The organism is Mycobacterium sp. 852002-30065_SCH5024008, from assembly GCF_001665645.1.
In the GTDB taxonomy this organism is placed as follows: domain Bacteria; phylum Actinomycetota; class Actinomycetes; order Mycobacteriales; family Mycobacteriaceae; genus Mycobacterium; species Mycobacterium paraffinicum.
Window position 1 is genome coordinate 115,343 of sequence record NZ_LZSZ01000087.1, and the last position, 55,802, is coordinate 171,144.

The window sequence follows — 55,802 nt, forward strand, 5'->3', positions numbered from 1 at the left end:
GATCGCCGCGTACGTCGACAACGCGGATGCCGAGCCGGCCGTGGCGAAGGCGATCGAGGCCATCGACGCCGCCGACCTGGGTGACGAGGATGCCGAACTGATCGTCGGCGACGCGCAAGACCACGACTTGGCGTGGTACGCCAACCAGGAGCTGCCGTTCCTGCTCGAGCTGCTCTGACGGGGCAAAGGTGGCGCGTTCCCGGCCGCAACGCTAGCTACGCAACCGTAGGTTACGGTACCGTAGGTTTCGTGAAGCCCACCCAATCGACCACAATGGTTAGCGCAAGCAAGACGCCGCGTAGTGAGCAGGAGCTTCCCCTGGGCAGACGTAACCCATCGATCACGGGCAACGTCGTCGAGACCAAGCGGCCAGTCGTCGCCGGCGCCGACCGGCACCCCGGTTGGCACGCGCTGCGCAAGCTCGCCGCGCGCATCACGACGCCACTGTTGCCCGACGACTACCTGCATCTGGCCAATCCACTGTGGTCGGCGCGGGAAGTGCGGGGCCGCATCCTCGAGGTGCGCCGCGAGACCGAGGATTCGGCGACCCTGGTGATCAAGCCGGGCTGGGGCTTCAACTTCGACTACCAGCCGGGTCAGTACATCGGGATTGGGCTGCTGATGGACGGGCGCTGGCGCTGGCGGTCGTATTCGCTCACGTCCAGCCCCGCCGCGACGTCCGGATCCGGCTCGAAACGCACGGTGACCATCACGGTGAAGGCGATGCCCGAAGGGTTTCTGTCGTCGCACCTGGTGGCGGGCGTCGAGCGGGGGACCATCGTCCGGCTGGCCGCACCGCAGGGCAACTTCGTGCTGCCCGACCCGGCGCCGCCATCGATTTTGTTTCTCACCGCCGGATCCGGGATCACGCCGGTGATGTCGATGCTGCGAACCCTGGTGCGCCGCAACCAGATTGGCGACATCGCGCATGTGCATTCGGCGCCCACCGAGTCCGACGTGATGTTTCGGGCCGAGTTGGCCGCGCTGGCCGTCGACCATCCCGGCTATCGCCTACTGCTGCGGGAAACCCGCACCCAGGGTCGTCTCGACCTCGCCCGGCTCGACCACGAGGTACCGGACTGGCGCGAACGGCAGACCTGGGCCTGCGGGCCGGAGGGCATGCTGACCCAGGCCGAGCAGATCTGGTCGGCGGCAGGCATCGGCGACCGGCTGCACCTCGAACGATTCGCCGTGTCCAAGGCCGCGCCGGCCGGCGCCGGCGGAACGGTCACCTTCGCCCGGAGCGATCGCGCCGTCGTCGCCGACGCGGCGACGTCGTTGATGGACGCGGGGGAGAGCGCCGGCGTGCAGATGCCCTTCGGCTGCCGAATGGGTATATGCCAGTCGTGCGTCGTCAGCCTGGTGGAGGGGCACGTCCGTGACCTGCGCACCGGCGCGGAACACGACCCGGGCACCCGGATTCAGACCTGCGTGTCGGCCGCTTCCGGCGATTGTGTGCTCGACATCTAAAGGCTACTCACAGGTAACCTACGGAATCGTAGGTTACGATAGCGTAGGTCTGGACCTGGTTTAGGACGGACAAATCGACCGCAGGGAGGACGACGATGGCGATCACCGACGTCGACGTATTTGCTCATCTGACGGACGCCGACATTGAGAACCTGGCCGTGGAGCTGGACGCCATCCGCCAGGACATTGAAGACTCTCGTGGCGCGCGGGATGCCCGCTACATCCGTCGCACCATCGCGGCGCAGCGCGCGCTGGAGGTATCGGGGCGGCTGATGCTGGCCGCGAGTTCCCGCCGCTCGGCATGGTGGGCGGGGACCGTCACCTTGGGCGTGGCCAAGATCATCGAGAACATGGAGATCGGCCACAACGTCATGCACGGCCAGTGGGACTGGATGAACGACCCAGAGATCCACTCCTCGACGTGGGAGTGGGACATGAGCGGGTCGTCGAAGCACTGGCGCTACACCCACAACTTCGTGCATCACAAGTACACGAACATCCTCGGGATGGACGACGACGTCGGCTACGGCTTGCTGCGCGTCACCCGGGACCAGCGCTGGAAGCGCTTCAACATCTTGAACCTGTTCTACAACACCATGCTTGCGCTGCTCTTCGAGTGGGGCGTCGGACTGCAGCACGTGGAGCTCGGCAAGATCGCCAAGAAGCGGATGGACCAGGACGACGCCCGCCAGCGGGTGGACGAGTTCCTGGCCAAGGCGGGCCGCCAGGTGTTCAAGGACTATGTCGCGTTCCCGGCTCTGACCGCGCTGTCGCCCGGAGCCACCTACACGTCCACGTTGAAGGCCAACGCGGTCGCCAACGTGATCCGCAACGTCTGGGCCAACGCCGTCATCTTCTGCGGCCATTTCCCCGATGGCGCAGAGAAATTCGCCAAGACCGACATGATCGGCGAGACCAAGGGGCAGTGGTACCTGCGCCAGATGCTGGGCAGCGCCAACTTCGAGGGGGGGCCGGCGCTGCGGTTCATGAGCGGCAACCTGTGCCACCAGATCGAGCACCATCTGTACCCGGACCTGCCCAGCAACCGGCTACACGAGATCTCGGTGCGGGTCCGCGAGGTCTGCGACAAGTACGACCTGCCGTACACGACCGGCTCGTTCCTCGTGCAATACGGCAAGACCTGGCGCACGCTGGCCAAGCTGTCGCTGCCGAACAAGTACCTGCGCGATGACGCCGACAACGCTCCGGAAACCCGCAGCGAGCGCATGTTCGCCGACCTGGAGCCCGGTTTCGCGGGCACCGACCCGGAGACCGGCCGGCGGCGCGGGCTGAAGACCGCCATCGCGACCGTGCGCGGCTGGCGGCGCGCCAAGCGTGCCGAGAAGGCAGCCGCGGCGGCCCGCGATGCCAAGGACGGCCTGGCGGCGTAGCGCTTCATCGAACGTGTACTGAGCGCGAGATTCGGGCTGATTCTCGCAGTGAGTGCACGTTCGGCGGCGGCGGCGTTGCCATACTGGATAAGTGCAGGTGTTCGTCGGCTCGCAGGTGTCCCACTGGGATTTCCCGCGGAGCCCGATCAGCGTCGCGCTGATGGCCGAGTTCGCTTGCGAGAACGGCTGTGCCGTAGCGGACGTCCTCGAGGGGACCGGTCTGTCGGAGGCCCACCTGCGCGACCCCAACCGCACGATCGTTGGGCGCCAGGAGCTGGCGGTCGCGACGAATCTGGTGAAGCTGCTGGGCGGCGAAGACGGCGCGGCCGACCTGGGGGTGCGGGTGGGCGGCAGCTATCACGTCGGGGCGCTGGGCATCTTCGGTTTCGCCTGCCTGACTAGTTCGACGCTGGGCGACGCCGTCCGGTTCGCGGCCCGGTTCTACGAGCTGAGCTACGGCTTCTGCCTGCCGACCGTCACGGTGGACGGACCGGTGGCGGCGATGCGGCTCGACCTGCCCGACCTGACCGGTCCGGTGGCGGAATTTCTGGTGCGGCGCGACCTGGTGGCGATCGCCCGGGTCATGGCCGAAATGCTGGGCCGTCCGGTCCCGTTCACCTCGATCGAGTTCGCCGGGCCGGCGCCATCATCCGGTGATACCTTGGCCTGCAAGGCCTTTGGCGTAACACCGCGTTACGATTCGCCGGCCAACGTGGCACGGTGGCCGGCCGCGTTGCTGGACAACCCGCTGCCTCGGGCCAGCGAGATGACGGTGGCCATGTGCGAGCAGCAGTGTCGAGTCCTGTTGGAACGCCGCCGGGAGCGCACCGGTGTCGCGCGGCGGGTGCGCGAGCGCCTGGCGTCGATCGACGGCGGACCCCGCACGATCGCGGCCGTCGCCCGGCAACTGGCGATGAGCGAGCGGACGCTGCGGCGGCGGCTGGCAGAGGAGAACACGACCTTCCGCGATCTGGTCGAGGAGGTGCACCGGGTCCTCGCCGAGGAGCTGTTGGCAACCGGCGCGCTGTCGGTTGAGGACGTCGCGTTGCGGCTGGGCTACGCCGAGGCGACGAGCTTCATCGCCGCGTTCAAGCGGTGGACGGGCACCACCCCCGCGCGCTATCAGCGGTCGGTCGCGCCGCGCGCCCGGCTCCAGGCCGTCTGACCGTGGCCGGAATCATGGATTTGCCGACCGTAATCGGCTGCCCGCAACCCGCAGCCCGCCGCTAGCGTTGGAGTCATGACTTCGACTCGTCCTCGCGTAGTGGTGATCGGGGCCGGATTCGGTGGCCTTGCCGCCGCCTACGAGCTGTCCAGGGATGGTCTCGCCGACGTGACGGTGCTGGAGAAGGCCGACGACATCGGCGGCGTCTGGCGTGAGAACACGTACCCGGGCGCCGCCTGCGACGTCCCGTCGAACCTCTACTCCTACTCCTTCGCCCGGAAGACCGACTGGGGCCGGCGATACGCCGAGCAGCCCGACATCCTCGGCTACATCCACGACACCGCCGACCGGTTCGGCCTTCGCGATGTTGTGCGGACCGGTGTAGAGGTCACCTCGGCCTGCTACGACGACGACACCGCCACGTGGCGGGTGGAGACCTCGACGGGCGACGTGTTCGAGGCCGATGTGTTGGTGCCCGCGGTCGGGCAGCTGTCGCGGCCGGCGCTGCCGAACATCCCGGGACTAGACACGTTCGCGGGCCCCTCGTTCCATTCGGCGCAGTGGCGCCATGACGTCGACCTGGCCGGCACGCGCGTCGCCGTCCTGGGCACCGGCGCGTCGGCGATCCAGTTCGTGCCGCGCATTCGTGAGACCGCCAAGCATGTCACCGTTTTTCAGCGATCCGCCCCATATGTGCTGCCGAAGCCGGATCGTGCCTACACCCACGCCCATCACGCCGCCTTCCGGACCGTGCCCGGGTTCGCGGCCGCGATGCGGAACCTGATTTGGGAGATCTCGGAATTCTTCGGCCTCGCGCTGACCAGGGTGGCTCCGCTCGCCCGGCTGATCGGCGTTGCCGCGTCCGCAAACCTCAAGCGCCACATCAAAGATCCGGTCTTGCGGGCCAAGCTCACGCCCGACTACCCGATCGGCTGCAAGCGGGTGCTGTTCAGCAGCGACTGGTATCCGGCGCTGGCCAGTGCCAATGTCGACGTCGAGACCGAGGCGATCACCGAGGTGACGCCCGCGGGTGTGCGCACCGCCGACGGCCGGTTGCACGAGGTAGACGCCATCGTCTACGGCACCGGGTTCAAGGCGACCGAATTCCTCGCCCCGATGACGATCACCGGGCGCGACGGGCGGGACCTGCAGTCCGAATGGGCGGAGGGAGCGCGGGCACATCTCGGCATGGCCGTGCCGGGTTTCCCGAATATGTTCCTGATCTACGGCCCGAACACCAATCTCGGCAGCAGCTCGATCATTTTGATGATGGAGCAGCAGGCCGGTTACATCCGCCAGATCGTCGAGGAGCTGGCCCGCGGGGGCGTGGCCCGCGCGTTCGAGGTGCGGCGCGCCGTGGAGCAGGCCTACGACGCGGAGGTCCAGGCCCGCCTGGATGCCGGCGTATGGACCACCTGCGATTCCTGGTACCGCGTCGCCTCCGGCCGGGTCACCACCAACTGGCCGGGGCTGGTGCACGAATACCAGCACCGCACACGGGCAGTGGTCTTCGCGGACTACGACGTGGTGCTGCCCGACCGCGCGGCCAAGAAGGTCGGCGCTTAGCCCGGTTCGACGGCCGGGACTACGCTCGGAAACATGCTCGCAGCGTTTGGATTCGAAACCATGGGTGTGGTCGTCGGGGACATGTTCTTCGTCGACCCGCGCCCGCTCGAAGGTCAGGAAACCCCGGAGCGGGGAGTCAGGCTGGAACTGCGCCTGGTCGACCGGGACGAGCCCCAGGGCTCGATCTACGCCGGCGTCCCGATCTCGTTTAATCGCCCGGTGTGGCGGGTGGACCTGTTCGGATCCACCGAGAGCCCGCCCGGCACGCTGGACCGGGCCCATCATCACCCCCGGTTCGACGGGTGGGAACCTGGCCGCCGGAATTTCGTCCCCGAGCTGTCGGCCGACCCCGTCGCTTGGCTGGCCGAGCAGCTGGCCGACCCGGCCGCCGTGCTGGCCCGGGCGGGCGTCGACCCCGGCGAGGTCAGCGAGGCCGACAAGGCCGGCCTCGCGGCGGCGGCCCCGGAGATCGTGGCAGCGGTGAAGCGGATGCTCGACGGCGTGCGCGACGGTAACTTGGCCCCGGCGCCGCCCGAGCCGGTCGCGGCCGCCCGCACCGGCTGGCTCTAGGCGGTTACCTTTTCGGCCATGGAGGCCAGCTTGGCGTCGAGTTGTTCTGCGGCGCCGAGCAATCCGGGATTGGGTTCGACGACTATCAGCGACGACGGCCTGACATAGGTCAGGCTGCTGCCGGCCCCCTCGTCGGCCAGCAACAGCTCGACCGGTGCGAACAGGCCCGCCGTCACGTCGTGGCGCAGCATCGTGATGGCGATCAACGGATTGCCGAGGATGACGCGGATCGCTTTGCGGCGCACGCCGACCTTGGTGATCCAGGCGCCGTGGTCGACGACACCGAACAACATGAATCCGCTTGGCCCGACACGGGGTTCGATGCGCTCCCGGTAGGAACCCAGCTATCGGTGCTCGCCCGATGTCGTTGATCGGCACCGGCCTTTCCCCGATGTCGTTCAGCAACGCGGCGATCCGCACCGGTGTCGTGCGCCCAGGCGGGCACGACGGGCGCGAAGGCCTGGTTTCCCGCTGCCGTTACTTACCGGGTTCGGTGAAGGCGAAGCCAACGTGATGGAGCCTCAAGGCTTTACCTCGATCACCACTTTGCCCATCGGGCCGTCAGCCAGGCGTTCGAAGGCTTGCGGCAACTGCTCGAACGGAAACGCACGGTCGACCAGTGGCCGAGCGCCGGAGCGGGCCAAAATGCCCAAGAGGTCGTGCCAGCCGGCGCGATGCTGCTCCGGTGTGTAGTAGCTGAGAGCCATTGCGCCGATTCGCAGCCAGCGCGAAAAGAGCGTGCCCGTGTAGAAGTTGGGCACCGGGCCTCCGAGTTCTCCCACCAAGCTGAGTCTTCCCGAATCGCCCATCGCATCGATGACTTCAGGAAACAGCGTGCCCCCGATCGTGTCGACTGCCAGGTTCACCCCGCCTCCATTCAGGGCATCCTTCACACCAGCTCGCCACTGCGGGTCCTCAGGGTTGAATGTGAACGTCGCTCCGAGTTCCTTGAGGCGCCGTTGCTTTTCCTCGCTGCGCGAAAGCGCTATGACCGTGTGGCCCATCGCCGCCGCCAGTTGCACAGCCGCAACTCCGACCCCGCCGGACGCGCCGGTGACCAGGACCGCTGAGTTTGGCTTGAGCGGTTCCCACATGGTGAGCGCACGGTACGCCGATAGATAAACGACGGCGGCGCCCGACGACTGCTCTTCGGTCCAACCCGTGGGGATCTCCGCTAAGTTAGCTGCCGGTATCGACACTTGCTCGGCAAACATGCCCCAGCGGAGAAGTCCCACATCACTGCGCAGAAGAACGCGCTGGTCGCCCACCTGCACATCTTCGACGCCTTTACCAATTTTGATCACTTGCCCGACGCCGTCCCGACCCAGCACGTGCGGCGCAGGCGGGTATACGGGATATGGGTACCGCCTCTCTGCCATCATCCGGTCGGCAGGATTCAAGCCCGCGTAGTGGACTCGCATCACCACTTCACCGTCATTCGGGACCGGATCAGGCACGTCGGCCAGGGTCAAATGATCTATCCCTGCATGTCCATCCCACAGCCACGCTTTCATAACTGCTTCTCCTCGTGCCTATTCGCGTAGCCCAGCAACCGCGACCACTACGCGATCCAATGAGTCGGATGCGGTATCTGTGCTGCGGGCGCCTCAGGTGTGCGGATGCAACCTGCCATGGCCAATGCTTTCGCCACGGCAGCGTTTCTCGATCCCCTGCGCGCTCGTGCGGTGCATAGCGAAAGATTACTTACCGACGGGATCTCCCAACGTGTCAATCGTCTGCAGCGCGTCCACACTATTTCCCGCAACGACCGCCGCGCTGAGAAAGTTGCGTCACGAGCCGCTGGTCACCTTGGAAGCCAGCGCGGCCAGCTTGGCATCGAGTTCTTCAGCGGCGCTGAGCAATTCGGGGTTGGGCTCGACGACCATCAGCGACGACGGCTTGACGTAGGTCAGGCTGCTGCCGGCCGGCTCGTCCAGGATCAAGAGCTCGACGGGGGCGAACAGGCCGGCTATCACGTCGTGGCGCAGCATCGTGATCGCGATCAACGGGTTGCCGAGAATCACGCGGATCGCCTTGCGGTCGATGCCGGCCTTGGGGATCCACGCGCCGTGGTCGACGACACCGAACAGCATGAATCCGCTCGGCCCGACGTGGGGTTCGACGCGCTCCCGGTAGGACTCCCAGCTGTCGCTACTCGTCGCGATGTCGTTGATCGGGACGGGCCGCTCGCCGATGTCGGCCAGCAGCGCGGCGAGCAGCTCCTCGTAGCTCTTGGTGCTGTCGTAGCGCACCCGCACGCCGTCGAACCGGATCTCGGTCATCGGACCGCCCCCGAAAGACCAGTTGAATGCGAATATTCCATGTCTCAGTGCACCTTTCAGACGCCGGGCCTACAGTTTCCCTGCCCTTTGATCCTCACCAATCTTGAGAATCGGTGTCCGGTTCTCCGGTTGAACCCTCTCCCAGAGGCCTCCCTTGCCCAGTGCCCTTCCTAACCGGTCTTCTCTGCGGAACCACTCCTCGGCACTCCTGATCCGATTCGGGTGCACCTCATCGAGCAGACCGTAATCGCGTTTGACGACTCCGCACTTCCAGAGATTCCAGAATCCCGTGAAATTGTCCCGGATGTTCATGGTGCTCTTGTCGTTTGGGTCGGCGTTGTACCCAGCAGGGGCATCTGCGGCTCTACTGAGGGGACCGGTTTTCCAGTACGTGTCTAGATCGGTGTCGATGTACCGCGCCGGATGCCCGGTGACCTTCTCGAACGCCGCAGCAAGATCCGAATAGGCGATATGGTCGATAGCGACTTCGAGATCCATGCCGTTCGCGCGGTCGGGATGGTCGAAAAGCCAACGGACATAAAACCCGCAATCTTCGAGAGCCACATGGGGCACCGCACCCTCACCGAGCGGAACCCGCCACGTCACGACACCGTCCTCGACGGTAGGCGTCATGGGCGTCCCGGGTGAGATCACCATCTCGATGTACGGGCCCGACGTGAAGACCGCCGCTCCCATCCGATCGCGATTCACCTGATTCTGGAACAGGATCCACTCACCCACCCGGCCCTTGCCGTCGTAGTGGCCGGTCCGGAATCGAGAGTCATATCCCGACTTTTTGAGCCCATAGTCGAGGTTTCCGTAGACGAAGAACTTGATTCCTTCTTCGATGGCTATCTCGTAACTGCGTATTGCCCAATACATCTCGGTTTTTTCGCCGGTGTTGAACCCGTCGATGTTGACGAATGCTGCATCACAACCTCGGAATCCTTCCCGCAGGATCGCTTCGTCGGCGAATGAACCTTCCAGGACGGACACGTTGTCGAGGGCGAGAAGGTCCTTCGCTCGTCGGGAGGCGGGGTCGCGGGTGAGGAATCGAACGGAGTATTTGTTGTCGGCGACCAGGGCACGGATGATGGGCATTCCCTGGGCGCCCGTGCCGCCTACGACAAAGACTTTCGCGATGCTGTTCGAAGGCATCGTCGGTGTCACAGCCGCTCGATGATGGTGGCGTTGGCCATGCCGCCGCCCTCGCACATCGTCTGCAGCCCATACCGCCCGCCGCGCTGCTCGAGCGCGTTGACCAGTGTGGTCATGATGCGGGCACCGCTGGCGCCCAGCGGGTGGCCGATCGCGATGGCGCCGCCGTTGACGTTGGTCTTGGCCAGATCGGCGCCGGTGTCGTGCGCCCACGCGAGCACGACGGGCGCAAAGGCCTCGTTCACCTCGAACAGGTCGATGTCGGCCAGCGTCAGCCCGGCCCGGTGAAGCACCTTTTCAGTGGCGGGGATGACCCCGGTCAGCATGTAGAGCGGATCGGAGCCGACCACGGTGGTGGTGTGGATGCGGGCCAGCGGCCGCAGGCCGAGCTTCTTCGCAACGTCGCTGGTGGTGATCATGACCGCGGCGCTGCCGTCGGAGAGCGGCGAGGAGTTGCCGGCGGTGATCTCCCAATTGATCTGCGGGAAACGGGCTTTCATCGCCTCGCTGTAGAACGCCGGCCGCAGCCCGGCCAGCGTTTCGACCGTCGTACCGGGCCGGATGAATTCGTCGGTGGCCAGGCCGGCGATCGGGATCAGCTCGTTGTCGAACAGGCCGTCCTTGGTGGCGCGGGCGGCCTTGTCGTGGCTGCCGGCGGAGAACTCGTCGAGCTGGGTCCGCGAGAAGCCCCACCGCGCGGCGATCAGTTCGGCGCTGATGCCCTGCGGCACCAGGCCGTCGGGGTAGCGCCGGGTCATGTCGTCGCCGAAGGGATTGCTGCCCGGCAGCACCGAGGTGCCCATCGGGACGCGGCCCATGGATTCCACGCCGGCGGCGACGACGATGTCGTAGGCACCGGAAAGCACGCCCTGGGCGGCGAAGCTGATGGCCTGCTGGCTGCTGCCGCACTGCCGGTCGATCGTGACGCCGGGAACCGACTCGGGAAATCCGGCGCCCAGCAATGCGTTCCGGGCGATATTGACCGCCTGGTCGCCGACCTGGGCGACGGCACCGGCGATGACGTCGTCGATCTGCGCGGGGTCCACACCGGTGCGCGCCACCACTTCGCGCAGGCTGTGCGCGAGCAGGTCGGCGGGCAGCACCTCGTGCAGCGCCCCGCTGGGCTTGCCCTTGCCGATCGGGGTGCGGACGGCCCCGACGATCACGGCGTCGCGGTTCATGGCTCCTCCTTGAGTCCCAGGATCTAGGTATTGATCGCTGTACCCAGGTAAACATCTAGGTACACTAAAAGCAACCCAGCCCGGGAGGTGATTTATGACACTGCTGCAGGGACCGCTGGCCGACCGCGATGCCTGGTCGGCCGTGGGCGAGTGCGCGATCGAGAAGACGATGGGGCTGCTGGGCACCAAATCCGCGATGCTCATCATGCGCGAGGCGTACTACGGCACGACCCGCTTCGATGACTTCGCCCGCCGGGTGGGCATCACCAAGGCCGCCACTTCGGCGCGGCTGTCCGAGCTGGTCGAACTGGGGCTGCTGAAGCGTCAGCCGTACCACGAGCCCGGGCAGCGGCGTCGGGAAGAGTATGTGCTCACCGAGGCCGGCATCGACTTCATGCCCGTGGTCTGGGCGATGTTCGAGTGGGGCCGGCGCCATTTGCCGGGGCGCAATCGCCTCCGGCTCACCCATCTCGGCTGTGGCGCCGAGGCGAGCGTCGAAATCCGTTGCGCTGAAGGCCACAAGGTGGCGCCCGACGAACTCGGCATGCGGCTGGCTAAGTCTGGTTGAGCGCTTTCAGCAGCCGCCGGGCCGCGGCCACGCGGCGGGCGGCGGGGCCGGACAGGGTGTCGAGCGCGCATTCGGGGTCCGCCGGCGGCCCCATGTGTCCGCAGCCGCGCGGGCAGTCCTCGATCGCCTCGGCCAGATCCGAGAAGGCCATCAGGACGTCGTCGGGCTCGATGTGCGCCAGCCCGAATGAGCGGATGCCCGGGGTGTCGATCACCCAGCCCGAATGTCCCAGCGGGTCTCTGAAAGGAAAAGCGACCGATTGGGTGGAGGTGTGCCGTCCGCGACCGATGTCGGTGACCTCGCCGACGGCCCGTTCCGCCTCGGGCACAAGGCGATTCACCAACGTGGACTTGCCGACGCCGGAATGCCCCAGCAGCACGGTGATCTTGCCGGCCAGCAGGTCGGCCACCGCGAGCAGCGGATCGTCGCGGCCCGCCACCACCACCGTCAAGTCCAGGTCCACGAAATGCGAGGCGAAGGGCTCTGGCGGGGCGAGGTCGGTCTTGGTCAGGCACAGAATCGGCTTCAGCCCGCCGGCAAAGGCGGCGATGAGCGTCCGGTCGACCAGGCCGGTGCGCGGCGGCGGGTCGGCCAGCGCCACCACGATCAGCAGCTGGTCGGCGTTGGCGACCACCACGCGTTCGGTCGGGTCGGTGTCATCGGCCGTGCGCCGCAACACTGTTCGCCGTTCCCCGCGCCGCACGATGCGCGCCAGCGTGTCCAGTCGCCCGGACACGTCGCCGACCACGTCGACGTCGTCACCGACGACGATTGGGGTGCGGCCCAGTTCGCGGGCCCGCATCGCCGTGACCCGGCGATCGGGGTCCCCGCCGAGCACGCATCCCCAGCGGCCGCGGTCGACGCTGACCACCATCGCGGCCTCGGCGTCGGCGTGCTCGGGACGGGTCTTGGTGCGCGGTCGCGAGCCCCTGCCGGAGCGGACCTTGACGTCGGACTCGTCGTAATCGCCGGGCTTCAAATATCGGACCCCAGCATGTGCGCCCAGAGCTGCGGAAACTCCGGCAGCGTCTTGGAAGTCGACCCGATGTCGTCCACCTGAACCCCGGCCACCCGCAGGCCGACGATCGCGCCCGCCATCGCCATCCGGTGGTCGGCGTAGGCGCGCCAGACGCCGGCGCGCAGCGGTGTCGCGGTGATCACCAGGCCGTCGGGGGTTTCGGAGCAGTCGCCGCCCAGGCGATTGATCTCGGCGCTCAGTGCGGCGAGCCGATCGGTCTCGTGACCGCGCAGGTGGCCGATGCCGGAGAGGCGGGACACCGATCCCGGCTTGGCCAGCGCGGCCAGCGCCGCCACCGCCGGGGTCAGCTCGCCGACCGCGCGCAGGTCGACATCGAAACCGGGGTAGTCGGCGGATCCCTGTACCTCGAGGAACGAATCCCCCTGGGTGACAACGGCGTTCAGCTTGCCCAGCACTGTCAGAATGTGGTCGGCGGGTTGCACGCTGGCCGCCGGCCAGCCGGTGATGCGCACCGTTCCGCCGCTGACCACGGCCGCCGCCAGGAACGGAACGGCGTTCGTCAGGTCGGGCTCCACCTCCCAGTGCCGGGCCGCGACCGGACCGGGGCGCACCCGCCAGCGGTTGGGCACCGAGTCGTCGACGTCGACCCCGGCCTGCCGCAGCATCACCACGGTCATCGCGATGTGCGGCGCCGACGGCAGCGTCGCGCCGGTGTGCTGCACGGTCACGCCCTCGGTGAATGACGCCGCACACAACAGCAGGCCCGACACGAACTGCGACGACGCCGATGCGTCGATGGCCACGGTGCCCCCGGCGACCGATCCGCTGCCGCGCACCCGGAAGGGCAGACCCGCGCCCTCGATCGGCACGCCCAGGCCGCGCAGGGCGTCGAGCAGCGGCGCGATGGGCCGCACCCGGGCCTGCTCGTCCCCGTCGAACTCGACGACCGCTTCGGCCAGCGCCGCCAGCGGCGGGACGAACCGCAGGACCGTACCGGCCAGCCCGCAATCCACGCGCGCGGCGGGCCCGGGAGCGATCCGCCCGCCGACCGTCAGCTCGGAGCCGTCGCCCTCGACGCGCAGGCCCAGGGCGCGCAGCGCGCCGATCATCAGATCGGTGTCCCGGCTGCGCAGCGCCCCGCTGATGGTCGGCGTCCCGTGGCCTTGCGTGGCCGCCAGCGCCGCCAGCACCAGCGCGCGATTGGTCTGCGACTTCGAGCCCGGAACGGTCACGGTCGCGTGCACCGGTTTCGGCGCGCTGGGGGCCGTCCACATACTCACCGGTCCATCATGGCGTGTCACCGGCTTCTGCCACCATGGAAGGTATGTGCGGACGGTTCGCGGTCACCACCGATCCGGCGCTGCTGGCCCAGAAGATCAAGGCGATCGACGAGGCCACCGGCGCCTCCGAAAGTGCCGGGGCGCCCAACTACAACGTGGCCCCCACGTCGACCATCGCGACCGTCGTGAGCCGGCACACCGACCCCGACGACCAGCCCACCCGCCGGGTGCGGCTGATGCGCTGGGGCCTGGTGCCCCCGTGGGCCAAAGCCGGTTCCGACGGGGCGCCCGAGACCAAGGGCCCGATGCTGATCAACGCCCGCGCGGACAAGGTCACCACCTCGCCCGCCTTTCGGTCGAGCGCCAAGTCGAAGCGGTGCCTGATCCCGATGGACGGCTATTACGAATGGCGCGTCAACGACGCCGTCGCGGGCAAGAAGTCGCGCAAGACGCCGTTCTTCATGTACCGCGAGGATGGCGAGCCGCTGTTCATGGCCGGGCTGTGGTCGGTCTGGAAACCGGCCAAAGATGCTCAGCCGCTGCTGAGTTGCACGATCATCACCACCGACGCACCCGGCGAGCTGGCGGAGATCCACGATCGGATGCCGCTGGTGGTCCCGGAGCGGGAGTGGGACCGCTGGCTGGATCCGGACGCCCCGGTCGACGAAAAGCTGCTGGCCCACTCGCCCGACGTGCGCGGCATCCGCATGCGCGAGGTGTCGACGCTGGTCAACAACGTCCGCAACAACGGGCCCCAGCTACTCGAGCCGGCCGGCCCGGAGCCCGAGCAGGCGACCTTGCTTTAGTTGCTGAGAACCAGCTTCCAGTTGCCGTTGACGTTGCGATCCGGCACGCACCAGAAGTTATTCCAGTTGCCCGGAGTGCTGGCCTTCACGCCGGGCCCGGCGTCCTGACAAGCTGCCCGGGTAGAGTAGTTGCCCTCGGTTTGGATCGTGTCGGCGTTGCCGGTGCCCACACCGATCGTCATCAGCCCGGAGAAAGCCAGCACACCGGCGGCGACAATCGTCGCGCCGCGGGATCGCTTCGTCGTCATGGCGGGAGCGTAACGCGACGGCGAGAATTCGACCCGGTTTTCGCGATGGCGCTACTCTCGCGCGGCTACGCGCGGATGTGGGCGGTGATCGCATTGGTCAACCGGATCAGGTCCTGCGGTGAAACCACCACGTCCCAGCCACGCCGGCCGGCGCTGCAGTACACCCGATCCCAGGCCAGGGCGCCGGCGTCCACGACGGTCGGCAGGGCCTTGCGCTGCCCGAACGGCGACACGGCGCCGACGACGTAGCCGGTGGCGCGCTCGGCGGCGGCGGCCTCGGCCATGCCGGCGCTGGCCACGCCCAGCGCCGCGGCGGCCGCCTTCAGCGAGAGCCGGTCCGGCACCGGCAGTATCGCGACCGCGAGCCCGCCCGGCACCGCGACGACCAGGGTCTTGTAGATCTGCTCGGGTGCGACGCCGCGTTCCGTCAGCGCGTGCACCGCTTCGACGCCGAACGAGCGTTCCCGCCGATCGTGGTCGAAGGTGATGACCTCGTGCGGCACACCGGCTTTCGTCAACGCGGCCAGCGCGGGCGTGGCGGCGCGAGCCACGACAGAAACCCGACTACGGCCCCGAGTACCCCGGCGGGTTGACGCCGTCCACCCAGAAGTCGACGCCGAGCTGCCCGCCCGGCACGCAGTTGTAGACCGACAGGTCGGTGACGCCGGACTCCACCAGCACGTCCTCGCACAGCAGGGTGTTGCCGGTGTATTCGCGGGCGGGCTTGTTGAGGATGACGTAGGCCGCGTCGGAGTACACCTCGGGCTTGCGGGCGCGTCCCATCGCCTCGTCACCGCCGAGCAGGTTCTGCACCGCGGCGGTGGCCACCAGCGTGCGGGGCCACAACGTGTTGGACGCGATACCCGCCTCGCGCATCTCCTCGGCGATTCCCAAGGCGCACAGCGTCATGCCGAACTTGGCCATCATGTACGCGGTCGGCTTCAGCCACTCCTTGCCGAGCAGCACCGGCGGGGACAGCGTCAGGATGTGCGGGTTCTGGGCGGCCTTCAGGTGCGGGATGCAGGCCTGCGACACGGCGTAGGTGCCGCGCACCTGGATGCCGTTCATCAGGTCGAACCGCTTCATCGGCACCTCGGTGATGGACCCCAGGTTGATGGCCGACGCATTGTTGACGCAGATGTCGATGCCGCCGAATTGCTCGACGGTCTTGGCCACCGCCGACTCGACTGACTCCGGATCGCGGACGTCCCCGACGATCGGCAGGGCCGCACCGCCCGCCTCCTCGAGCTCCTTGGCGGCGGTGTACACCGTGCCCGGCAGCTTGGGGTGCGGCTCGGCCGTCTTGGCGATCAGGGCGATGTTGGCACCGTCTTGTGCGGCGCGTTTGGCGATCGCCAGGCCGATACCGCGGCTGGCGCCGGAGATGAACATGGTCTTGCCGTTGAGGGACATGGCGTCACATTAACGTCCTGCCGCCATGGGCCGGATGGGGCCCGGAAATAGCGCGTCCGTTAACGCTGTTAAAAGAGTCGGTCTCTGATGTTATGTGGGCGCACCCGGGCAGACACTGTCGGTGGCAGCCTCTAGATTGGGAGGAGCGGTTTGGTGTCAGCGGCGACGAGCCTGTTGGACAGTCCAACGGGTGCCGAGCAGTTGGCTTGCTTTCTCGCAAGCCCGGTGGCGCTTTCGGTGCTGCCCGGCGACACCGCAGCAGAAGGGACCGGGGTAATCGACATGGCCGACACAGACGGCGCAACAGCACAGGAGATTCCCGATCCCGCACCGCCGGAGACGGACGCCGAGCTGATGGCGCGCTTCGAGCGCGACGCGATTCCGCTGTTGGACCAGCTCTACGGCGGTGCGCTGCGCATGACGCGCAATCCCGCCGACGCCGAAGACCTGCTGCAAGAGACGATGGTGAAGGCCTTCGCGGGGTTCCGCTCGTTCCGGGCCGGCACCAACCTCAAGGCCTGGCTGTACCGGATCCTGACCAACACCTACATCAACAGCTACCGCAAGAGGCAGCGCCAGCCGGCCGAATACCCGACCGAAGAGATCACTGACTGGCAGCTGGCGTCCAACGCCGAGCACTCGTCCACCGGGCTGCGCTCGGCCGAGGTCGAGGCGCTCGAGGCGCTGCCCGACAACGAGATCAAAGAAGCGCTGCAGGCGCTGCCGGAAGAATTCCGGATGGCCGTCTACTACGCCGATGTCGAGGGTTTTCCGTACAAGGAAATCGCCGAGATCATGGACACGCCCATCGGGACGGTAATGTCACGGCTACACCGCGGCCGGCGTCAACTGCGTGGGCTGCTGGCTGACGTGGCCAAGGAGCGGGGCTTCAACCGCGGCCACCAGGCGCACGAGGAGGTGTCGTCATGAGTGAGTTCTCCAGCCCCGGCGACACGTGCCCTAATGACGACGACCACGGCGCGGTCGGCTGTGCCGAGGTGATCCGCCAGGTTTGGCTCCTACTCGACGGTGAATGCACCCCGGAGTCGCGGGACCAGCTGCGCCGCCACCTGGAGGCGTGCCCCGGTTGCTTCAAGCATTACGGCCTCGAGGAGCGGATCAAGGCGTTGATCGCCACCAAATGCAGAGGCGAGAAGGCCCCCGACGGCCTGCGCGAGCGGCTACGGCTGGAGATCCGGCGGACCACCATCATCCGCGAGACGCAGTAGCGGGTCCTCAGGCGTTGGGCCGCTTGCCGTGGTTGGCTTTGCTGTGCTTGCGGTCGCGCTTCTTACGGCCACGCTTGGCCATGGGTCGAACCTCCATTGATTTGGTCATTGATCCGGGCGCCCGGCGCCCGTCAGCCTGCCGCACAGTCTCTCACGAAAGACCCGCCCGGCCACAACGCCCCGTGCGCCGCGGTCCCGACCCCTCCTGTGGTTCGATGTACGTGAGCCTGACGAAAGCTTGATGGACCAGTAGCCAGCCTGCGCAATGGCCGAAACGAGTGGGGTGAAGATGGCCGAGGATGTGCGCGCCGAGATCGTGGCCAGCGTGCTCGAAGTCGTAGTGAACGAGGGTGACCAGATCGGCAAAGGCGACATCGTGGTGCTGCTGGAGTCGATGAAGATGGAGATTCCCGTCTTGGCTGAGGTCGACGGCACCATCAGCAAGGTGAGCGTCGCGGTGGGCGATGTCATCCAGGCGGGCGACCTGATTGCTGTGATCAGCTAGGCCGCGGAAAAGTTTGGACCGTCCTGTCTGCTGCCGGGGAATGGCCCGGGGAGTGAGTGATGTCGACTCTCGGTGATCTGCTTGCCGAACACACCGTGTTGCCGGGCAACGCGGTGGACCACCTGCACGCGGTCGTGGGGGAGTGGCAGCTGCTGGCGGACCTGTCGTTCGCCGACTATCTGATGTGGGTTCGCCGCGACGACGGCATGTTGGTGTGTGTGGCGCAGTGCCGGCCGAACACCGCGCCCACGGTGCTCGTCACCGACTCGGTGGGCAGTGTCGTCGCCGCCGACCGGCTGGCGCTGGTCGCCGAGACCTTCGAGTCCGGCACCGCCCAGCGGGATGGCGATGCGGGCCAACAGGATTCGTGGCTGCCCGGCCCGCACGTCGAGGCGACCCCGGTGCGATACGGCGGCCGGGTGGTGGCCGTGCTCACCCGGCATCAGACGGCCGTCGCGGCCGACCGCACGTCCGGCCACCTGGAGACGGCATACCGGGAATGCGCCGGCGATCTGGTCCACATGCTCGCCGACGGCACCTTCCCCGACGTGGGCGACGTGGTCATGTCCCGCTCCACCCCGCGGGCGGGCGATGGCTTCATCCGGTTGGACGTCAACGGCGTCGTCGCCTACGCCAGCCCCAACGCGGTGTCGGCCTACCACCGGATGGGCCTGACGTCCGAGCTGGAGGGCCGCAGCCTGGTCAAGGTGACCCGGCCGCTGATCTCGGACCCCTTCGAGGCGCAGGAGCTGGCCGAGCACGTCCTGAACCTGCTGGCCGGTGGTAAGAGCATGCGCATGGAGGTCGACGCCGGCGGCGCCACGGTGCTGCTGCGGACGCTCCCGTTGGTGGTCGACGGCGCGAGCGCCGGTGCCGCCGTGCTGATCCGGGACGTCACCGAGGTGAAGCGCCGCGACCGGGCCCTGATCTCCAAGGACGCCACCATCCGCGAGATCCACCACCGGGTGAAGAACAACCTGCAGACGGTGGCGGCACTGCTGCGCCTGCAGGCCCGCCGGACGGTCAACGCCGAAGGGCGCGAAGCCCTGATCGAGTCGGTGCGCCGGGTCTCGTCCATCGCGTTGGTGCACGACGCGCTCTCGATGTCCGTCGACGAACAGGTCAACCTCGACGAGGTCATCGACCGGATTCTGCCGATCATGAACGACGTGGCGTCAGTGGACCGGCCGATCCGGATCAACCGGGTCGGCGACCTCGGCGTGCTGGACTCCGACCGGGCGACGGCCCTGATCATGGTGATCACCGAACTGGTTCAGAACGCGATCGAGCACGCGTTCGATCCTGCGGTCGAAGCGGGATCGGTGACCATCCGCGCCGAGCGTTCGGCGCGCTGGCTCGACGTCGTTGTCCACGACGACGGCCGCGGGTTGCCGGAAGGCTTCAACCTGGAGACGTCCGACAGCCTCGGCCTGCAGATCGTGCGGACGCTGGTGTCTGCGGAACTCGACGGCACGCTGGGCATGCGCCAAGCCCCGGCTCGCGGCACCGACGTGGTGTTGCGGGTACCGATCGGCCGGCGGGCCCGACTGGCCATCTAGGCGTTCAAAGTGCGCCCCACACAACAGTGCGGCCCCGACTTTCGTCGAGGCCGCACTGTTTGCTCTGACTGAGTCAGACTCCGCTACGGGCCTTCGTCCGGGCATTGCGACGCTTGAGTGCGCGCCGCTCGTCTTCGCTCATGCCGCCCCAGACGCCCGAGTCCTGGCCGGTGTTCAGGGCCCACGACAGGCAATCCGTGGTCACCGAGCACCGATTGCAGACCAGTTTCGCGTCAGCGATCTGCGCGAGCGCCGGGCCGCTGTTCCCTACCGGGAAGAACAGCTCCGGGTCCTCGTCGCGACAGACCGCCTTGTGGCGCCAATCCATACGTCCTACTCCTCACTGAGTGCGCAGCAAGGCGCACGGCCAATTTTCTTCGGCTGTTAACGCGTGCACAAGAAAAGGGTCCGTACCCCTATCTAAATTCCTGCATGCAACCTTTTGATCGTTTCACAGGCCCAACAGATGTCAATAGCCTCGAGTTCGCTCGTGGGCTATCTCACTTCGATCGTTCCGTAGTCGGGCCATTACTCCGTTGTACTACACTCACCGGCCACTCACGAGGAAAAACTTCGCCGCGTGGCCGGCGGTCGCTGCGTTTGCGCAGCTCAGAAGGTGTTTTTCTGGGGAGGTGCTACCACCGCCAGCGCGTCGGGTACCGCTTTGAACGTCATGCTTTCGCGCACGCCGAGGTAATCCCCGTCGAACTGGCAGGCGACCGGGCCGCCGGTCGAGGTGACGCGCAAGCAGGGCACGTCGTCCTCGGTGATGAGGTGGTCGAAGTCGAACTTGGGCCGCTTAGCGAACATCTGCCGCACGATGCGAAGGGTGGGGATCGTTTTCATGCTCTTGGGTGCGAACACGCCCAGCCCGGACTCGAAGGTGCAGCCGGGATTGGTCCACACCGGCCGCTCGTTGGCGAACGTCCACGGGCTGGAGTTGGACACGAACGCGAAACTCACCCCCGTGATGGGTTCGCGGCCGGGCAGTTCAAGGGTGAGCATCGGTTCGCGGCGCGTATAGCCCCACACGGCGGGCACCGCCGCGCGAATGTAGCGCCAGGCCGTGACCTTGCCGCCCTTGTCGCGTTCGGCCTCGACCGCGGCCACCACCTCGGCGTCGACCCCCATGCCGGTGTTGAACACGGCCCACCGCTCACCGCAGTCGATCAGGCCGATGCGGCGCCAGGCGTGGTGGTGGCGATAGTCGTCGAGGAGCTGGATGAGCTGGTTGGTGGCGGCCACCGGGTCCCGCGAGATCCCCAGCGACCGCGCCAGCACATTCGCCGAACCGCCGGGAACCACCGCGACCGCCGGCACCGGGCCGGAGTGCCCCGAAACCGCGCCGGGACGCCCGAGCAGGCCGTTGACCACCCCGCTCACCGTACCGTCGCCGCCGTGCACCACGACCAGGTCGACGCCGTCCGCGACCGCTTTCTCGGCGAGTTCGGTGCCGTGACCGCGGTGACTGGTGTGTTCGACGGTGAGCTCTAGGCGGCTCTTGAGCGCGTTCGCCAGCAGGTCGCGACCGGCCGGGGTGGTGGTGGTGGCTGTGGGGTTCACGATCAGCACGGCGCGCATGAAGCACGAGCTTATGCGGGCCGGTTAAGGCCACGCTGTGGGGAACTCCTCGGCGGCCGGGGTGACTACGCTGACGCGGGTGACAGTTTTCCGCCGCAACCCAGGGGCCGCTCCAGCCGCCGTGCGCGGCGCTGGGCTCCTGGTGGTGGTGCAAGGGCTGGCCGCGCTGGTGGTGGCGGCGGTGCTGGTGGTGCGGGGCGTCGCTGGGGCCGACCAGCGCGTGGTCAACGGGTTGGGCACGGCGGTGTTTTTCGTTCTGGTCGGGGCGGTGGTGCTGGCCGCCGGACGGGCGCTGACGGTCGGCAAGCGCTGGGGACGCGGGCTGGCCGTGATCACCCAGCTGCTGTTACTGCCGGTGGCGTGGTACCTGACGGTGGACTCGCATCGGCCCGGCTTCGGGATTCCCGCTGGCATTGTGGCGCTGAGCGTGTTGGGCCTGCTCTTCAGCCCCGCGGGCGTGCGTTGGGCCGCGGGCGATCAGCGCGATTCCGCCAACTCGGCCAACCGGGGGCCGGACAGCCGATAGGTGGTCCACTCGCGCTGGGGTTCGCCGCCGACGCCGTCGTACAGCGTGAGGGCGTCGGCGTTCCAGTTCAGCACCGCCCAGGACAACCGCGTGTAGCCGTTGTCGAGGCATTCGGCCGCCAGCGTCGCCAGCAGCGCGCGGGCCAGGCCGCGGCGGCGAAATCCCGGCCGCACGAACAGGTCTTCGAGGTAGATGCCCGCCACGCCGTCCCAGGTGGAGAAGTTGAGAAACCACAGCGCCATCGCTGCGATCTCGCCCTCGACTTCCGCGACGTGCCCGTACACCGCCGGGATGGCTCCGAAAAGTGCTGCCGCGATTTGCTTTTCGGTGACCGTGCATTGATCGGCGGCGTGTTCGAATTCCGCCAGTTCGTGGATCATTCCGGTGATTGCGGCGGCGTCTTCCGGGGCGGCGCGGCGAATGGTCATTGCTCGACGTCCAATGCGTTGAGGATCGTCGCGAATTTCGTTGTGGTTTCCGCGACTTCTTCGTCGGGGTCGGATTCGGCGACGATGCCGCCACCGGATCGTGCGAGCGCGGTGCGGCGGTCCGCCGACAGCTGGGCGCAGCGGATGGACACCACCCAGCGGCCGTCGCCCCGGGCATCGCACCAGCCGACCGCCCCCGCGTAGAACCCGCGGTCGCCTTCCAACTCGGCGATGAGCTCGACCGCGGCCTTGGTCGGCACCCCGCCGACCGCCGGGGTGGGATGCAGCGCCAGGGCCAAATCGATTGCGGTGGTGGACGTATCGCGAAGCCGGGCGCTGATCGGTGTGCACAGGTGCCACACCGCCGCGGTGCGGCTCAACTCGGGCTCGGCGGCGATCGTCAACTCGTCGCACAGCGGCTCGAGGGCGGCCCGAATGGTTTCGATGACCAACTGGTGTTCGTGCCGATCCTTGGCCGAACCGGCCAGCGCGGCGCCGTTGGCGGCGTCGACGTCCGGGTCGGCGGCGCGGGGCGCCGAACCGGCGAACGGCCGGCACGTGACTCGATCTCCGTTGCGCGCCACCAGAAGTTCCGGGCTGGCGCCCACCAGCGCCACACCGGCGTAGTCATCGCCGGCGGCGGTCAGGTCGACAAGATAGCCGTAGGCGGCCGGGTCGGCGGCGATGAGCCGGCGCAGGATGACGCGGGCGTCCAGGGGGGCGTCGGCGACCAGCCGCAGCGCGCGGGACAGCACCACCTTGCTCAGCAGGCTGTCGGGGGCGGTGAGTTGATCGCGGGCCCGGCTGATGCGACTGCGGTAGTCGGCCGGTGACGGATCGGCGGCGGCGATACGCACCGGCGGCAGCGGGCCGGTCGGCCAGTCGGGCGGGCCGTCGGTGCGCCGCACCGCGTTGGGCGTCAGCAGCGCTGCGGGCCGGTTCACGTCGAAAGGCAACGCGCCCAACACTATTGCGGCTGAGCCCGAACGCAGCGCGTCCTGCGCCACCGCCACGTCGCGGTAGCGTTCCCGCACCCCCGCGGCGACCAGGCTCTGCTTCGGTCCGCACAGCGCGAACGGCGGTTGGGCGCTCACCCGGGTTTGATCGCCTGCGGCTGGGCGGTCAATCCGAGCGCGGCGAGCTGTCGCACGCCATGCTCGAAACCGCACACCGCGATGGAGCCGGCCAGCATCCAGAAGCGGCTGCCCTCGACGAGCGGCAGCTCCACCCAGCGCGTGATGACCGAACGGGAGAAGTGGCTGTGCCCCACGAACACCACGTCGCGTGAGCTCATGTGGTCCAGCGCGAACGCGACCGCCCGATCGGCGCGGTCGCTGACCTGCTGCACGCTTTCGCCACCGGGACAGCCGTGCGTCCAGACCAGCCAATCGGGCACCTGTTCGTGGATCTGCGGCGTCGTCAACCCCTCGTAGGAGCCGTAATCCCATTCGGCGAGCAGGGGAGAGACCTCGTCCACGGCGAGGCCGGCCAGCTTCGCGGTGGTCAGGGCGCGGATGCGCGGGCTGCTGATCACCAACGGGTCGGTGAGGTTCAGTTCTCGCAGGACGCGGCCGGCCAGCTCGGCCTGAACGCGGCCGGTGTCGGTCAGCTCGAGGTCGGTCCGGCCCGTGTGCTGGCCGGATTTCGACCACTCGGTCTCGCCGTGGCGGAGCAGGACCAGTCGATGATTGTGCAAGCCCATATCGACCGATTCTGCCGGACGACATGCCGGGCACGTCGGCCGCAGCGTGTGGCGAGCGAACGTGCCAGGATGGGCACTGTTGACCGCATGGCAACGATGCAGAGGGGAGAGCCGCGCCTATGGCTGCTAAGACCCGGGTACTGGCAGTGGCCAACCAGAAGGGCGGCGTAGCCAAGACGACGACGGTCGCCTCGCTGGGCGCAGCGATGGTGGACGAGGGACTCCGGGTGCTCCTGGTCGACCTCGATCCGCAGGGCTGCCTGACCTTCTCGCTCGGTCAGGATCCCGACAAACTCCCGGTGTCGGTGCACGAGGTGCTGCTCGGCGAGGTCGAGCCCAACGCCGCGCTGGTCACCACCATGGAGGGAATGACGCTGCTGCCGGCCAACATCGACCTGGCGGGAGCCGAGGCGATGCTGTTGATGCGCGCCGGCCGCGAATACGCGCTCAAACGCGCGCTGGCGAAGCTCTCCGACGACTTCGACGTGGTCATCATCGACTGCCCGCCGTCGCTGGGTGTGCTCACCCTCAACGGGCTGACCGCCGCCGACGAGGTGATCGTGCCGCTGCAGTGCGAGACGCTCGCGCACCGTGGAGTCGGCCAGTTCCTGCGCACGGTCGCCGATGTCCAGCAGATCACCAACCCGGAGCTGCGGCTCCTCGGCGCGTTGCCGACGCTGTACGACTCGCGGACCACCCACACCCGGGACGTGTTGGTGGACGTCGCCGACCGCTACAACCTGCCGGTGCTGGCCCCGCCGATACCGCGCACGGTGCGTTTCGCCGAGGCCAGCGCCTCGGGGTCGTCGGTGATGGCCGGGCGCAAGAACAAGGGTGCGTCGGCCTACGCCGATCTGGCGAAGGCGTTGCTCAAGCACTGGAAGACCGGCAAGCCGCTGCCGACGCTCGCCGTCGAGGTGTAGTTCCGGCTCGCGGCTGCGGTCAGCCGAGGGCCACGACGGTGTTGCCCCGCTGCTCGAACACCTGGGAGCCCGCGACGGCCGGGACCACCGCCCGTCCGGGTGTGCTCGGCGCCCGGTTCACCGGGATGTAGCGCTCGTTGGCGCCGCTGACCGGGTCGTAGACCCCGATCGCGCCGGTGACCGGCACCAGCAGGCGGCCCGCCATCATCGCGCCCGGCCCCAGCGGCGCCGTCGTGGCGCCTGCGGCGATGGTGTAGCGCAGCGACAGGTTGCCCGTCTCGAAGACCATGACGGAATCGCCGGTCCACCAGGTGATCAGGCTGCCCGCGTGTGCCACGGCACCGGGGCTCGTCGGCGGCTTGGGCAGCAGTGTGCTCGACACGGTGGTGCCGGTCTCGTCGATCACGTCCACCCGGGGCTGCGGCGACGGCAGGTACACCGCGGTGTTGCTCTCCCAGACGGCCAGCACCCGGGCGCCCGAATCCGCCCTGATCCCGGGTTCGGCCACGATGCGCTGCTGAGGCTCGTCATCGTCCTTGCCGGGCCGCAGCAGCACTAGCCGCAGGTCGGCCTGGTTGACGCAGCTCTCCAGCACCGACACCGCCGACGAGCTGGCCGCCGCCGAGACCAGCTTGCAGCCGGAGTGCAGCCCGCGTGCCGTGGGCTTGACCCGGGCGTCCGTCTCGCCGTACGCCACCATCCGGACCATGTCGGAGCGCCACAGCTCGAGCCGGGTGTCGCCGGCCGCCAACACCGTCGTGCCGTCGGAGGACAGCTGCACGTGCGGGTCGGAGTAGCCGCTGCGGGCGGGCCCGCGGCGACCCGTGGACCCGTCAAGCGTGCTCGCCTGCCCGCACCCGCGGTCGTCCCGATAGACGGCGACGGCGTAGTGGTACACCCAGGAGACCCCGCACAGGTCGGTGTCGCGCTCGTAGCTCCATCGGGACTGGCCGGAGGCGGGGTCACGCCCGTCGACCCGGCGGCCGTCGCCGGTGATGACCGTCCCGCCGACCGCCACCGGCGCGGTGGTGGCCGGACTCGACGCGGTCCACAGCTCCTTGAGCGCGGCAGGGACCTGTCGGGCCGGTGTCGGGTTGGGCGCCGGAACGGCGGCCGGCCGGCTGATGGTGGCCCGGGCGTCGCTGGTCCACCAGATCAGCGAGGCGACGGCGGCGACAACGACCGCTATCGCCGCGGCGGCCAAGACGTCGCCCTTGGTCCGGCGTTCGGGTCTGACCATCCGGGCGGGCGACTCAGCTGGCGTTTGCGCCGGCTTCGGCGGGCTTGCGGCGCCGACGGCGGCGGCTGGTCCCGCCGTTACCGGGCGCTTCCGCGGCGGCTTCGCCGTTGGTGGCGCCGGCCGCGGCATTCCCGCCCGCATGTGCGGTGGTGGGTTGGCCGCCGCGGGTGCGCCGTCGCGGTGCGCCGGAGCGGGCACGCCCGCCCCGGTCCGCCTTCTGGCCGTCGCGCTCGCTGGCGCGGCGCTGGCCCTGCGGCTTCTTCGGCGAGCCGATGGCGCTGCCCGCGTCCGTGGGGATGCCCATCTCTTCATAGAGGTGCGGCGAGTTCGAGTAGGTTTCGGCGGGCTCGGGGCACTCCAGGCCCAGCGCCTTGTCGATCATCGACCAGCGGGGCAGCTCGTCCCAGTCCACCAGGGTGACGGCGATACCGGTCTTGCCGGCGCGGCCGGTGCGGCCGATGCGGTGCACGTAGGCCTGTTCGTCCTCGGGGATCTGGTAGTTGATGACGTGGGTGATGTCGTCGATGTCGATGCCGCGGGCGGCCACATCCGTGGCGACCAGCACGTCGATGTCGCCGCTGCGGAAGGCCTTGAGCGCCTTCTCGCGGGCGATCTGCCCGAGGTCGCCGTGCACGGCGCCCACCTTGAAGCCGCGCTCGGCCAGTTCGTCGGCGACCTTCTGGGCGGTGCGCTTGGTGCGGGTGAAGATCATCGTCGCGCCGCGGCTCTCGGCCTGCAGCACCCGGCTCACCAATTCCACCTTGTCCAGCGCGTGGGCCCGGTAGACGAACTGCTCGGTGGTGTCGTGCGTGGCGGCCGAATGCGGCGCCTCCGCCCGGATGTGGGTGGGCTGGTTCATGAAGGTGCGGGCCAGCGTGATGATCGGGCCCGGCATGGTCGCCGAGAACAGCATGGATTGCCGGTCCTCGGGGATCTGACGCAGGATGCGCTCGATGTCGGGCAAAAAGCCCAGGTCGAGCATCTCGTCGGCCTCGTCGAGGACCAGCATGGACAGCCCGCCCAGCTGCAGGTGGCCCTGCTGGGCCAGGTCGAGCAGCCGGCCGGGGGTGCCGACCACGACGTCGGCGCCGGCCTGCAGCGCCTCGATCTGGGGCTCGTAGGCCCGCCCGCCGTAGATCGAGACGACGGACAGCCGCCGGCCTTCGTCGGCGGTGAGGTACTTGGCCGCGGCGGCCAGGTCCTCGGTGACCTGAAGGCACAGCTCACGGGTCGGGACCACGACCAGGGCCCGTGGTGTGCCGTTGAGCTCCCGCACGCCGACTCCGGAGGTGATGCGGTTCAGCAGCGGCACGCCGAAGGCGAGGGTCTTGCCCATGCCGGTGCGGGCCTGGCCGATCACGTCGTCGCCGGCGAGCGCCAGCGGCATGGTCAGTTCTTGGATGGCAAAGGGGCGTTCGATGCCCTTTTCGGCGAGGGCGCGGACGATTTCGTCGCGAACGCCGAGGTTGGCAAAAGTCAATTCAGTTGTGCTGGTGAGTGCGCTCATGCGTGGGTTGTAAGCCTTTCGGTGACGTATCGGATTGTGTCGGTGTTTCTCTGTCGCGGTCACGCGCGCACGAGGTCCGACTCCGAATACGTCGCCGAGTCGCGGGCCCCTGCCCAATCTGGGCGGGCCAGCTGTGCACGCACATTTCGCCGATAGCGGCTTGGAAAAAGAAATACAGCCGCTATCTAGATACATGATAGCTGGTCGACAGCTGGCGCCCATTTAGCGCCGGGTCCGCCGACTACAGTGTTGCCATGACCCGGCCCTCTTGCCAGCCCTCCGAAGCCGAACTGGAAGCCGACCAGGTGGACGATTCGCCCGCCCCGCGTCTGTCGGCCGACCACCCGGGCGTCAACGAGTTGTTCGCGGTCTTGGCATACGGCGAGATCGCCGCGTTCTATCGGCTCACCGACGAGGCGCGGATGGCCCCCGACCTGCGCGGACGGATTTCCATGGCCAGCATGGCCGCCGCCGAGATGCAGCACTACGAGCTGCTGCGCGATGCCCTGGAAAGCCGGGGCGTCGACGTCGTGAAGGCGATGTCGAAGTACGTCTCGGCGCTGGAGAACTACCACCGGCTGACGATGCCCAGCACGTGGCTGGAAGCCCTGGTGAAGACCTATGTCGGCGACGCCCTGGCCGCCGACCTGTACCTGGAGATCGCCGACGGGCTACCCGACGAGATCGCCGACGTGGTGCGGTCGGCGCTGTCCGAGACGGGGCATTCACAGTTCGTCGTCGCCGAGGTGCGCGCCGCCGTGACCTCCAGCGGCAAGCAGCGCAGCCGGCTGGCGCTGTGGTCGCGCCGCCTGTTCGGTGAGGCGATCACGCAGGCTCAGTACCTGCTGGCCGACCACGACGAGCTGGTCGACCTGGTGATGTCGGGCGCCGGGGGCCTGGGCCAGCTCAACGCGTTCTTCGACCGGTTGCAGCACACCCACGACCGGCGGATGCACGAACTGGGTCTGAGCTGACGCTCAGCGCGCGCAGGTCGCCAGGCTCGAGTTGGTGGTCGACGCGGCCACCAGTTGACCGGCGGCGTTGACGATCGAGCAGTTGAGCCGGCCGTAGAAGCTGGTCGCGACGACCGATGGGTTCTGGATGCTCGGACTCAAGATCACCGCCTTGGTCCACGGCAGCGACACGTTGAACTCGGTCTGGGAGTAGCCGCTCCCGTCGGTGTAGACGATGTTCACCAGGTCCAGCAGCTGCTTGCTGCCGGTCACGCTGTAGACGACGGTGCGCGGGTTCAGCGCGGCCGGCGGGGGCGTCAGCGTCAGGGGCGGAGCGGCGGTGGGCGTTCCGGTCGGCGCCAGGCTCGGGAACGCGCTGGGCGTGGTCACCGTGGTGACCGTTTCGGGCGGCAACGCCGTGCGTGAGGGGTTGGGCTGGGCGCTGGGCGGGACGGAGCTTCTCGTCGTCGCCGGCGCGGACGTCACCGGTTGGGGGGCCGGTGCCACGGTGGCCTTGGTCGACGCGCTGTCGCCGCTGTTGATGATGACGGCGGTCGCGATCGCGCCGACGGCCACCACGGCGCCGAGGATCGCCGTGACCGGACGCCAGCGAAGCTCGGCCGGCCAGCCGGTCCAGGTGTAGTCGCCCTCGGGGTAGGCGTCGGCTCCGTAGAGCTCGTCGGTCTGGTCTTCGGGGTAGTCCCGGACCTCGTCGAGATCGGCCAGTGTGGTACCCATGGGGCCGAAGGTAGCCATGTGAAAACACGAACCGGGCTGCGGACCCGGGTCTGGGCCCAGTCGCAAGCTAATCGTTATCTGCTCGCGACCGATGTTTCGCTCAGCGCGAACCGCATGCCGGGGGCTGTCGCCGCAGCGGGCCCGCCGCGTCCACTAGCCTGCAGCTGACAGGTCTGTCGACTTCAATACCTATGGAAGGGGTGACCGTGGAGGTCAAGATCGGTATTACGGACAGTCCGCGCGAGCTGGTCCTCTCCAGTGCGCAGACGCCGGCCGAAGTCGAAGAGCTGGTCAGCGCCGCGCTGAGTGAGGGACCGGGCCTGCTGAGGCTGAACGACGAGCGGGGACGTCGCTTCCTCGTGCACACCAGCAAGATCGCCTATGTCGAGATCGGCCCCGCCGACGCGCGCCGGGTCGGCTTCGGCATCGGCGCCGAAGTCGGAAAGCTCACCGGCAAGGGCGCTAAAGGCGAGTAAGCGGCACGTGTGACAGCCCGCCCCAGGCGAACGCGACGGTGCCCTCGACGGCGTCCGCCTTCGAGATCGGGCGGTCGGAGTCGAGCCAGTAGCGCGCGCAGTCGACGCTGATGCCCACCAATCCCACCGCGATCATCCGGGCGCGGTGCGGGTCGAGCCCCGAGTCCTCGCTGATCAAGGCGAACACAGCGTCGATGCACGATTCGGTGGCGACGCGCACCTGCGCGGCCACCTCGGGTTCGGTGACGTAGTCGTTCTCGAAGATCAGCCGGTAACCCTGGCTGTCGTGCTCGATGAAGTCGAAGAACGCCTGCACCGCGGCGTGCAGCCGCCGGCGGTTGTCGGTGGTGGTGTTCAGTGCCTGCTGTACGCCTGAGACGAGGTTCTCGACGTGCCGGGCGAGCACGGCCAGATAGAGCTCGAGTTTGCTCGAAAAGTGTTGATACAGAACCGGTTTGCTGACTCCAGCCCGGTCGGCGATCTCGTCCATGCCGGCCGCGTGGTAGCCGCGATCGACAAAGACGTCGCTGGCGACGATGAGTAACTGACCGCGACGCTCATCTCGGGGCAACCGGTTGCCGCGCCGGCTCGAAGCCGCGATGCCGTCCCCGGGCCGACTGCGGTCGGTCGATTTGACGGCACGCCGCGCCCCGGCCTTGGCGAGTTCGCTCATCGAGTCCTCATCTGATGTGTCGGCAACCGGCCGCCGGCACAACTGGCCAGCGCGCTCGGCTCGTTGCGAGAGACATTACTACCCGCGTCGTCCCGGTGACCGTCGTCGCCGCCGTCGTGGCTGGCAGAAAGTGGTGTCGGGCGGAGCATTCGGGCGCGCCAAGGACGGCCCCGCTGCCGACTGTGTAATCCTGGGGCAATGACGTCCCAGCGGCCTTCGCGCGGCACCGGTCGCGTCCCGGTGCTGCGGGACGAGTGGCGCGAACCGCTACGGGCGCTGCGTGACCCGATCGCCCGCGACGGCGGACGGACCCGGGCCGACCGGGAGCGGCCGCGCCAGTGGCGCAAACAGACGTGGCTGGGACGGTTCGTATCCACCTACGGCTGGCGCGCATACGCGCTGCCGGTCTTGGCGGTGCTCACCGCGGTGGTCATCTATCAGACGGTGACGGGCACCAGCGCGGTGAAGCCGACGGCGAACCAGCCCATCCAGAGTCCGCAGGCGATGGAGGCCGTGGGCACCTCGATCATCGACGCGCCACCGCGCGGGCTCGCGGCGTTCGACGCCAACCTGCCGGCGGGGACGCTGCCGGACGGCGGCCCGTTCACCGAGGCGGGCGAGAAGACCTGGCACGTGGTGCCCGGCACGACGCCGCAGATCGGTCAGGGCACCGTACGGGTGTTTCGCTACACCGTCGAGGTGGAGGACGGCATCGACCCCACGATGATCGGCGGCGACGAGGCGTTCGCGCAGATGGTCGACCAGACGCTGGCCAACCCCAAGGGCTGGACGCACAACCCGCAGTTCGCGTTCGTCAGGATCGACAACGGAAAGCCCGACTTCCGGATCTCACTGGTGTCGCCGGTGACGGTCCGCGAGGGGTGTGGCTACGAATTCCGGCTCGAGACCTCCTGCTACAACCCCTCATTCGGCAAGGACCGGCAATCGCGGGTCTTCATCAACGAGGCGCGCTGGGTGCGCGGGGCGGTCCCGTTCGAGGGGGACATCGGCTCCTATCGCCAGTACGTGATCAACCACGAGGTCGGCCACGCCATCGGGTACGTGCGCCACGAGCCGTGTGAGCAGCAGGGCGCTTTGGCGCCGGTGATGATGCAGCAGACCTTCTCCACGTCGAACAACGATGCCGCCCAATTCGACCCGGATTTCGTCAAGGCCGACGGGAAGACCTGCCGATTCAACCCGTGGCCGTTCCCGATCGCCTAGCCGTAGCCCGACGCTCGGCAAGTTGAATTCATTGCCGTCCACTTCGGCGGCTGCTGTGATGGTGGTGGACAACCGCAACGCGAGACCGAGGAGGAGTGGGTGCCGACACCGTTGCCGCCTCTCGTGGAGCCGGCAGACGAGCTGACCCGCGATGAGGTGGCCCGCTACAGCCGCCACCTGATCATTCCCGACCTGGGCGTCGACGGGCAGAAGCGGCTCAAGAACGCGAAGGTGCTGGTGATCGGCGCAGGCGGGCTCGGCGCGCCGACGCTGCTGTACCTGGCCGCGGCCGGCGTCGGCACGATCGGCATCGTCGACTTCGATGTCGTCGACGACTCCAACCTGCAGCGCCAGATCATCCACGGCGTGGCCGACGTCGGGCGCTCCAAGGCGCAGTCCGCGCGCGAGTCGATCGCCGCGATCAACCCGTTGGTCCGGGTGCGTCTGCACGAGTTCCGGCTGGACTCGAGCAACGCCGTCGACCTGTTCTCGCAGTATGACCTGATCCTGGACGGCACCGACAACTTCGCCACCCGGTATCTGGTCAACGACGCCGCCGTGCTGGCCGGCAAGCCGTACGTGTGGGGATCGATCTACCGATTCGAGGGGCAGGTCTCGGTGTTCTGGGAGGACGCGCCGGGCGGGCGGGGCCTCAACTACCGCGACCTCTACCCGGAGCCGCCGCCACCCGGCACTGTGCCGTCGTGCGCCGAAGGCGGTGTGCTGGGCATCGTCTGCGCCTCCATCGCGTCGGTGATGGGCACCGAGGCGATCAAACTCATCACCGGGATCGGCGAATCGCTGCTGGGCCGGTTGATGATCTACGAGGCCCTGGAGATGTCCTATCGCACCATCACGATCCGCAGGGACCCCGACGACGCCTTCCGGCCGAAGATCACCGGGCTGATCGATTACGAGCAGTACTGCGGTGTGGCGTCCGATGACGCCGGCCCGGTTGTCACCGGCTCCGTGATCACCCCGCGGCAATTGCGCGAATTGCTGGATTCGGGAAAGAAACTGGCGTTGATCGACGTTCGTGAGCGCGCGGAATGGGACATCGTGCACATCGACGGGGCCCAGCTGATCCCGCAGTCGTCGATCAACTCCGGTGAGGGTCTGGCAAAGCTGCCGCAGGACCGCATGCCGGTGCTGTACTGCAAGACGGGGGTGCGCTCGGCCGAGGCGCTGGTGGCGGTGCAGAAGGCCGGATTCCCCGACGCGGTGCACCTGCAGGGCGGCATCGTGGCGTGGGCGCAGCAGATGCAACCCGACATGGTGATGTACTGACCCAATACGTCGTGGTTTGTCGGCGGCGACCCGCCGCGCCCGGCGTCGCCGCGCTCGCGATCACCGCAGGTGACCTCGTCTAGGCTACCCGTGTGAATGTCGAACCACCGCCGGAGCATGTGCTAACGGCGTTTGGTTTGACCGGCGTCAAGCCCGTCTATCTGGGGGCTAGCTGGGAAGGCGGCTGGCGCTGCGGTGAGGTCGTCCTGTCGCTGGTGGCCGACCACGCGCGGGCGGCTTGGTCGGCCCGGGTGCGGGAGACGCTGTTCGTCGACGGTGTTCGGCTGGCCCGGCCGGTCCGCTCGACGGACGGGCGATACGTGGTTTCGGGATGGCGGGCGGATACCTTCGTCGCCGGCACCCCCGAACCGCGGCATGACGAGGTCGTCTCGGCGGCGGTGCGCCTGCACGAGGCGACCGGCAAACTGGAACGGCCCCGATTTCTGACCCAGGGCCCCACCGCGCCGTGGGGCGACGTGGACATCTTCATCGCCGCCGACCGCGCCGCCTGGGAGGAACGGCCGTTGGCCTCGGTGCCCCCGGGCGCCCGGACGGCACCGCCGACGGCCGACGCCGAGCGGTCGGTGGAGTTGATCAATCAGCTGGCCACCCTGCGCCGGCCGACCAAGAGCCCGAACCAGCTGGTGCACGGAGACCTTTACGGGACAGTGCTTTTCATCGGCACCGCCGCCCCGGGCATCACCGACATCACCCCGTACTGGCGGCCAGCGGCGTGGGCGGCCGGTGTCGTCGTCGTCGACGCCCTGTCCTGGGGCGAGGCCGACGACGGACTCATCGAACGTTGGAACGCGCTGCCGGAGTGGCCCCAGATGTTGTTGCGCGCCTTGATGTTCCGCCTGGCGGTCCATGCGTTGCACCCGCGGTCGACCGCCGAGGCGTTTCCCGGGCTGGCCCGCACCGCGGCGCTGGTGCGTCTGGTGCTCTAGCGCCGGAAGTCGTAACGAACCTCGCGCAACGCGATCCGGCCGTCGGTGGCCAGGACCCCCTCGGCCCGCAGCAGCTCCAGCTGCCGGGTGGTCAGATGAGGCGCCGGGCGCCCCGAGGCGGTGATCACCCGGTGCCACGGCAGGTCCGAGGAGTCGGTCCGCATGATCCAACCCACGATGCGCGGGCTGGAAAGCCCTGCGACGTCGGCGATGTCGCCGTAGGTGGCGACCCTGCCGGGCGGAATCGCTGCGACCAGCGCGCGCACCCGCTCGACCTGCTCGTCGGTCACCGGCGCCACGATCAGCGGGCTTCGAGCAGCTCGCGCGTCAGCGCGGCGACCTCCGCCGGCGCGGCGTAGGGCACCATGTGGTTGCAGTCGAAATCCAGCAGCCGGAAATCCGATCCCAACCGGTCCTGCAGCCCGGCGATGAGCTGGTCGCCGACGTACGGCGGCGAGGTGCGCTTGGCCCGCACCAGGACCGTCGGCGTCCCGGCCGGCGGGAACACGATGTCGCGGGCCAGCTCGCTCCAGTACGACATCATCGCCGGCAGGCTCACCCGCCAGCCGTACCGGCCACCCGGCAACTCGATCAGATGCTCGTCGATCTCGGCGTCGAGCAACGCGGGGTCGACGTCCGACCACGAGCCGTGCAGCTTTTCCAGGCGCGCTTCCTCGGCGTCGGGGTAGTCGGGCGAGGCGAGCATCGCGTCGGCGATCTGGCGCATCCACGCGCCGTCCAATCCGACCGCCGGGTCCAGCAGCAGCAGCGCCGCCACCCGGTCCGGCCGCATCGCGGCCAGCTGCATGGCGAGCGCGCCGCCGAAGGAGTGCCCCACCACCAGCACCGGTGCCTCGGCCTCGCCGTCGAGCAGCGCGGCCATCGCCGCGACGTTGGCGTCGATGCTCCACGGCGCCGCCCATGATGACCGGCCGTGACCGATCAGATCCGGTGCCGCGAAGGTGATTTCGGGCAACAGGCCGGCCAACTGCTGCCACCGCTGCCCGTGACCGGTCAACCCGTGCAGCGCCAGCACTCGCACCGGACCCGGCGGGCCGTAGCGGTGCACATGGAGATCAGCGGTCACCCGTCGATCGTGGCAGCCGCCGCCACGGCCACTCGCGGGCGGGCGGGTCAGCGTTCGTCCCACTCGTCCTCGGTGGGGACGACGTAGGCCTGCTCGATCACGTCGGCCTCGTTGGCCTCGCGGTCGGCAGCGGACAGATACTCGGTGTCCAGGCCGACCTCGTCGTCGAAGTCGACTGGTTGCAATTGTTCCGCGGCGTCACCTTCGGGCGCTTCGTCGCTGGGAAAACCGGGTCCGACGTTCGTCACGATTATCTACCTCCTCACCGTTCGTCGGGCTGCTTGCGGCCTCCAGCGTAGGGGTCCGCGGCGGCGTCGGGCCCGGCGACTTGTCAGACCCTGGTGATTGCATGCAGCCATGTCGTACATCTGGGACACCGGGGCGCGGGCTCTGCTGGCGCCCGGCGCGCGCGGGCCGGTCCGGGTGTTGGGCGGCCCCGGCACCGGTAAGAGCAGCCTGCTGGTCGACGCCGCGGTCGCCCGGATCGACGCGGGTCTCGACCCGGATTCGGTTCTGCTGCTTACCGGTTCGGGCCGGCTGGGCATGACGGCGCGCAGCGCCTTGACAACGGCGTTGTTGGGGGCACGCTCGACCGGGCCCTGCCGGGCCGCCGTCCGCGAACCGTTGGTGCGCACCGTGCACGGCTACGCCTACGCGGTGCTGCGGCGGGCCGCCGAACGTGCCGGTGACGCACCCCCGCGGTTGGTCACCAGCGCCGAACAGGACGCGATCATCCGGGAGCTGTTGGCCGGCGACCTCGAGGACGGGCCGCGCGCGACGACGGCGTGGCCCGCCCAGCTGAAACCCGCGCTGGCCACCGCGGGCTTCGCCACCGAGCTGCGAAACATGTTGGCGCGCTGCGCCGAACGTGGCGTTGATCCGCAGGAGCTGGAGCGCCTGGGCCGTCGGTGCCGGCGCCCGGAATGGACGGCCGCCGGCCAGTTCGCCCGGCAGTACGAGCAGGTGATGCTGCTGCGGGCGGCGGTCGGGACGGCGGCACCCCAGGCGACGACCCCCGCGCTGGGGGCCGCCGAACTGGTGGGTGCCGCCCTGGAGGCCTTCGCGGTCGATCCCGAGCTGCTGGCCGCCGAGCGGGGCCGGGTGCGGGTCTTGTTGGTCGACGACGCTCAGCAGCTCGACCCGCAGGCGGCCCGCCTGGTCCGGGTGCTGGCGGCGGGCACCGAGCTGGCGGTGATCGCGGGCGACCCCAACCAGGCGGTGTTCGGCTTCCGGGGCGGCGAATCCGCCGGCCTGCTCGACGGGGATTCGCCGTCGGTGACGTTGACGGTCTCGCACCGCTGCGCCCCGGCGGTGGCGCGCGCCGTCAGCGGCATCGCGCACCGGCTGCCCGGCGGCAGCGGCGGCAAGCGGATCGAGGGCAGCGGGCCCGAGGAGGGTTCGGTCACGGTGCGCCTGGCGGCGTCGGCGCACGCAGAGGCGGCGATGATCGCCGACGCGCTTCGGCGTGCGCACCTGGTCGACGGGGTGCCGTGGTCGCAGATGGCGGTCGTCGTCCGGTCGGTGCCACGGGCGGGTGCGCGGTTGCCCCGCGCGCTGGCCGCCGCCGGGGTGCCGGTGGCCGCGCCCGCGACCAGCGGACCGCTGTCCGACGAGCCGGCGGCCCGGGCGCTGCTCACCGTCTTGGCGGCCACCGCCGACGGGCTCGACGGCGAACGGGCCCTGGCGCTGCTGACCGGTCCCATCGGTCGGGTCGACCCGGTTTCGCTGCGCCAGCTGCGCCGAACGGTGCAGCGCGCCAACCCAGGTCGCGCGCCGGGCGAGGTCGCGGAGCTGCTGGCCGAGACGCTGTCCGCCGACCCGCCGCCATCGGGCCCGCACTTCCGCCCGCTGCAGCGGGTGCGTGCCGTGCTGGACGCCGCGGCGCGCTGCCATCGTGCGGGCCAAGACCCGCGCTACACGCTGTGGGCCGCCTGGCACCGGTCCGGCCTGCAGCGTCGCTGGCTGTCGGCCGCCGAGCGCGGGGGCCCCGCCGGCGCCCAGGCCACCAGAGACCTGGAGGCGGTGACCGCGCTGTTCGACATCACCGATCAGTACGTGTCCCGCACGTCGGGTGCGTCGCTGCGTGGTCTCATCGAGCACGTCGCCGCGCTGCACCTGCCGACCGGGAACCAGGAGCCGGTGTCACCCGTGGAGCAGGTGCGGGTGCTCAGCGCGCACGCCGCACTGGGGCACGAATGGGACCTGGTGGTCATCGCCGGATTGCAAGAGGGGTTGTGGCCCAACACCGTTCCGCGCGGCGGTGTGCTGGGCACCCAGCGGTTGCTGGACGTGCTCGACGGCGTCACCGAGGACGCGTCGGTGCGGGCGCCGCTGCTGGCCGAGGAGCGACGGCTGCTGGTGGCAGCGATGGGCCGGGCCCGCCGCCGGTTGCTGGTGACCGCCGTGGACGGCGACACGGGCGGCGGGGACAACGAGGCCGCGCTGCCGTCGTCGTTCTGCTACGAACTCGGACAGTGGACCGATGACGATGGCGATCTCGTTGCCGCGCAACCCATCTCAGCGCCCCGGGTGCTGTCCGCTGCCGCGCTGGTCGGCCGGTTGCGCGGCGTCGTGTGCGCGCCCGACGGCGCGGTCGACGACGCCGCCCGCGCTTGTGCGGCAACGCAATTGGCGCGGTTGGCCCGCGCCGCTGTCCCGGGCGCCGACCCGGCCGGCTGGCACGGCCTGATCCCGGTCAGCACCAGCGAACCTCTGCGTGGTGACGACGATGCCGTCACCCTGACCCCGTCGACCCTGCAGATGCTCAACGACTGCCCACTGCGCTGGCTGGCCGAACGGCACGGTGGCACCAACGCGCGTGATCTGCGTTCCGCCATCGGGTCGGTGCTGCACGCCCTGGTCGCCGAACCGCAGCGGAGCGAATCCGAATTGCTGGCCGAGCTGGACCGGGCCTGGCGCCATCTGCCCTTCGAGGCGCAATGGCATTCGGCCAACGAATTGGCGCGGCACCGCGCGATGATCGAGGCCTTCGTCGAGTGGCGCGCGCAGACCCGGGGCGCGCTGACCGAGGTCGGCGTCGAGGTTGAGATCGACGGCACCCTGGCAACATCCGGTGACGGTGCCCTTCAAGGCGGCGACGTCCGGCTGTGCGGCCGGGTCGACCGGTTGGAGCGCGATGCCGCCGGCCGGCTGGTGATCGTCGACATCAAGACCGGCAAAACGCCGGTCAGCAAGGACGATGCCCAACAGCACGCCCAGCTGGCGATGTATCAGCTGGCGGTGGCCGAGGGCATGGTCGCCGCCGGGTCGGAACCCGGCGGGGCGCGGCTGGTCTACCTGGGCAAGTCCGGGGCCTCGGGAGCCACCGAACGCGAGCAGGATCCGCTGACACCGGCCGCCCGCGACGAGTGGCGCCGGCTGGTCCGGCGCGCCGCCGAGGCGACCGCCGGGCCGCGGTTCATCGCCCGGCGCAACGACGGCTGCTCGCACTGCCCGCTGCGGCCCTCGTGTCCGGCCCACGCCGACGGGGCGGCGCAGTGAACCCGCGCTATAGCCCCGCCGAATTGGCCGGTGCGCTCGGGCTTTTCCCGCCCACCGACGAGCAGTCCGCCGTCATCGCGGCACCGCCCGGGCCGTTGGTCGTCATCGCCGGCGCCGGCGCCGGCAAGACCGAGACCATGGCCGCGCGGGTGGTGTGGCTCGTCGCCAACGGCTACGCCCAACCCGGGCAGGTGCTCGGATTGACGTTCACCCGCAAGGCCGCCGGCCAGCTGTTGCGCCGGGTCCGGTCCCGGCTGGCCCGGCTGGCCGGCGTCGGCTTGGGTCCCGACGGCGCGGCCCCCGCGGAGCCGGCGGGCGCGCCGACGGTCAGCACTTACCACGCGTTCGCCGGTTCGTTGATCCGCGACTACGGGCTGCTGCTGCCCATCGAGCCCGACACCCGGCTGCTCGGCGAAACCGAGCTGTGGCAGCTCGCATTCGACGTGGTCAGCGGGTACCGGGGCGAGCTGCGCACCGACAAGACCCCCGCAGCGGTCACGTCGATGGTGCTGCGGTTGTGGGGTCAGCTGGCCGAGCACCTCGTGGACACCCGCCAGCTCGGCGATACGCATGTGGAGCTCGAGCGGCTGATCCACGCGCTCCCGCCGGGCCCCTATCAGCGCGACCGCGGACCCAGCCAGTGGTTGCTGCGGCTGCTGGCCACCCAGACCCAGCGCGCCGAGCTGGTTCCGCTGCTCGACGCGCTGAACCAGCGCATGCGTGCCGCGAAGACGATGGACTTCGGCGTGCAGATGGCCTGCGCGGCGCGGCTGGCGGCGAACTTCCCGCAGGTCGGCGCCGACCTGCGCGGCCGCTACCGGGTGGTACTGCTCGACGAGTACCAGGACACCGGGCACGCCCAGCGGGTTGCCTTGTCGGGCTTGTTCGGCGGTGGCGTCGACAACGGGTTGGCCCTGACCGCCGTCGGCGACCCGATTCAGTCGATCTACGGCTGGCGGGGCGCCTCGGCGACCAACCTCCCGCGCTTCACCACCGACTTCCCCCTCTCCGACGGCACCCCCGCGCCGGTCCTGGAGCTGCGGACCAGCTGGCGCAACCCGCCGCGGACCCTGCAACTGGCCAACGCGATCTCGGCGGAGGCGCGCCGCCGGTCGGTCGCGGTGCACGCGCTGCGGCCGCGCCCGGACGCCCCGCCCGGAACGGTCCGCTGCGCGCTGCTCCCCGACGTGCACGCCGAACGCGAGTGGATCGCCGACGAGCTCGCCGCGCGGTACCAGGCGGCCCGGGCCGACGGAGTGAGCCCGCCGACCGCCGCGGTTCTGGTGCGCCGCAACGCCGACGCCGCCCCCATCGCCGACGCCCTGCGCGCCCGCGGAGTTCCGGTCGAGGTCGTCGGATTGGCAGGGCTGCTGTCCATCCCCGAGGTTGCCGACGTTGTGGCCATGCTGCGGATCGTCGCCGACCCGACCGCGGGCGCGGCGGCGATGCGGGTGCTCACCGGTCCGCGCTGGCGCCTCGGGGGCCGGGACATCGCCGCGCTCTGGAGGCGCGCCCGGAAACTCGGCGAGGGGCTGGGCCCGGGCGGGGCATCCGCGCCCGAGTCGATCGCGATGTCCGCCGGCCCGGACGCCGACACGGCGTGCCTGGCCGACGCCATCGCCGATCCCGGCCAGCCCGAAGGGTATTCGGCCGCGGGATATCAGCGCATCACCGCGCTGGCCGGCGAACTGCGAACCCTGCGCGGCCGCCTGGACCATTCCGTGCCGGACCTGGTCGCCGAGGTGCGCCGCGTGCTCGGTGTCGAATGCGAGGTCCGCGCCGCGGCGGGAGTGGACGCGGGATGGGCCGGCACCGAACACCTCGACGCGTTCGCCGACGTCGTCGCCGGATACGCCGAACGAGCCGACGCCGCCGGCGTGTCGGACCGTCGCACCGCGGCATCGGTGTCGGGCCTGTTGGCCTTCCTGGAGGTGGCGGAGTCCGTCGAGAACGGTTTGCCGCCTGCCCCGTTGGTGGCCGCGCGCGACCGCGTCCAGGTGCTCACGGTGCACTCCGCGAAGGGGCTGGAGTGGCAGGTGGTGGCGGTGGCGCACCTGTCGGGCGGAATCTTCCCCTCGACCGCGTCCAGGAGCAGCTGGCTCACCGACGCGACCGAGCTGCCGCCGCTGCTGCGGGGCGACCGCGCCTCGGCGGGCGCGCTGGGCATCCCGGTGCTGGACACCTCTGACGTCACAAATCGAAAGCAGTTGTCCGATAAGATCTCCGAGCATCGCCGCCAGCTCGATCAGCGGCGCGTCGACGAGGAACGCCGGCTGCTGTACGTCGCCGTCACCCGGGCCGAGGACACCCTGATGGTGTCGGGTCATCAGTGGGGGGCCTCCGGCATCAAGCCGCGCGGCCCCTCGGATTTCCTGTGCGAGATCAAGGAGGTCATCGACGGTTCGGCCGCGGCCGGGGCCCCCTGCGGGGTGGTGGATCAGTGGGCGCCCGCGCCGGCGGACGGCGATCGTAACCCGTTGCGCGACAACATCACCGAGGCGGTCTGGCCCGCCGACCCGTTGGCCCGGCGCGGTGACGTCGAGCGCGGCGCCGCGTTGGTGACCCGGGCGATGTCCGGCGACGCGGGTGGGGAAGGGGCCGACATCGAGGGGTGGGCGGCCGACGTCGACGCGTTACTTGCTGAGCGGGCGCGGTTGGTCGAACCGCCCACCGGCGCACTGCCGAGTCAGTTGTCGGTCAGCGGCCTGGTGGAGCTGGCGCGGGATCCCGCGGGCGCCGCACAGCGGCTCAGGCATCGGCTGCCGACCAGGCCGGACCCGCATGCGTTGCTGGGCAACGCGTTCCACGCCTGGGTTCAGCAGTTCTACGGCGCCGAGTGTCTCTTCGATCTCGCGGACCTGCCGGGTGCGGCGGACTCCGACGTCGGCGACACCCGGGAACTGGCCGCGTTGCAGGCCGCATTCACCGAATCGCCCTGGGCGACCCGCACTCCCATCGCCGTCGAGGTGCCGTTCGAGATGCCCATCGGCGACACCCTGGTGCGCGGCCGAATCGACGCGGTGTTCGCCGACCCCGACGGGGGCGCGACAGTCGTGGACTGGAAGACGGGTGGACCACCGCACGGGCCGGAAGCCATGCGCCAGGCCGCCGTCCAGCTCGCCGTCTACCGCCTGGCGTGGGCCGCTCTGTCCGGTGTTCCGGAATCGTCGGTGCGGGCGGCCTTCTATTACGTCCGCGCCCGCACCACGGTGGCTCCCGACGATCTGCCCGCCCCCGCTGAACTGGCCGGGTTGCTGGCCGAGCCCGCCGTCGGCTGACCTTGCGCTGCCCGGGTACCGCGGTGGCGATCGTGGTTACATTGAGTCGTGCGTGACTCCTGCGCTGGCGTTGAGCCGATAACGGACCGCCGTGCGCAACGGTAGGTCCCGACAACTCACCGGTCTGGATGAAGCGCTGACCGCGCAGCGGGGCCATCAATTGGTCGGCGTGGTGCGCATCCCCGAGGATCACGCCAGCCCAATCCGCGTCATCACCCGGCGCGTGGCCATCGCGCTGGTGGTGTTGTTCGCCGCGGCCGTCATCGTCTACGCGGACCGCAACGGGTACCGCGACGTCCGGGGCCAGCCGCTGACCTTCCTGGACGCCGTGTACTTCTCCGCGGTGTCACTGTCGACGACCGGTTACGGCGATATCACCCCGTACACCGAGACCGCGCGGTTGGTTCACACGCTGATTTTTACTGCGCTGCGGATCGCGTTCCTGGCCGTGTTGGTCGGCACGACCCTCGAAGTCCTCTCCGAGCGGTCCCGCCAAGGGTGGAAGATTCAGCGTTGGAGGAGCAGAGTGCGCAACCACACGATCGTGATCGGCTACGGCACCAAGGGCAAAACGGCCGTCGCCGCGATCCTCGGTGACGAGGCCGCCCAGGGGGAGGTCGTCGTCGTCGACACCGATCGCACCACCCTCGAGCACGCCGCCAGCGCGGGCCTGGTCACCGTCCACGGCGACGCGACCAAGGCCGACGTGCTGCGGCTGGCCGGGGCGCAACATGCGGCCTCGATCATCGTCGCCACCAGCCGCGACGACACCGCGGTGCTGGTCACCCTGACGGCGCGGGAGATTGCGCCCAACGCCAAAATCGTGGCGTCGATCCGGGAGGCCGAGAACCAGCACCTGCTGCAGCAATCGGGCGCGGACTCGGTGGTGGTCTCCTCGGCGACCGCCGGCCGGCTGCTCGGGCTTGCCACCACCACGCCCAGCGTCGTGGAGATGATCGAGGACCTGCTGACTCCCGACTTCGGGCTGGCCATCGCCGAGCGCGAGGTGGAGCCGACCGAGGTCGGCGGTTCCCCACGGCATCTGCGCGACATCGTGCTGGGCGTGGTGCGCGACGGCCACCTGCTGCGCATCGGCGCGCCCGAGGTGGACGCCGTCGAGGCCAACGACCGGCTGCTGTATATCCGGCAGGCCGGGCACTAGTGGCGATCGCAAGAGCGGCGAGGCCGGTCGCGGCGGGTCGCCACGAAGCGGGGCACTAGTGGGTATCGCAGACTTCCAGCTGCGGAACGTTCCGCTGCTGTCGCGCGTCGGCGCCGACCGGGCCGACCAGCTGCGCACCGACGTCGAAGCGGCCACCGCGGGGTGGGCGGACGCGGCGCTGCTGCGGGTGGACTCGCGCAGTCAGGTGCTCATCGCCGACGGTCGGGTGGTGCTCGGCGCCGCGGCCAAGCTGGCCGACAAGCCGCCACCGGAAGCGGTGTTCCTCGGCCGCCTCGACGACGACCGCCACGTGTGGGCCATCCGCGGTGCGCTCGAGGCCCCGGAGGACCGGGAGGTGCGCGCCGAGGTGGTGAACTTGCGCGGCCTTGGCTCGATCCTTGACGACACCAGCAGTCAGCTGGTGTCGTGCGCCGTCGCGCTGCTCAATTGGCATGACAGCGCCCGGTTCAGCTCGGTGGACGGCTCGCCGACGCGGCCGGCCCGGGCGGGCTGGGCGCGGGTCAACCCGGTCACCGGCCACGAGGAGTTCCCGCGCATCGACCCGGCGGTGATCTGCCTGGTCCACGACGGCGGCGATCGTGCGGTGCTGGCCCGCCAGGCGGTGTGGCCGGAGCGGATGTTCTCGCTGCTGGCCGGATTCGTCGAGGCCGGTGAATCGTTCGAAGTCTGCGTCGCGCGCGAGATCCGCGAGGAAATCGGCCTCACGGTACGCGACGTGCGCTACCTGGGCAGCCAGCCGTGGCCGTTCCCGCGCTCGCTCATGGTCGGCTTCCACGCGGTCGCGGACCCGGGCGAGGACTTCTCGTTCAACGACGGGGAGATCGCCGAGGCGGCGTGGTTCACCCGCGACGAGGTGCGCGCGGCGCTGGCGGCCGGCGACTGGTCCAGCTCGGCGGACTCGAAACTGTTGCTGCCCGGGTCGATCTCGATCGCCCGCGTGATCATCGAATCCTGGGCCGCGCTCGACTGAGCCGGAGCAGCTCCCGACGCCCCTAGGCGCCGGCTTCGGCCAGCTTGGCCTTGACCTCGGCCGCGCTCGGGTTGGTCAACGTCGACCCGTCGGCGAACTTCACCGTCGGAACCGTCCTGTTGCCGCCGTTAACCGAGCCGACGAACTCCGCCGCGGCGGGATCGTCTTCGATGTCGACCGCCTCATAAGGGATTCCGTTGGACTTCAACACGGTCATGAGGCGGTGGCAGTAGCCACACCATGAGGTCGTGTAGACGGTGAGCGGGGCGTTGGTCATAGCTCGTTAACGTAGCCCGGGGACAACATGTTCCGCGCCGCGGCCGCGGTACCGATACTGGCGCGTCGCGGCAACTCGCCGACGCGCACCGTGCGGGGCCACGGTTTGTCGGCAACCGCTGCCAAGATGGACGCCATGCCCATGGTCGCCGACGCCTTGACCGCCGGACTGGACGACGAGCAGCGCGAGGCCGTGCTGGCTCCGCGCGGACCGGTCTGCGTGCTCGCGGGCGCCGGGACGGGCAAGACCCGCACCATCACGCACCGAATCGCGCAGTTGGTGGCGAACGGTCACGTGGCGGCCGGGCAGGTGCTGGCGGTCACCTTCACCCAGCGGGCGGCGGGGGAGATGCGTTCCCGGCTGCGGACGCTGGACGCCGTCGCGGGCACGGACACCGGCGTCGGCGGGGTGCAGGCCCTGACGTTTCACGCCGCGGCGCACCGGCAGCTGCGGTATTTCTGGCCGCGGGTGGTCGGCGACACCGGCTGGCAGCTGCTGGACACCAAGTTCGCCGTCGTGGCGCGGGCGGCCAGCCGCTCCCGGATCAACGCCAGCACCGATGACGTCCGCGACCTGGCGGGCGAGATCGAGTGGGCCAAGGCGTCGCTGATCGGCCCCGAGGAGTATCCGGCCGCCGTGGCCGAGGCGGGGCGGGACATCCCGCTTGACGCCGCCCGGGTCGCGACCGTGTACGCCGCCTACGAGGCGCTCAAGGTCCGCGACGAGTCGGTGACGCTGCTCGATTTCGACGACCTGCTGCTGCACACCGCGGCCGCGATCGAAAACGACGCCGCCGTGGCCGACGAATTCCGGGGCCGCTACCGCTGCTTCGTCGTCGACGAATACCAGGACGTCACGCCCCTGCAGCAGCGGGTGCTGACGGCGTGGCTGGGCGACCGGGACGACCTGACCGTCGTCGGCGACGCCAACCAGACCATCTACTCGTTCACCGGGGCCTCGCCGCGGTTCCTGCTCGACTTTTCGCGGCGGTATCCCGACGCGACCGTGGTTCGCCTCGAGCGCGACTACCGCTCGACCCCGCAGGTGGTGTCGCTGGCCAACCAGGTGATCGCCGCGGCCCGCGGCCGGGTCGCCGGCAGCAAGCTGCACCTGTCCGGGCAGCGTCCGCCGGGCCCGGCGCCGTCGTTCCACGAGTATTCCGACGAACCGGCCGAGGCCGCCGCGGTCGCCGCCTCGATCGCCCGGCTGATCGAGGCGGGCACGTCGCCGTCGGAGATCGCCGTACTGTACCGGGTCAACGCGCAGTCCGAGGCCTACGAGGAGGCGCTGACCGAGGCCGCGATCCCCTATCAGGTCCGCGGCGGTGAGGGGTTCTTCACCCGGCAGGAGATCAAGCAGGCGTTGTTGGCGCTGCAGCGGGCCGCCGAGCGCGGCACCGAGGGTGCGCTGCCGGCGGTCGTGCGGGCGGTCTTGGAACCCCTCGGGCTGACGGCCGAGCCGCCGGTCGGCACCCGCGCCCGGGAGCGTTGGGAGGCGCTGACCGCGCTGGCCGAGCTGGTCGACGACGAGGTGGCCCAGCGCCCGCAGCTGGAACTCCCGGGCCTGCTGGCCGAACTCCGGCTGCGCGCCGACGCGCGGCACCCACCGGTGGTGCAGGGCGTCACGCTGGCCTCGCTGCACGCCGCCAAGGGCCTGGAGTGGGACGCGGTGTTCTTGGTCGGGCTTGCCGACGGCACGCTGCCCATCTCGCACGCGCTGGCGCACGGCCACGAAAGCGAGGCCGTCGAGGAGGAGCGCCGGCTGCTCTACGTCGGAATCACCAGGGCGCGAATTCATTTGGCGCTCAGCTGGGCGCTGGCCCGCAGCCCCGGCGGGCGGCAGGGTCGCAGGCCCTCGCGGTTCCTCAACGGCATCGCACCGCAGGCCCGCGCCGACGCCGCCCCGGGCAAGGCCCGGCGCAACCGCGGCGCCCCGGCGCGCTGCCGCGTCTGCAACAAGGACCTGTCCACCGCCGCCGCGGTCATGCTGCGGCGCTGCGAAACCTGCGCCGCCGACGTCGACGAAGAGCTGCTGCTGCGGCTCAAGGCGTGGCGGCTTGACGTCGCCAAGGAGCAGAACGTGCCCGCGTATGTCGTCTTCACCGACAACACGCTGATCGCGATCGCCGAGCTGCGCCCCGGCGACGAGGACGCGCTGATCGCGATCCCCGGCATCGGCGCGCGCAAGCTGGAACAGTACGGGCCCGACGTGCTGGGCTTGGTGCGCGCACGCTGACCGCTGAAGGCGCAGGTCAGAAAATCGGTTGTGGTGCGGGGCGGCGACCGTTTACCCTCGAAACCGCGTTCCGGCGCTACGAAAGGAGGGTGGCCACGATGATCAACGACGCGTTCGGTGTGGGCGTGGCCGCCGCGGCGGCCGTGCTGAAGCATGCCGTCTCCACCGCCGTGCCGGCGGCCGCGCTCAAGCATCGCGCCGCCGCCGCCGCGACGAACGCGTCCGTGCGACTCGAGGTCCACCGAATGGCCACCTAGCAGCCGGTTTTCACCGAATGGCCACGGACCCGAAGTCAAGGATCCGTGGCCACAGTTTTAGGGGCAACGTTTCGAAGCCCGCTCCCTGGTCCGGATCACCAAAAGGAAGCCCCGACCAGGAAGCAGGTGAGCAGGACATGTCGGTACTGACAGTCCCCAGACAGCCGTCGCCGGTGTTGCCGTGTCACACCGGCGATCCCGACCTTTGGTTCGCCGAGACCCCGGCCGACCTCGAGCGCGCCAAGGCGCTCTGCGCGGGCTGCCCGATTCGGCGCCAGTGCCTGGCGTCGGCGCTGGAGCGGGCCGAGCCCTGGGGTGTGTGGGGTGGCGAGATCATCGACCGGGGCTCGATCCTGGGCTTCAAACGGCCGCGCGGACGTCCCCGCAAAGACGGGGTCGCGGCCTAGACGACCGCGCTGTCGGGCTCGGCGAAGCCCGGGATCAGCTCTTCGGACAGCCGCTTGATCGGCACCCGCGCGTCCAGCTGGCACAGAATCGCGGCCACGGACGCGATGACGCGCATCGGGATGGCCAGCTTGGGCGGCAGGTCCATCTGCCGGGCCGTCTTGATCTGCGACACCGACCGGTCGATCTGGCCCACCGTCATGCGCTGCAGCCACTTGCGCGTGTAGTGGAAGACGTCGACCTCGATGGGCTCGACGTACTGGCGCAGCATCTCGTCGATGTCGCGCACCGACACCTGCTGGCCCTTCTGGATGAAGCCGACCTTCTCCATCGTCGGCAACAGCAGGTCGTAGTTCTTGTCGCGGGCCAGCCGAATCGTCATCCCGAGCTCGATGGGGTAGCCGCCGGGCAGGGGCGCGACGGCGCCGAAGTCGATGACGCCCATCCGGTCGTCGGGGAGCAGCATGAAGTTCCCCGGGTGGGCGTCGCCGTGCAGCATGCCCAGCCGGCGTGGCGCGTCGAAGGTGAGCTCGAGCAGCCGGGTGCCGATCAGGTCGCGCTGCTCACGCGTCCCGTTGCGGATGATCTCCGCCAGCGGCAACCCCTCGATCCACTCCTGAACCACGACCTTGGGCGCGCTGGCCACGACGTGCGGTACGACGAAGTGCGGGTGCCCCTCGTAGGCCTTGGCGAAGGCGCGCTGGTTGTCGGCCTCCAGCCGGTAGTCGAGCTCCATCTCGGTGCGCTCGATCAGCTCGTCGACGATGCCCTGGACGTCGGCGCCGGGGGCGAGCTGCTTGACCACGCCGACCAGCCGCTGCATGGTTTTCAGGTCGGCGCGCAGCGCCTCGTCCGCGCCCGGGTATTGGATCTTGACGGCGACCGGCCGCCCGTCGGCCCAGACCGCCTTGTGCACCTGGCCGATGCTGGCCGAGGCGATGGGTTTGTCGTCGAACGAACTGAACCGCTCGCGCCACTTGGTGCCCAGCTGGCCGTCGAGCACCCGGTGCACCTTGTGGGCGGGCAACGGCGGGGCGTCCTTCTGCAGCTTGGTCAACGCCTCGCGGTAGGGCTCGCCGTACTCGTCCGGGATGGCGGCCTCCATCACCGACAGGGCCTGGCCCACCTTCATCGCTCCGCCCTTGAGCTCGCCCAGGACGGTGAACAGCTGGTTGGCGGCTTTCTCCATCAGCTCGGCCTGGACTTCGTCCCTCGACTTGCCGGTCAGCCGCTTACCGAAGCCGAGCGCCGCCCGGCCGGCGAAGCCGACCGGGATGCTGGCCAGCTTCGCGTTCCGCGCCGCACGACCGCGTTTGATGTCTGCCACGTATCCATCATCCATGACGGCCAGCGCGGCTCGCGCTTGATCTTCACAACACTTGATCGCCGGGCGGCCGGCGGCGCCGGGCCCTAGGTTGTGCCTTGCGGGTCGCAGTCGGCGACCCGCCGTAGGGCGCATCTCAAGGACGGTATCGACCAGGCCATGACAGCAAAGCAATCGCAGCACGACGCCGCTGACTCCTTGTTCAGGGCGATCATCGAAACGCTGGACAAACATCGAACCGACCGCACCTTGACCGCGGAGATCCTGCACCAGCTCGCGACGGCATACGAGGCGGTGTCGACGAACGTTCCGGACCAGGGCCGGCTGGGCTAGCTGCCCGATTCAGCACTGGCACAACGGATGTCGGGTCCATTGCCGCGCGACGATCGCGCCGGCGTTGAGATCGAATTCCAGCGTGGCGTTCAGCGTCTGGGGCGGACCCGGATCGGGCACCGCTTCCTGCTTGCGAACGGCAGCGATCACCCGGTTCACCTGGCTGAGCGCCAGCGCGGCGGTCGCCAGCAACGTGGCCCGGTCGGCGACACCGACGGTTTCCCGCAGCTGCGCCGAGATAGCCGGCCACGCGGCGTCGCGGTCGCGCCGATGGAGGTCGGCGCAGCCCAGGCAGCTGGTCGTGCCGGGGATGACCAGCGGACCGACCAGCCCGATGCCGTCGCGGACCCGGACCGGCAGGTGGGGGACGCCCTGGGTGTGCAGGTCGCGGACCATGCGCGGATCGGCGACCAGGTAATCGGACAGGACCACCAGGTCGACGGCCGTCGCCGACACAGCGGCGTGCGGTTGGCTGCTGTGGGCGACCCGGGCGCCCGAGCAGCGCAACGCCTCGACGAGCAGGTCCGAGAGCGGTCCGCGGCCGTGGATCCGGATGGACGGGGCCCGACCGCGGGACTTCGCGCATTCGGTCGCGACGCCCGCACCCACCAGCTGGGCGACCAGGTGCGTCAACCCCTCCGCGTCCTGCAGGCCGCGGTCGGCGGCCCGGCGCTGTAGCTCCGATAGCGGCGTCGGTGATCGCATGGACCGCAGCAGCGCGGCCAGCTCCGGCGCGGCCAGGCCGCCCGGCGGACGCACCAGCACGGCGCGGCGGGGATCCCAGCCGACCTGAACGTCGCCGTCGGGCCGCAGCAGCACCGGCATGGCCGGGTCCAGCGCATAGGTAAGCAGGGCCGGTGACACGGGTGCACTGTGTCACGCCGGCGGTGACCGGCTAAGTCAGTTGTCCACAGGACCGGCGCCCGGGTCCTCGGGGTTCTCCTCGAGTTTGGCGATCGCCTCGTCGATGCCGCTGGTGTCGCCGCCGATGACCCGGTCGATGAAGCCGGCCGGGTCGTCGAGATCCTCGGCGTCGGGCAGCAGATCGGGGTGTTGCCAGATGGCGTCGCGGGCGTCCACGCCGGCGGCCTCGGTGAGGCGCTCCCACAACGCGGCGGCTTCGCGCATCTTGCGGGGCCGCAGCTCCAGGCCCACCAGCGTCGCGAACGTCTGCTCGGCCGGGCCGCCGGTGGCACGCCGGCGGCGCAGCGTCTCGCTGAGCGCGGCCGCACCCGGAATCCGGTCGCCCAGGGCCGCGTTCACCACCACCTGCACCCAACCCTCGATCAACGCGAGCAGCGTCTCGAGCCGTTCCAGCGCCTGCGTCTGCGCGGGGGTCGCCTTGGGCTCGAAAACGCCTTGCCCCAAGAGGTTTTCGATGGCCGCAGGGTCCGACAGTGTTGCCGGGTTGAAGTCGCGGGCCAGCTCTTCGATTCCGCTCATGTCGATCTGCATGCCCATCGCGTAGGCCTCCACGGCGCCCAGCACCTGGCTCGACAGCCACGGCACGTGGCTGAACAGCCGGTGGTGGGCAGCCTCGCGGGCGGCCAGGAACGTCAGGATCTCGCTGCGGGGCTGCTCGAGTCCGGCGGCGAACGACTCCAGGGCATCGGGCAGGATCGCGGCAATACCCTTGGGCCCCAACGGCAGACCGATCTCGGTCGACGTCAGCACCTCGCGGGACAACCGGCCCAGCGCCTGCCCCAGCTGGGAACCGAAGGCCATACCGCCCATCTGCGACATCATCGCCATCAGCGGGCCGGCCATGCTCTTGGCCTCCTCGGGCAGCGACGACGCCCACACCGTCGAAATCTGTTGTGCCATCGGATCGCACAACCGCTTCCACGTCTGAAGGCTGTTGTCGACCCAGTCGGCCGGGGTCCAGCCCACCGCCTTGCTGGTGCCGGCGGGCAGCGCCGTGGCGCCGTCCAGCCAGGTCTCGGCGAGGTGCACCGCGTCGGCGATCGCCGAGTGGGTCGTGGCCGGGATGGGCGCCACGAACCCGATCGAGTTCGTCGCAACCCGGCGCGCAAGCTCGTAGTTGACCGGGCCCGACTTTTCGCCGCCGGCCGTGCCGGTGCCCGCGCTGCTGAGCATCTGGCCCAGCTGGGTGAAGATCTGTCCCAAGTCGCCCATGCCGAACTCGCCGCCCATGCCGAATGCGCCGAACGGATCAGAGCCACCAGAGCCCGGATTGGGATCTTTCTTCCCGGGTTTGTCGGGGTCCTCTCCGGAGGAGAAGCCGAAAGGCAGGTCAGCCATACCGTCAACGGTACTCACCGCGGGAAGGGGGTGGGCGATCTCGGGTCAGCTTGTGGCTGAACCGGGCGCGGCGGGCTCCGTCTAGTGTAATCGGCGTGAACAGGCGGATTCTGACCTTGATGGTCGCGCTGGTGCCGATCCTGGTCTTCGGCGTGCTGCTTGCGGTGGTGACGGTCCCGTTCGTCTCACTGGGCCCCGGTCCCACCTTCGACACGCTTGGTGAGGTCGACGGAAAGCAGGTCGTGGCGATCGAGGGCACCTCGACGCATCCGACTACGGGACACCTGAACATGACCACGGTGTCCCAGCGCGACGAGCTGACGCTGGGCGAAGCGCTGACGCTGTGGCTTTCGGGTCAGGAACAGCTGGTTCCGCGCGATCTGATCTACCCGCCGGGCAAGTCGCGGGACGAGGTCGACAAGGCCAACAACGCGGACTTCAAGGACTCCGAGGACAGCGCCGCGTATGCCGCCCTGGGATATCTGAAGTACCCCGCCGCGGTCACGGTCGCCAAGGTCACCGATCCGGGTCCGTCGGCCGGCAAGCTGAAGGACGGCGACGCCATCGACGCGGTCAACGGCACCCCGGTTGCCGACGTCGACCAGTTCACGGGATTGCTGAAGAGCACCAAACCCGGCCAGACGGTGACCATCGATTACCGACGCAAGAACGAGCCGGCCGGCGTCGCGCAAATTACGCTGGGCGCGAACAAGGATCGCGACTACGGCTTCCTGGGCGTCGCCGTGCTGACTGCGCCCTGGGCGCCCTTCGTCGTGGATTTCAACCTCGCCAACGTGGGCGGGCCGTCGGCCGGCCTGATGTTCAGCCTGGCGGTGGTCGACAAGCTGACCACCGGTGACCTCACCGGGTCGAAGTTCATCGCGGGAACCGGCACCATCTCCGCGGACGGGAAGGTGGGCCAGATCGGCGGCATCACGCACAAGATGGTCGCCGCGCACGCGGCGGGCGCCACCGTCTTCTTGGTGCCGGCCAAAAACTGCTACGAGGCGAACTCGGACAATCCGTCCGGGCTGCGCCTGGTGAAGGTCGAGACGCTCAGCCAGGCGGTCGACGCGCTGCACACGGTCGCATCCGGGGGCCAGGCGCCAAGCTGCTGAAGCTCGGCCGGGATCGCGGGCCGCGCGATGCGTAGAGTTGTCACCGTCGATCAATCGAGCAGGGAGCGTAGCCAGTGGGGATGCGGCCCACCGCACGGATGCCGAAGCTGACTCGGCGTAGCCGGATTCTGATCCTGATTGCACTGGGTGTGATCGCTTTGCTGCTCGCCGGCCCGCGGCTGATCGACGCGTACGTGGACTGGCTGTGGTTCGGTGAGCTGGGCTACCGCTCGGTGTTCACGACCGTGCTGGTCACCCGATTCGTGGTCTTTCTGGTGGCCGGCCTGCTGGTGGGCGGGATCGTGTTCGCCGGTCTCGCGGTGGCCTATCGCACCCGCCCGGTGTTCGTGCCGAGCGGTGACAACGATCCGGTGGCCCGGTATCGCGCCGTCGTCCTCGCCCGGCTGCGGCTGGTGGGGATTGGGGTGCCGGTCGCGATCGGCCTGCTGGCCGGCATCATCGCGCAAAGCTACTGGGTGCGCATCCAATTGTTCATGCACGGCGGGGACTTCGGCATCCGGGACCCGCAGTTCGGCAAGGACCTCGGCTTCTACGCGTTCGACCTGCCGTTCTACCGGCTGCTGCTCAGCTACCTGTTCGTGGCCGTGTTCCTGGCCTTCATTGCCAACCTGTTGGCGCACTACGTCTTTGGTGGTATCCGGCTTTCGGGCCGCACCGGCGTGCTGAGCCGCTCGGCCCGCATCCAGCTGGTCACCGTGGTGGGGCTGCTGGTGCTGCTCAAGGCGGTCGCGTACTGGCTGGACCGTTACGAGTTGCTGTCGCACACCCGCGGCGGCAAGCCGTTCACCGGCGCCGGGTACACCGACATCAACGCGGTGCTGCCGGCCAAGCTGATCCTGATGGCGATCGCGCTGATCTGCGCCGCCGCGGTGTTCTCCGCGGTCGTGCTGAAAGATTTGCGGATCCCCGCCATCGGCCTGGTGTTGTTGCTGCTGTCGTCGATGATCGTGGGCGCCGGGTGGCCGCTGATCGTCGAGCAGATCAGCGTCAAACCCAATGCCGCGCAGAAGGAAAGCGAATACATCGGCCGCAGCATCACGGCGACGCGTCAGGCGTATGGCCTGACGTCGGACGTGGTCACCTATCGCACGTACTCCGGCGACACGCAGGCCACCGCCCAGCAGGTGGCCGACGACCGGGCCACCACCTCCAACATCCGACTGCTCGACCCGACCATCGTCAGCCCGGCGTTCACCCAGTTCCAGCAGGGCAAGAACTTCTACTACTTCCCCGACCAGCTGTCCATCGACCGCTACCTGGACCGCACCGGCTCCCTGCGCGACTACGTCGTCGCGGCCCGGGAGCTCAACCCCGACCGGCTGATCGAGAACCAGCGGGACTGGATCAACCGGCACAGCGTCTACACACACGGCAACGGGTTCATCGCGTCGCCCGCCAACACGGTGCGCGGCGTCGCCAACGACCCCAACCAAAACGGTGGCTACCCAGAGTTTTTGGTCAACGTCGTCGGCGCCAACGGCAACGTGGTGTCCGACGGTCCGGCACCGCTGGACCAGCCGCGCATCTACTACGGACCCGTCATCTCCAGCACGTCCGCCGACTACGCGATCGTCGGCCGCAACGGTGCCGACCGCGAATACGACTACGAGACCAGCGCCGAGACCAAGAACTACACCTACACCGGGCTGGGGGGCGTGCCCGTCGGGGACTGGTTGTCCCGCAGCGTGTTCGCCGCCAAGTTTGCGGAGCGAAACTTCCTGTTCTCCAACGTGATCGGCTCCAACAGCAGGATCCTGTTCAACCGCGACCCGGCGCGGCGGGTGGAGGCGGTGGCGCCGTGGCTGACCACCGACAGCTCCGTGTACCCGGCGATCGTCAACAAGCGACTGGTGTGGATCATCGACGGCTACACCACCTTGGACAACTACCCGTACTCCGAACTGACCTCGCTGGAATCGGCCACCGCCGACTCGAACGAGGTGGCGTTCAACAAGCTGGCGCCCAACAAGGACGTCTCCTACATCCGCAACTCGGTCAAGGCGACGGTGGATGCCTACGACGGGACCGTGACGCTGTACCAGCAGGACGAGCAGGACCCGGTGCTCAAGGCGTGGATGCGGGTCTTCCCCGGCACGGTCAAGCCGAAGAGCGACATCACCCCCGAACTCGCCGAGCACCTGCGCTACCCCGAGGACCTGTTCAAGGTGCAGCGGATGCTGCTGGCCAAATACCACGTCAACGATCCGGTGACGTTCTTCTCCACGTCCGACTTCTGGGATGTGCCGCTGGACCCCAACCCGACCGCCAGCAGCTACCAGCCGCCTTACTACATCGTCGCGAAAAACATTGCGAAGAACGATAATTCGTCGTCATATCAGTTGACGAGCGCGATGAACAGGTTCAAGCGCGACTATCTGGCCGCCTACATCAGCGCCAGCTCCGACCCGGCGACCTACGGCAGGATCACCGTGCTGACCATCCCGGGTCAGGTCAACGGGCCGAAATTGGCGAACAACGCGATCACCACCGACCCGGCGGTGTCCCAGGACCTCGGTGTGATCGGGCGCGACAACCAGAACCGGATCCGCTGGGGCAACCTGCTCACCCTACCGGTGGGCCAGGGCGGCCTGCTCTATGTCGAACCCGTCTACGCCTCCCCGGGGGCCAGCGACGCCGCCTCGTCGTACCCGCGGCTGATCCGGGTGGCGATGATGTACAACGACAAGATCGGCTACGGCCCCACGGTGCGCGACGCCCTGACCGGGCTGTTCGGTCCCGGTGCGGGCGCGGCCGCGACGGGCATTCAGCCGACCGAGGCCGGGAACAACCCCCAGGCGGCACCGCCCGCCACCCCGCCTCCTGCGGCAGGGACACCGGGATCGCCACCGCCGGCGGCGCTTCCGCCGGTTCCCGACGGGTCGGTCACGCTGTCCCCGGCCAAAGCCGCGGCCCTGCAAGAGATTCAGACGGCGCTGGGCGCGGCAAAGGACGCCCAGAAGAAGGGCGATTTCGCCGGTTACGGCGCCGCCCTGCAGCGGCTGGACGACGCGATCACCAAGTACAACAACACCAAATAGGTTTCAGGCGTAGGCCGTTCGGAACCTCTCCCGATAGGCCTTCGGGCTGATGCCCAGGTGGTTGACGAACACCCGCCGCAGGGTTTCGATGCTGCCGAAGCCGGCCATGCCCGCGGTCTCGGTGACCGACCGGCCGGATTCCAGTGCGCCACGGGCGAAATCGATCCGAACCAACTCAACATAGCGGGCCGGGGTCATCCCCAGCTCGGATTGGAAGAGCCGGGTCAGCTGACGGGTGCTCAGTGACGCCCGGGCCGCAAGGGATTTGACGCTGTGGTTTGCGGCGGGGTTGGCCGCGACCGCATCGATGACCGCCCGCAGCGGCGAGTCCGGCGGGGGATCGGCCTCCACCAGCACCGAGAATTGTGATTGGCCCCCTGCGCGTTTGAGATAGACGACCAGCCACCGGGCCACGTCGCGGACCAGCTCGGTCCCGTGATCCATTTCGACCAGCGCCAGCGCCAGGTCGATGCCCGACGAGATCCCGGCCGAGGTGAAGACATCGCCGTCGCGGACGAAGATCGCGTCCGGCTCGACTGTGACGTCGCGGAAGGCCCGGGCCATCAACCGGGCATCGTGCCAGTGCGTGGTGGCGCGCCGGCCGCTGAGCAGACCGGCCTGCGCGAGGATGAACGACCCCGTGCAAATGGACGCCATCCGCCGGGCCCGTCCCGACACCGACCTGACGGCCTCGACGAGCGCGGGGTCGATCGCCCGTGCCGGCAGGTGGTCGCTGCCGGCGACCAGGACGGTATCGGCGGAACCGATCGACGCGACGCTGTCGGTGACACCCAGTCGAGTCCCGATCGACGTGGTCACGTCCCGCCCGTCCACCGACGCGATCTTGAGCTCGTAATCGGCGCCGAACCGGTTCGCCTCGACGAACACTTCACCCGCTCCCGCGACGTCCAACAGCGTCACGTCGTCGAAGACGACGA

Annotated in this window: 56 protein-coding genes and 1 pseudogene (2 of these 57 running past the window's edge); 29 read left to right on the plus strand and 28 right to left on the minus strand. The window is 69.2% G+C overall.

Features of this window, described 5'->3' with window-relative positions:
- From A5781_RS11780 to A5781_RS11805, 6 genes are all read left to right on the plus strand, one after another.
- Positions 1-178, plus strand: the 3' portion of a protein-coding gene (locus tag A5781_RS11780) for a hypothetical protein (RefSeq protein WP_067205410.1). Its footprint begins 302 nt before the window's first position; 178 of the gene's 480 nt are visible here — the last part of the coding sequence; its start codon lies beyond the left edge, outside the window; it ends in the stop codon at positions 176-178.
- Positions 179-273: 95 nt separating this feature from the next.
- Complete coding sequence (locus A5781_RS11785) at positions 274-1,470, plus strand: ferredoxin reductase (RefSeq protein WP_369817715.1); 1,197 nt, start codon at positions 274-276, stop codon at positions 1,468-1,470.
- Between the two features lie 95 nt (positions 1,471-1,565).
- Entirely contained in the window at positions 1,566-2,861 is a 1,296-nt protein-coding gene (locus tag A5781_RS11790; RefSeq protein ID WP_067205414.1) for a fatty acid desaturase, read from the plus strand.
- Between the two features lie 91 nt (positions 2,862-2,952).
- Positions 2,953-4,026: an AraC family transcriptional regulator gene (locus A5781_RS11795; protein ID WP_082939308.1), complete on the plus strand. Its 1,074-nt coding sequence runs from the start codon at positions 2,953-2,955 to the stop codon at positions 4,024-4,026.
- A gap of 75 nt (positions 4,027-4,101) precedes the next feature.
- Positions 4,102-5,592, plus strand: coding sequence for an NAD(P)/FAD-dependent oxidoreductase (locus tag A5781_RS11800; RefSeq protein ID WP_067205419.1), 1,491 nt, complete (start codon positions 4,102-4,104; stop codon positions 5,590-5,592).
- A 33-nt stretch (positions 5,593-5,625) separates the two neighbouring features.
- Entirely contained in the window at positions 5,626-6,162 is a 537-nt protein-coding gene (locus tag A5781_RS11805) for a hypothetical protein (RefSeq protein WP_067205424.1), read from the plus strand.
- Here A5781_RS11805 and A5781_RS11810 read toward each other — a convergent pair.
- From A5781_RS11810 to A5781_RS11835, 5 genes and pseudogenes are all read right to left on the minus strand, one after another.
- A pseudogene (locus A5781_RS11810) lies at positions 6,159-6,573 on the minus strand (DUF302 domain-containing protein); the annotation flags it as partial. The gene A5781_RS11805 and the pseudogene A5781_RS11810 sit on opposite strands and share 4 nt — an antisense overlap.
- Before the next feature lie 110 nt (positions 6,574-6,683).
- Entirely contained in the window at positions 6,684-7,676 is a 993-nt protein-coding gene (locus A5781_RS24975) for a zinc-binding alcohol dehydrogenase family protein (RefSeq protein ID WP_082939309.1), read from the minus strand.
- Positions 7,677-7,952: 276 nt separating this feature from the next.
- On the minus strand, positions 7,953-8,444 hold the full coding sequence (locus tag A5781_RS11825; protein WP_067205434.1) for a DUF302 domain-containing protein: 492 nt from the start codon (positions 8,442-8,444) through the stop codon (positions 7,953-7,955).
- Between the two features lie 69 nt (positions 8,445-8,513).
- On the minus strand, positions 8,514-9,602 hold the full coding sequence (locus tag A5781_RS11830) for an NmrA family NAD(P)-binding protein (protein ID WP_067205437.1): 1,089 nt from the start codon (positions 9,600-9,602) through the stop codon (positions 8,514-8,516).
- An 8-nt stretch (positions 9,603-9,610) separates the two neighbouring features.
- Positions 9,611-10,783, minus strand: coding sequence for a thiolase family protein (locus tag A5781_RS11835; protein ID WP_067205440.1), 1,173 nt, complete (start codon positions 10,781-10,783; stop codon positions 9,611-9,613).
- 94 nt (positions 10,784-10,877) lie between these two features.
- Here A5781_RS11835 and A5781_RS11840 point away from each other — a divergent pair, with 94 nt between their 5' ends.
- On the plus strand, positions 10,878-11,351 hold the full coding sequence (locus tag A5781_RS11840; RefSeq protein ID WP_067205444.1) for a helix-turn-helix domain-containing protein: 474 nt from the start codon (positions 10,878-10,880) through the stop codon (positions 11,349-11,351).
- Here A5781_RS11840 and rsgA read toward each other — a convergent pair.
- Both rsgA and aroA read right to left on the minus strand, forming a co-directional pair.
- Positions 11,338-12,330, minus strand: a complete 993-nt coding sequence (gene rsgA / locus A5781_RS11845) for a ribosome small subunit-dependent GTPase A (protein ID WP_067205447.1) — start codon at positions 12,328-12,330, stop codon at positions 11,338-11,340. The genes A5781_RS11840 and rsgA overlap by 14 nt on opposite strands.
- Complete coding sequence (aroA, locus tag A5781_RS11850) at positions 12,327-13,610, minus strand: 3-phosphoshikimate 1-carboxyvinyltransferase (RefSeq protein WP_156624567.1); 1,284 nt, start codon at positions 13,608-13,610, stop codon at positions 12,327-12,329. Before aroA ends, rsgA begins: the two co-directional genes overlap by 4 nt.
- Positions 13,611-13,654: 44 nt before the next feature.
- On the opposite strand from aroA, the gene A5781_RS11855 reads away from it, so the two are divergent.
- Positions 13,655-14,416, plus strand: coding sequence for an SOS response-associated peptidase (locus tag A5781_RS11855; protein WP_067205453.1), 762 nt, complete (start codon positions 13,655-13,657; stop codon positions 14,414-14,416).
- Here the strand turns inward: A5781_RS11855 and A5781_RS11860 are convergent.
- The 3 genes from A5781_RS11860 to A5781_RS11870 form a co-directional block, all read right to left on the minus strand.
- Positions 14,413-14,664: a hypothetical protein gene (locus tag A5781_RS11860; RefSeq protein ID WP_067205456.1), complete on the minus strand. Its 252-nt coding sequence runs from the start codon at positions 14,662-14,664 to the stop codon at positions 14,413-14,415. The genes A5781_RS11855 and A5781_RS11860 overlap by 4 nt on opposite strands.
- A gap of 65 nt (positions 14,665-14,729) precedes the next feature.
- Complete coding sequence (locus A5781_RS11865) at positions 14,730-15,215, minus strand: YbaK/EbsC family protein (protein WP_067205460.1); 486 nt, start codon at positions 15,213-15,215, stop codon at positions 14,730-14,732.
- A 13-nt stretch (positions 15,216-15,228) separates the two neighbouring features.
- On the minus strand, positions 15,229-16,077 hold the full coding sequence (locus A5781_RS11870; RefSeq protein ID WP_067205464.1) for an NAD(P)-dependent oxidoreductase: 849 nt from the start codon (positions 16,075-16,077) through the stop codon (positions 15,229-15,231).
- 282 nt (positions 16,078-16,359) lie between these two features.
- Here A5781_RS11870 and A5781_RS11875 point away from each other — a divergent pair, with 282 nt between their 5' ends.
- Together A5781_RS11875 and rsrA are read left to right on the plus strand one after the other, a co-directional pair.
- Positions 16,360-17,007: a sigma-70 family RNA polymerase sigma factor gene (locus A5781_RS11875; RefSeq protein WP_197503806.1), complete on the plus strand. Its 648-nt coding sequence runs from the start codon at positions 16,360-16,362 to the stop codon at positions 17,005-17,007.
- Positions 17,004-17,306, plus strand: coding sequence for a mycothiol system anti-sigma-R factor (gene rsrA / locus A5781_RS11880; RefSeq protein WP_067205468.1), 303 nt, complete (start codon positions 17,004-17,006; stop codon positions 17,304-17,306). The genes A5781_RS11875 and rsrA overlap by 4 nt, the downstream gene beginning before the upstream one ends.
- A gap of 7 nt (positions 17,307-17,313) precedes the next feature.
- Here rsrA and A5781_RS26550 read toward each other — a convergent pair whose 3' ends face one another.
- Positions 17,314-17,388 carry a 50S ribosomal protein bL37 gene (locus tag A5781_RS26550; RefSeq protein ID WP_011728008.1) on the minus strand — a complete coding sequence of 25 codons (75 nt, stop codon included), beginning with the start codon at positions 17,386-17,388 and terminating at the stop codon, positions 17,314-17,316.
- A 207-nt stretch (positions 17,389-17,595) separates the two neighbouring features.
- Between A5781_RS26550 and A5781_RS11885 the strand changes: the two genes are divergently transcribed.
- Both A5781_RS11885 and A5781_RS11890 read left to right on the plus strand, forming a co-directional pair.
- The gene (locus A5781_RS11885) at positions 17,596-17,811 is read left to right on the plus strand and encodes a biotin/lipoyl-binding carrier protein (protein ID WP_066956294.1); all 216 of its coding nucleotides are present in this window, start codon (positions 17,596-17,598) and stop codon (positions 17,809-17,811) included.
- Between the two features lie 59 nt (positions 17,812-17,870).
- Entirely contained in the window at positions 17,871-19,370 is a 1,500-nt protein-coding gene (locus tag A5781_RS11890; RefSeq protein ID WP_067205472.1) for a sensor histidine kinase, read from the plus strand.
- 73 nt (positions 19,371-19,443) lie between these two features.
- Here A5781_RS11890 and whiB1 read toward each other — a convergent pair whose 3' ends face one another.
- A complete protein-coding gene (gene whiB1 / locus A5781_RS11895) occupies positions 19,444-19,698 on the minus strand; it encodes a transcriptional regulator WhiB1 (RefSeq protein ID WP_067205475.1) in 255 nt (84 codons plus the stop codon).
- Between the two features lie 281 nt (positions 19,699-19,979).
- Complete coding sequence (locus A5781_RS11900; protein ID WP_067205480.1) at positions 19,980-20,951, minus strand: diacylglycerol kinase family protein; 972 nt, start codon at positions 20,949-20,951, stop codon at positions 19,980-19,982.
- Between the two features lie 79 nt (positions 20,952-21,030).
- On the opposite strand from A5781_RS11900, the gene A5781_RS11905 reads away from it, so the two are divergent.
- Positions 21,031-21,477: a hypothetical protein gene (locus tag A5781_RS11905; protein WP_067205483.1), complete on the plus strand. Its 447-nt coding sequence runs from the start codon at positions 21,031-21,033 to the stop codon at positions 21,475-21,477.
- Here the strand turns inward: A5781_RS11905 and A5781_RS11910 are convergent.
- Genes A5781_RS11910 through A5781_RS11920 form a run of 3 tightly spaced genes read right to left on the minus strand, consistent with a single transcriptional unit; the run spans position 21,429 to position 23,607 of the window.
- Positions 21,429-21,905, minus strand: a complete 477-nt coding sequence (locus A5781_RS11910; protein WP_067205486.1) for a GNAT family N-acetyltransferase — start codon at positions 21,903-21,905, stop codon at positions 21,429-21,431. The genes A5781_RS11905 and A5781_RS11910 overlap by 49 nt on opposite strands.
- Positions 21,902-22,999, minus strand: coding sequence for an isochorismate synthase MenF (locus A5781_RS11915; protein WP_067205489.1), 1,098 nt, complete (start codon positions 22,997-22,999; stop codon positions 21,902-21,904). The genes A5781_RS11910 and A5781_RS11915 overlap by 4 nt, the downstream gene beginning before the upstream one ends.
- Positions 22,996-23,607 (minus strand): acid phosphatase, encoded by a 612-nt coding sequence (locus A5781_RS11920; RefSeq protein ID WP_067205493.1) that lies wholly within the window; start codon positions 23,605-23,607, stop codon positions 22,996-22,998. The genes A5781_RS11915 and A5781_RS11920 overlap by 4 nt, the downstream gene beginning before the upstream one ends.
- 119 nt (positions 23,608-23,726) lie before the next feature.
- Between A5781_RS11920 and A5781_RS11925 the strand changes: the two genes are divergently transcribed.
- The gene (locus A5781_RS11925) at positions 23,727-24,530 is read left to right on the plus strand and encodes a ParA family protein (protein WP_067205496.1); all 804 of its coding nucleotides are present in this window, start codon (positions 23,727-23,729) and stop codon (positions 24,528-24,530) included.
- 19 nt (positions 24,531-24,549) lie between these two features.
- Here A5781_RS11925 and A5781_RS11930 read toward each other — a convergent pair whose 3' ends face one another.
- Both A5781_RS11930 and A5781_RS11935 read right to left on the minus strand, forming a co-directional pair.
- Complete coding sequence (locus A5781_RS11930) at positions 24,550-25,770, minus strand: hypothetical protein (protein ID WP_067205500.1); 1,221 nt, start codon at positions 25,768-25,770, stop codon at positions 24,550-24,552.
- Positions 25,771-25,783: 13 nt separating this feature from the next.
- A complete protein-coding gene (locus A5781_RS11935) occupies positions 25,784-27,277 on the minus strand; it encodes a DEAD/DEAH box helicase (protein ID WP_067205504.1) in 1,494 nt (497 codons plus the stop codon).
- A 254-nt stretch (positions 27,278-27,531) separates the two neighbouring features.
- Between A5781_RS11935 and A5781_RS11940 the strand changes: the two genes are divergently transcribed.
- Entirely contained in the window at positions 27,532-28,251 is a 720-nt protein-coding gene (locus A5781_RS11940; protein ID WP_067205507.1) for a ferritin-like fold-containing protein, read from the plus strand.
- 3 nt (positions 28,252-28,254) lie between these two features.
- Here the strand turns inward: A5781_RS11940 and A5781_RS11945 are convergent, their stop codons facing one another.
- On the minus strand, positions 28,255-28,968 hold the full coding sequence (locus A5781_RS11945; protein WP_067205510.1) for an MmpS family transport accessory protein: 714 nt from the start codon (positions 28,966-28,968) through the stop codon (positions 28,255-28,257).
- Between the two features lie 206 nt (positions 28,969-29,174).
- Here A5781_RS11945 and A5781_RS11950 point away from each other — a divergent pair, with 206 nt between their 5' ends.
- Complete coding sequence (locus A5781_RS11950) at positions 29,175-29,444, plus strand: DUF3107 domain-containing protein (RefSeq protein WP_067205619.1); 270 nt, start codon at positions 29,175-29,177, stop codon at positions 29,442-29,444.
- Here the strand turns inward: A5781_RS11950 and A5781_RS11955 are convergent.
- On the minus strand, positions 29,431-30,117 hold the full coding sequence (locus A5781_RS11955) for a TetR/AcrR family transcriptional regulator (RefSeq protein WP_066956131.1): 687 nt from the start codon (positions 30,115-30,117) through the stop codon (positions 29,431-29,433). The genes A5781_RS11950 and A5781_RS11955 overlap by 14 nt on opposite strands.
- Before the next feature lie 198 nt (positions 30,118-30,315).
- Here A5781_RS11955 and A5781_RS11960 point away from each other — a divergent pair, with 198 nt between their 5' ends.
- The 3 genes from A5781_RS11960 (at position 30,316) to A5781_RS11970 (ending at position 33,575) form a co-directional block, all read left to right on the plus strand.
- Positions 30,316-31,341, plus strand: a complete 1,026-nt coding sequence (locus tag A5781_RS11960; RefSeq protein ID WP_197503800.1) for a DUF3152 domain-containing protein — start codon at positions 30,316-30,318, stop codon at positions 31,339-31,341.
- A 99-nt stretch (positions 31,342-31,440) separates the two neighbouring features.
- Positions 31,441-32,628 (plus strand): adenylyltransferase/sulfurtransferase MoeZ, encoded by a 1,188-nt coding sequence (gene moeZ / locus A5781_RS11965; protein ID WP_067205517.1) that lies wholly within the window; start codon positions 31,441-31,443, stop codon positions 32,626-32,628.
- Between the two features lie 92 nt (positions 32,629-32,720).
- The gene (locus A5781_RS11970; RefSeq protein ID WP_067205519.1) at positions 32,721-33,575 is read left to right on the plus strand and encodes a TIGR02569 family protein; all 855 of its coding nucleotides are present in this window, start codon (positions 32,721-32,723) and stop codon (positions 33,573-33,575) included.
- Here A5781_RS11970 and A5781_RS11975 read toward each other — a convergent pair.
- From A5781_RS11975 to A5781_RS11985, 3 genes are read right to left on the minus strand one after another with little or no spacing between them, the layout of a single operon-like run.
- Positions 33,572-33,874 carry an MGMT family protein gene (locus A5781_RS11975; protein WP_067205527.1) on the minus strand — a complete coding sequence of 101 codons (303 nt, stop codon included), beginning with the start codon at positions 33,872-33,874 and terminating at the stop codon, positions 33,572-33,574. The genes A5781_RS11970 and A5781_RS11975 overlap by 4 nt on opposite strands.
- Before the next feature lie 2 nt (positions 33,875-33,876).
- Positions 33,877-34,662, minus strand: coding sequence for an alpha/beta fold hydrolase (locus A5781_RS11980; protein WP_067205530.1), 786 nt, complete (start codon positions 34,660-34,662; stop codon positions 33,877-33,879).
- 47 nt (positions 34,663-34,709) lie between these two features.
- On the minus strand, positions 34,710-34,910 hold the full coding sequence (locus A5781_RS11985) for a hypothetical protein (protein WP_067205533.1): 201 nt from the start codon (positions 34,908-34,910) through the stop codon (positions 34,710-34,712).
- A 109-nt stretch (positions 34,911-35,019) separates the two neighbouring features.
- Here A5781_RS11985 and A5781_RS11990 point away from each other — a divergent pair, with 109 nt between their 5' ends.
- From A5781_RS11990 to nudC, 4 genes are all read left to right on the plus strand, one after another.
- On the plus strand, positions 35,020-38,163 hold the full coding sequence (locus tag A5781_RS11990) for an ATP-dependent DNA helicase (protein ID WP_067205536.1): 3,144 nt from the start codon (positions 35,020-35,022) through the stop codon (positions 38,161-38,163).
- Positions 38,130-41,441, plus strand: coding sequence for an ATP-dependent helicase (locus tag A5781_RS11995; protein ID WP_369817714.1), 3,312 nt, complete (start codon positions 38,130-38,132; stop codon positions 41,439-41,441). The genes A5781_RS11990 and A5781_RS11995 overlap by 34 nt, the downstream gene beginning before the upstream one ends.
- A gap of 91 nt (positions 41,442-41,532) precedes the next feature.
- A complete protein-coding gene (locus tag A5781_RS12000) occupies positions 41,533-42,603 on the plus strand; it encodes a TrkA family potassium uptake protein (RefSeq protein ID WP_067205540.1) in 1,071 nt (356 codons plus the stop codon).
- A gap of 58 nt (positions 42,604-42,661) precedes the next feature.
- Positions 42,662-43,594, plus strand: coding sequence for an NAD(+) diphosphatase (gene nudC / locus A5781_RS12005; protein ID WP_067205543.1), 933 nt, complete (start codon positions 42,662-42,664; stop codon positions 43,592-43,594).
- A gap of 22 nt (positions 43,595-43,616) precedes the next feature.
- Here nudC and mrx1 read toward each other — a convergent pair whose 3' ends face one another.
- Entirely contained in the window at positions 43,617-43,871 is a 255-nt protein-coding gene (gene mrx1, locus A5781_RS12010) for a mycoredoxin Mrx1 (RefSeq protein WP_066956105.1), read from the minus strand.
- Positions 43,872-44,006: 135 nt separating this feature from the next.
- On the opposite strand from mrx1, the gene A5781_RS12015 reads away from it, so the two are divergent.
- The 3 genes from A5781_RS12015 (at position 44,007) to A5781_RS12020 (ending at position 46,770) form a co-directional block, all read left to right on the plus strand.
- A complete protein-coding gene (locus tag A5781_RS12015; protein ID WP_197503808.1) occupies positions 44,007-46,106 on the plus strand; it encodes an ATP-dependent DNA helicase UvrD2 in 2,100 nt (699 codons plus the stop codon).
- A gap of 98 nt (positions 46,107-46,204) precedes the next feature.
- The gene (locus tag A5781_RS25865) at positions 46,205-46,363 is read left to right on the plus strand and encodes a hypothetical protein (RefSeq protein ID WP_197503810.1); all 159 of its coding nucleotides are present in this window, start codon (positions 46,205-46,207) and stop codon (positions 46,361-46,363) included.
- 137 nt (positions 46,364-46,500) lie between these two features.
- The gene (locus tag A5781_RS12020; protein ID WP_067205546.1) at positions 46,501-46,770 is read left to right on the plus strand and encodes a WhiB family transcriptional regulator; all 270 of its coding nucleotides are present in this window, start codon (positions 46,501-46,503) and stop codon (positions 46,768-46,770) included.
- On the opposite strand, the gene A5781_RS12025 is transcribed toward A5781_RS12020, so the two are convergent.
- Positions 46,767-48,110 carry an AarF/ABC1/UbiB kinase family protein gene (locus tag A5781_RS12025; protein WP_067205548.1) on the minus strand — a complete coding sequence of 448 codons (1,344 nt, stop codon included), beginning with the start codon at positions 48,108-48,110 and terminating at the stop codon, positions 46,767-46,769. The genes A5781_RS12020 and A5781_RS12025 overlap by 4 nt on opposite strands.
- Positions 48,111-48,251: 141 nt before the next feature.
- Between A5781_RS12025 and A5781_RS25870 the strand changes: the two genes are divergently transcribed.
- On the plus strand, positions 48,252-48,425 hold the full coding sequence (locus tag A5781_RS25870) for a hypothetical protein (RefSeq protein ID WP_197503801.1): 174 nt from the start codon (positions 48,252-48,254) through the stop codon (positions 48,423-48,425).
- A gap of 9 nt (positions 48,426-48,434) precedes the next feature.
- Here A5781_RS25870 and A5781_RS12030 read toward each other — a convergent pair whose 3' ends face one another.
- Together A5781_RS12030 and A5781_RS12035 are read right to left on the minus strand one after the other, a co-directional pair.
- Entirely contained in the window at positions 48,435-49,250 is an 816-nt protein-coding gene (locus tag A5781_RS12030; protein WP_067205625.1) for a cyclodehydratase, read from the minus strand.
- A 75-nt stretch (positions 49,251-49,325) separates the two neighbouring features.
- Positions 49,326-50,705, minus strand: coding sequence for a zinc-dependent metalloprotease (locus A5781_RS12035; RefSeq protein ID WP_197503803.1), 1,380 nt, complete (start codon positions 50,703-50,705; stop codon positions 49,326-49,328).
- Between the two features lie 77 nt (positions 50,706-50,782).
- Here A5781_RS12035 and A5781_RS12040 point away from each other — a divergent pair, with 77 nt between their 5' ends.
- Positions 50,783-51,805, plus strand: a complete 1,023-nt coding sequence (locus A5781_RS12040; protein ID WP_067205555.1) for a PDZ domain-containing protein — start codon at positions 50,783-50,785, stop codon at positions 51,803-51,805.
- Positions 51,806-51,879: 74 nt separating this feature from the next.
- Positions 51,880-54,864, plus strand: coding sequence for a UPF0182 family protein (locus A5781_RS12045; protein WP_067205558.1), 2,985 nt, complete (start codon positions 51,880-51,882; stop codon positions 54,862-54,864).
- A 3-nt stretch (positions 54,865-54,867) separates the two neighbouring features.
- Here A5781_RS12045 and A5781_RS12050 read toward each other — a convergent pair whose 3' ends face one another.
- Positions 54,868-55,802, minus strand: the 3' portion of a protein-coding gene (locus A5781_RS12050; RefSeq protein WP_197503805.1) for a GlxA family transcriptional regulator. The gene runs 46 nt beyond the window's last position; 935 of the gene's 981 nt are visible here — the last part of the coding sequence; its start codon lies off the right edge, out of view — the gene reads right to left on this strand; its stop codon occupies positions 54,868-54,870.

Coding starts and splice junctions, on each gene's coding strand:
- A5781_RS11785 (WP_369817715.1), top strand. CDS start 274: ATGGTTAGCGCAAGCAAGACGCCGCGTAGTGAGCAGGAGCTTCCCCTG.
- A5781_RS11790 (WP_067205414.1), top strand. CDS start 1,566: ATGGCGATCACCGACGTCGACGTATTTGCTCATCTGACGGACGCCGAC.
- A5781_RS11800 (WP_067205419.1), top strand. CDS start 4,102: ATGACTTCGACTCGTCCTCGCGTAGTGGTGATCGGGGCCGGATTCGGT.
- A5781_RS11805 (WP_067205424.1), top strand. CDS start 5,626: ATGCTCGCAGCGTTTGGATTCGAAACCATGGGTGTGGTCGTCGGGGAC.
- A5781_RS24975 (WP_082939309.1), bottom strand. CDS start 7,676: ATGAAAGCGTGGCTGTGGGATGGACATGCAGGGATAGATCATTTGACC.
- A5781_RS11825 (WP_067205434.1), bottom strand. CDS start 8,444: ATGACCGAGATCCGGTTCGACGGCGTGCGGGTGCGCTACGACAGCACC.
- A5781_RS11830 (WP_067205437.1), bottom strand. CDS start 9,602: ATGCCTTCGAACAGCATCGCGAAAGTCTTTGTCGTAGGCGGCACGGGC.
- A5781_RS11835 (WP_067205440.1), bottom strand. CDS start 10,783: ATGAACCGCGACGCCGTGATCGTCGGGGCCGTCCGCACCCCGATCGGC.
- A5781_RS11840 (WP_067205444.1), top strand. CDS start 10,878: ATGACACTGCTGCAGGGACCGCTGGCCGACCGCGATGCCTGGTCGGCC.
- A5781_RS11855 (WP_067205453.1), top strand. CDS start 13,655: ATGTGCGGACGGTTCGCGGTCACCACCGATCCGGCGCTGCTGGCCCAG.
- A5781_RS11860 (WP_067205456.1), bottom strand. CDS start 14,664: ATGACGACGAAGCGATCCCGCGGCGCGACGATTGTCGCCGCCGGTGTG.
- A5781_RS11870 (WP_067205464.1), bottom strand. CDS start 16,077: ATGTCCCTCAACGGCAAGACCATGTTCATCTCCGGCGCCAGCCGCGGT.
- A5781_RS11875 (WP_197503806.1), top strand. CDS start 16,360: ATGGCCGACACAGACGGCGCAACAGCACAGGAGATTCCCGATCCCGCA.
- rsrA (WP_067205468.1), top strand. CDS start 17,004: ATGAGTGAGTTCTCCAGCCCCGGCGACACGTGCCCTAATGACGACGAC.
- A5781_RS11885 (WP_066956294.1), top strand. CDS start 17,596: ATGGCCGAGGATGTGCGCGCCGAGATCGTGGCCAGCGTGCTCGAAGTC.
- A5781_RS11890 (WP_067205472.1), top strand. CDS start 17,871: ATGTCGACTCTCGGTGATCTGCTTGCCGAACACACCGTGTTGCCGGGC.
- whiB1 (WP_067205475.1), bottom strand. CDS start 19,698: ATGGATTGGCGCCACAAGGCGGTCTGTCGCGACGAGGACCCGGAGCTG.
- A5781_RS11900 (WP_067205480.1), bottom strand. CDS start 20,951: ATGCGCGCCGTGCTGATCGTGAACCCCACAGCCACCACCACCACCCCG.
- A5781_RS11910 (WP_067205486.1), bottom strand. CDS start 21,905: ATGACCATTCGCCGCGCCGCCCCGGAAGACGCCGCCGCAATCACCGGA.
- A5781_RS11920 (WP_067205493.1), bottom strand. CDS start 23,607: ATGGGCTTGCACAATCATCGACTGGTCCTGCTCCGCCACGGCGAGACC.
- A5781_RS11925 (WP_067205496.1), top strand. CDS start 23,727: ATGGCTGCTAAGACCCGGGTACTGGCAGTGGCCAACCAGAAGGGCGGC.
- A5781_RS11930 (WP_067205500.1), bottom strand. CDS start 25,770: ATGGTCAGACCCGAACGCCGGACCAAGGGCGACGTCTTGGCCGCCGCG.
- A5781_RS11935 (WP_067205504.1), bottom strand. CDS start 27,277: ATGAGCGCACTCACCAGCACAACTGAATTGACTTTTGCCAACCTCGGC.
- A5781_RS11940 (WP_067205507.1), top strand. CDS start 27,532: ATGACCCGGCCCTCTTGCCAGCCCTCCGAAGCCGAACTGGAAGCCGAC.
- A5781_RS11945 (WP_067205510.1), bottom strand. CDS start 28,968: ATGGGTACCACACTGGCCGATCTCGACGAGGTCCGGGACTACCCCGAA.
- A5781_RS11955 (WP_066956131.1), bottom strand. CDS start 30,117: ATGAGCGAACTCGCCAAGGCCGGGGCGCGGCGTGCCGTCAAATCGACC.
- A5781_RS11960 (WP_197503800.1), top strand. CDS start 30,316: ATGACGTCCCAGCGGCCTTCGCGCGGCACCGGTCGCGTCCCGGTGCTG.
- A5781_RS11990 (WP_067205536.1), top strand. CDS start 35,020: ATGTCGTACATCTGGGACACCGGGGCGCGGGCTCTGCTGGCGCCCGGC.
- mrx1 (WP_066956105.1), bottom strand. CDS start 43,871: ATGACCAACGCCCCGCTCACCGTCTACACGACCTCATGGTGTGGCTAC.
- A5781_RS12015 (WP_197503808.1), top strand. CDS start 44,007: ATGCCCATGGTCGCCGACGCCTTGACCGCCGGACTGGACGACGAGCAG.
- A5781_RS25865 (WP_197503810.1), top strand. CDS start 46,205: ATGATCAACGACGCGTTCGGTGTGGGCGTGGCCGCCGCGGCGGCCGTG.
- A5781_RS12020 (WP_067205546.1), top strand. CDS start 46,501: ATGTCGGTACTGACAGTCCCCAGACAGCCGTCGCCGGTGTTGCCGTGT.
- A5781_RS12025 (WP_067205548.1), bottom strand. CDS start 48,110: ATGGATGATGGATACGTGGCAGACATCAAACGCGGTCGTGCGGCGCGG.
- A5781_RS25870 (WP_197503801.1), top strand. CDS start 48,252: ATGACAGCAAAGCAATCGCAGCACGACGCCGCTGACTCCTTGTTCAGG.
- A5781_RS12030 (WP_067205625.1), bottom strand. CDS start 49,250: ATGCCGGTGCTGCTGCGGCCCGACGGCGACGTTCAGGTCGGCTGGGAT.